Origin of the sequence: Bradyrhizobium sp. A11 (assembly GCF_042077125.1) — a bacterium.
Taxonomy (GTDB): Bacteria; Pseudomonadota; Alphaproteobacteria; order Rhizobiales; family Xanthobacteraceae; genus Bradyrhizobium; species Bradyrhizobium japonicum_B.
Genome location: NZ_CP149509.1, coordinates 5,448,144 through 5,505,814, shown reverse-complemented (window position 1 = coordinate 5,505,814; position 57,671 = coordinate 5,448,144). Strand labels below are relative to the sequence as shown.

Sequence of the window (57,671 nt, the reverse complement as noted above, 5' to 3'; positions counted from 1 at the left end):
CTTCGAGCGCGCGATCAGCAGATCGAGCACGGCGCGCGAGTCCGGGCCGCGGTCGACATAGTCGCCGAGGAAGACCTGAATTGCGCGCTCGGGCGCGGAATGGGCAAGATCGGCGTCGATCACGGTTAACAGCGATTGAAGCAGGTCGGCGCGGCCATGCACGTCGCCGATCGCATAGACGCGGACGCCGTCGGGAAGCCGCGGCTTGGTCTTCTTTCGAAAGCGTGAGGAGAGGCCCATCAGGTCGGTCGAATCGCATCCAGCGTCACGAGCGGAACGTCGTGACCGCTCTTAGCAGAACAAGTCACACATCGGTATTCTTAATTGTTTCCGACCAAGTCGCCCGCATTTTGATTAAAGGATCGCGCGGCCTTTGAGCCGTATTTCAAGAGGTCTCGCGTAGCGTCTCCCCAACAAGAACGGGGAGCGCGACATGCGCAAAGTTGTAAAGTTCCTGGCGGCGATGGCCGCAATCGTGGTTGCTGCGGGGGCGCAGCAGCGCGCCGAAGCCGCTTTCGTCGGCGCGCCCTTGGGGCTGCGCGGTGCCATCCAGTACATCAAATTCGACCAGCCGACGCTGGCGCCGATGGCCTTCACGCTGTTCTGCCTGAAGTACAAGGACGAGTGCAAGCCGCGGCCGCAGCAGATCGTGTTCAGGGGCGGCCGGCTGAAGCTCACGGCCGAACGGCTGGCGCAGATGCAGGATGTCAACCGGCAGGTCAATACCGCCATCCGTCCCGAGGCCAATCTGGAAGGACTGCGCGGCGAGAAATGGCTGCTGCATCCGACGAGCGGCGACTGCAACGACTACGCCGTGACAAAACGCCACGAACTGATCGCCAAGGGCTTTCCGGCGCGCGCGGTGCTGCTCAGCGAGGTCGTGACCACCTGGGGCGAGCATCATCTCGTCGTCGTGGTGCGGACCTTCTCCGGCGATCTCGTGCTGGACAATCTGTCCGGCCACATCCTGCCGTGGTCGAAGAAGCCTTATCGCTGGGTCCGCATTCAGTCGCCCAAGAACCCGAACTACTGGGCCTCGCTCGGCGACCGCTCGGTCTGATCACCGGCGCTCTATCGTGATCCGGACTGGCTGACGCTCTGCGACAGCCCCAATCCCACGATCACCGAAAGACACAGGATTGCTGCGGGCCGCAGCAGTCCGGGACCTGCGAAGCTCTGGACCAGCGCAAAGAGCAGACAGGCTGCGGCCGCCGCCGGGAAGAACGAGTCGCGTCCGCGCTGCAAAGCGCCGACGACCAGGCGCACCAGAGCGAGCAGGCTCGCCGCGATCAGGGCCGCCAGACCGAGCCATCCCATCTCTGCAAAGACGGCCATCGCTGCCGAGGGCGCCGTCAAGATCGCTGCAGCGTCGCTCTGATAAATCCTTCCCACCGCGGCAAAGGTCCCTGCGCCCGCGCCGAACCAGCGCGTGTCGGCCAACATCCGCTCGAGGGCTGCCCTCGTCTCGGCTCCCATCTCCGGCACCAGCCGCAGCAGGACCGGTCCGGAGCTCTTCTCAAACAGGAAGATCAGGACGATCGCTGCTCCAATCAGAGCTGCCAGCGACAGCGCGCCCGCGGCCAATGGCGAAAGGTCGAGCCTGCGGATGACCAGGATCAGCAGGATCAGCACGATGCCGAAGCTTGCCGCCACCGCGCTGTTCGTGCCTGAGAGGCCGAAGATCGCAAGCGCGCTGATCAGGGCGCCCAAAAGGCCCAACAGGCCAAGCACGATCGAGCGAAGCAGCGAATGATGCGTTTCGGCCCGCTCCGCGGCAAGCTGCATGATCGCCAGGTTCAGGACGAGGCCGAAGCCGGCCAGGGTCGTTGCAAGTTCGGACGTTGCGGCGGCCTGCGCGCCTGCTGATGACAGCCGATGCAGATCCAGGATCAGGGCGGAGACTGCGGCGATGCCAGCGAGGACGAAGAGGACCAGTTCGGCGCGGCCGCGGTCACGCACCACCAGGATGGTCACGCCGAGCGCCGAGACCGCTGCAACCGAAAGGAGCAGCGCGCTGACGGTCAGGCCGATATCGGCGGTGATCGGGCCGAGTGACAGGCCGCCCAGGACGTCGTGGGCGCTCGCCCAGATCGGATGCGCCAAATTCAGCGGAAGCGGGACGAGTTGAGCCGCGATGAAGAGCGGCATGGCAATCAGGATCCAGCGGCCCCACGAGGTCGCGCGAACATAATGGGCGGAGTCGGCTTTTCGCGCGGTTGCGGTGGCGGCCAGCAAGCTCAGCGCGGCGGTCATCGTCCCGAGCTGTGCACCGAACTTGGCGCCGGCGATTTCGAGAGCGGAAGCGGAAACGATGCAAACGATGAGGGCAAAATAAGCGAGGGACAAACGGCGCGCTCGATGCGGAATCCTGAAACGATCAGGTCACCATACAAGCGAGCGGGTGGTTTTCAAGCAAAGGTCAGTGCGGGCCAACAACTTGCCCGCTCGCCTTTCCGCCTGTGCGCCAAATTCTATCGAGCCGGATCAGCTGCGGGAGATCAGCGAGCGCTCTTGGCCGGGCGCGCAAACACGCGCGCGGCGCGGGCAGCGGCAAGGCTGAAGCGGGCGGCCGAGCCAAAGAGGTAGCCGCCCTGGAGTGCAACGGCCGCAAAGGCCGCGGCCTTCAGGCCTTCGAGCGCGCCAAGACTGGACATCAGGCTGACCGGCAGCACGGTGAGCAGCAAAGCGAACGTGACGGGCAGCAGCACCAGGACGCGAAAGCGTTGGCCCAGCACGGCACCCACCAGAAAGCTGAAAATCAAAAGCGCGGTCATCCGAAACACTCCGTGCTTCGGACCCTAGGTTCCCCACCCTAAAAAGACCCTTAAGGTGTATGGCTAAATTTGGCCTATTGGCTGCAATTGGCCAGCAGCGAATGATAGGCCTCGCGCAAGCCGTTCAGCGCCACCGTACCCTTGATCTCGCTGTCGCTTTCCCTGACCACGACGGATAGCGAGGCCGTCGTCTGCCACTTGCCGGCGGCAAAGGCCGAGACCTCGTCGGGCAGCAGCACCGCCGCCCCGGCGGCGGCCATGCTGGCGTCAAAGGTCAGGGTGCCGCCGCCGCTGGCTGCGATGGTGACCTTGGGGTGGCTCCGGGGCGGGAAGGGCCGGATCAAGGCCACCAGCACGTCGATCTTGCCCTTGGGCGCGCAGCGCACGATCAGGCCGGCGAAATCCGGGTCGGATTGGGTAGTGTCCGCGGTCTTCATGATGGCCGCGAAGCTCTCGCCGTCCTTGGCTCCTTGGGTGCGGCTGAACTTCCAGACGGAGGCGGGGGCCGTGGTCGCCACTTCCACGACGGGAGCGATCTGGCACGAGGGTCGCGCGCAGGAGGTAGCCTGATCCTGGGGGCGGTCGGCGCCGCCAAGGAGCGATCCTGCCAGCAAGGCGAACAAAAGGAGGCCGGACACGGGGGAATCCTATCTTGATGGTTCCAGCCATAGCAGACGGGCGCGAGGCCAAGAAGGCCGGAGGTGACGTCACGGGCCCTCCGCCTGGGCGGTTTGCCCGCCGACCGGGCACACGAAATACAACAAATAGTCACAAAGGGTTAAACCAGGCACCAAAGCGTGGCTTGCACGCAACACTGGCCGACCAACACACCGTCAACCATCTAGGAACCCTTGTCGCACCCCCCCGCGCCGCCGTACCAATCAGAATAATTGGGGTCTCTCGGGGCGCGATTCATGCAGTCATTTGCCAAGTCATATCTATTCAAGCCAGCATTTCTGGCCGCCGCTTTGGCGCTCGGGGCCTGCTCGACCAATCCCGGCTCGGGTCCGCTGACGGACGACGTTAACAACAAGATCCAGACCGAAAGCGCGCCGGCCTATGAGCTGGTGCCGCTCAATCCGGCTACGGTGAAGATCCTGCACACGCATGAGCCCAAGGGGCTCGCCGGCGTGTTCACCGACCGCCGTCCGCCCGCCAGCATCGTGTTCGGTATCGGCGACGTCGTCAGTGTCACCATCTTCGAAGCCGCGGCAGGCGGTCTGTTCATTCCGGCGGAAGCCGGCGTCCGTCCCGGTAACTATGTGACGATCCCGGATCAGTCGGTCGACAATGACGGCTTCATCACGGTGCCCTATGCCGGCCAGATCAAGGCCGCGGGCCGCACGGCGGTGGAAATCCAGCGCTCGATCATCGAAAAGATCGGCAATCGCGCCATCGAGCCGCAGGCCGTGGTTTCGATGTCCTCGCAGCGCACCCAGCTCATCAGCGTGCTCGGCGAAGTCAATTCGCCGGCGCGTTACCCCGCCAGCGCGGCGGGTGCGAAGGACCGCGTGCTTGACGCGATCACCCGCGCCGGCGGCATCAAGGGCCAGGGCTTCGAGACCTGGGTCATGCTGGAGCGTGGCGGCCGCCGGGCCACCGTGCCGTTCGAGAATCTCGTGATGGCACCCGAGAACAACGTCTATGTTCGCCCGGACGACAGTATCTACGTCTATCGCGAGCAGCAGAAGTTCATGGCGTTCGGCGCCAGCGGCCAGAGCGGCGAGTTCAACTTCGATGCCTGGCGCATCAACCTCGGCGAAGCCGTCGGCAAGGCGGGCGGTCTCCTGGACGGCCAGGCCGATCCGTCCGCCGTGTACCTCTATCGCCGCGAGCCGCGCGAGGTTGCCGCCCAGCTCGGCATCGACGTGAGCAAGTACACCTCGGAGACGATCCCGGTCATCTTCAACGTCAACTTCCGCGATCCGGGCGGCTTCTTCCTCGCCACCAAGGTCATGATGAAGAACGGCGACATCATCTACGTCTCGAACTCGCGCAACGTCGAAGTTGCCAAGTTCCTAAACTACATGCGGGTGATCATGGCGACCGGCAGCGATGCCGTGAACCTCAGCAACGACGCGCTGATCTTCCGCAACAACGTCAAGCTGGCGCCGTAAGACGCCGACTTGATCGACCAGAGGCGATGGCACCGGGGCTTTGTCCCGGTGCCATTTTCGTTTCGCGATCCCATCGGTATTGTCGGGGCGCGGGGATATTGCTGGGATCAAGGTGCCACTGAGTACGTGTCGGTGTACGTGTCGGTCAGCCGCTCACCCGCAGCGTTGCAAGGGGCTTCAGCTTCATGCGCTTTCGAACGTTTTGCCGCCTTCCGGCTCTCGTCTTGGTCGCTCTCGGGCTTGCGTCGGCCGGAACGGCGCTCGGCGCTGCTGCCGAACTCGGCGTTCGCCACCGCATCGACGTGACGGTCTCCGCCGAGCCTGACGCTCCAATCCTGTCGCGCCTCAAGGGCGCCAAGGGCGAGCTGTCCTTCACCGTCCGCCTGTCGGCGAACTCCAAGGAGAGCAAGTTTTTCGGGATGCTGCGGCCGTCTTTCCCTGACATCGTCGTCCCCGATGGCGCGGGCAAGCCGCTGGTCCAGCAGACCAAGCTCTGGGAGGAGGAGGTCTGCCATCAGCGCCGCGGCCTGCCGAAGGTCACCGTGACCCAGCTCGGCGGGCATTTTGCGGAAGGCGAGGGGCGGATCGAGATCTCGGCCATCAACCGGCACATCGGTGTGCTGGTGCCGCCCGACGAATTAACCCCCGGAATAAAACTCGATCCGGGCAGTGATGGCTTTGGGCTATTCTACGCCTTCCGGGCCCAGACCCGGAACAGCCGCCTCAATGTGGATGTGAAGATCTATCCGATCGATTGCTTCCTCTAGGCCCAGAGCAAGGCTCGCAAGAACGATGCGCCTTCGGCTTCCCGAAATTCGCTGGTCATGGAGCCTGCCCGCGACCGTCATCCTGTACTTCGTGGCAGCCGGCGCGCCGTTTCCGTTCGGCTCGACCAACGATCTGTCGATCGCGTTCTGGTGCCTGTGCCTCGGGATCGCGGTGATGTTCGCGCCGACGCGCGATCTGCGCAGGCCGCATCTGTGGCTGCTCGCCGGGATCGGTGTGATCGTTGCCGCCTACGCCTTCGTGCTGCACGAGCAGCTCTCCGACCATCCCTTCCTGGCGCCGTTCCAGCCGATCTGGAAGCAGGCCTCGGATCTGCTCGGCGTGCCGATCGCGCCGTCCGCGTCCATCGTCAAGAACGAGGCCTTCTTCGCGCTCGGTGCGCCGCTCGCCAACCTCCTCGCCATCGTACTCGGCATCACCGTCGGCGCCGACCGGATGCGCGCCCGCCGCCTGCTGTGGGTGCTCGCGATCTCCGGCGCGGCCTACGCGCTCTACGGCGTGCTCTCGTTCCTGATCGAGCCCACCATGATCCTGTGGCGGGACAAGACGGCCTATCTCGGCAGCGTCACCGGCACCTTCATCAACCGCAACACGGCGGCGGCCTATTTCGGCTCCTGCGCATTGATCTGGATGCTCCTGATCCTGGAGGACGTCCGCCGCCGGCTGCCGGAGCGGCACATCGAATGGCGGCGGCTGTCGCTCGATCTGCGCAGCATCCCGCCGAAGCAGATCCTGCCGCAGCTCGGCGGCCTCTTGATCTGCCTGATGGCGATGTTCATGACGACCTCGCGCGCCGGCGTCGGCCTGTCGCTGCTGGCGATGATCGTCTCGTTCACGCTGTTCCTCAGGAAAGACCTGCCGCCGCGCACCGGCATCTGGATCTCGCTCGGCTCGGGCGCTGCTGTCGCGCTCGGCCTGCTGCAGCTGCTCGGCGGCCGCGTCTCCAGCCGCTTCGACAGCCAGGGCCTGGTCGACGAGGGCCGCATCGAGGCCTGGAAATCGACGCTGCGGATCATCGCCGACAATCCCTGGTTCGGCACCGGCATGGGCACCTTCCAATGGGCCTTCCCGCCCTACCGCAGCCCCAACATCTCGATTCGCGGAATCTGGGACGCCGCCCATTCGACGCCGCTGGAGCTTGCCTCCGAGGTGGGCATTCCGATGGCGCTGCTGGTGGCGCTCGGCTGGGCGATCATGCTGCTGGTGCTGGCCAGGGGCATATTCACGCGCCGGCGCGATGCCATCATCCCGCTGGCGGCCGCGGCGACCGCGACGCTGTCGCTGCTGCATTCGTGCCTCGACTTCACGCTGCAGGTGCCCGGCTACAGTATTCCATTCTTTGCGCTTTTCGGCGCCGGCCTGTCGCAATCCTTCCGCACCAAGGAGGGCCGCGAGGCCGCCGCGGCGGACGCCACCAGCCGGCGAGGCGAGGGCCGCCATGCAACCGCCGGCGCGGGCCCGCGCGCGCAGCCCCGGTTTCACAAAACTGTCTAGATTTGAAGCAGTTGCGCCGTTTACGAAGTCTTTAGAATAAGTGGACAGCTCTTTTCTCTTCCGCTAGGTTCCTGCAACCAGCACAGCCTTTTGCCCGGGCCGAGGACGCATATCGGGGCAGCTGATTTTTGGAGGTTTGTTTATGAGCGTTGTCAAAATTGCGCTTCGCATGGCTGCCGCAGCGGCCCTCGCCGCGACGATTTCGTCGGCCGCCAGCGCCGCCGTTTACCCGCCGCAGCGCCAGCTGCCGGCCACCGTCATTTCCGACTTCAAGGCCGCGCCGAACAGCCTGTTGCAGCAATATCCGACCGGCGGCCCGCAGCTGATCTCGCGCGTGCGCGACCTCGGCGCCTCCGATCCGACCACGCTGCCGGGCCTGATCGCGCTGTTGAAAGATCCCGCGACCACCAAGGACCAGATGCGCGCGATCGTCGGCGGCCTCGCCCAGGTCGCCCGCATGGCCGCGCAGTCCGACCAGGCCTATGCCAATGAGATCCAGGCCGCGATCGCCGGCACCCAGAACGCCGACGTGATCGCCGCCTACCAGGCCGCGACCGGCGACGTCGCGATCGCCGCGACCGGTGGCGGCGGCGGTGGCGGCAGCTCCGGCGCGGGCGGCCCCACCGGCAACAACTTCCCGAACGGCGGCACCGGCGGCGGCGCCGTCAGGTTCGGCAACAACAACAACCCCAACAATCCGCCCGCGACCGTCGGTGGTGGCGTCGGCAGCACCAACAACAGCGTCAGCCCGCGCTAACCGCAATCGGCCCGCGCGGCCGGCCCATGACATCACGGCAGCGGCGCCCCAAGGCGCCGTTTTGCTTTTTGCGCCGTTAAGCTTCCTGCAAAAAGCAGCAAAAGCCGCGCGCTGCACCGCATCGAGCGCGTTCAATTGCAGGCAGGCTTGTGCTAGTGTTGCGCGCAGCGCGGGCTCTGGCGTCCGGCTTGCTCCGGACGCAGCCGGGTTTCCGGCGAACATTGATCCCAAGACCACAGATCGATCCATTTTCAGGAATTACTGGATGTTGCAGGTGAACAAGCCGACCTCGGAGATCAACCGTGATTTCGCCGAGGCCGACGGCTCTCCGTCGCAGTCGCTGACCTCCTATCTCGAGATCATCCGCCGCCAGTTCCCGACCATGATCGCGATCGTCTCGGCCTGCGTGATCCTGGCGCTGCTCTATCTCTTCACCGCCGCGCCGCAATTCACCTCGACAGCCTCGATGGTGATCGACACCCGCAAGGTGCAGCTGTTCCAGCAGCAATCCGTCCTCGGCGACATCGCGATCGACTCCGCGACCGTAGAAACCCAGGTCGAGATCCTTAAGTCGGAAAACATCAGCCTCGCCGTGATCCGCGACCTGCGCCTGATTGATGACCCCGACTTCATCGGCAGCGGTGGCGGGGCACTTGGAGCAGTTGTCGATTTTGTCGGAAGGCTCTTTTCCGACGGGCACGAACCTTCGGAGTTCGAACTGACACGCAAGGCGTTGGAGCGTTTCGAAAAGAACCGCACCATTAAACGTCTTGGTCTCACCTATGTGATGGAGATCGGCTTTACCTCGAAAGATCCGCGAAAGGCCGCAAAGATCGCAAACGCGATCGCCGACGCCTATATCGTCGACCAGCTTGAGGCAAAATATCAGGCAACCCGCCGAGCGAGCGTCTGGCTGCAGGACCGCATCAAGGAGCTGCGCACCCAAGCCTCCGCCGCTCAGAAGGCGGTAGTTGATTTCAAGACTGCCAACAACATCATCGACACTGGCGGCCGTCTAATCAATGAGCAGCAGCTCGCTGAGGTGAATAGCCAACTCGTGCTCGCGCATGCGGGGACGGCCGAGGCTAAAGCCCGACTCGACCGCATGAACAACATCCTTAAGCAGGACATCCCGGATGCCAACGTCGCAGACGCCTTGAAGAATGAGACCATCGTCAAGCTCCGCGCGCAATATGTCGATATGGCCTCGAAGGAATCGATCTGGTCGACTAAGTATGGTCATGACCATCTCGCTGCGGTGAACCTGCGTAGCCAGATGGCAGAAATTAAGAAGAACATCCAGGACGAGCTCAAGCGTATCCAGGAATCCTATAAGAGTGAATATGACATCGCTGTGACCCGCGAGGAAGCAATCAAATCAAGCCTCGCCAACGCCGTATCGGAGTCGCAGCTCACTAACCAGGCGCAGGTACAGTTGCGCGAGCTTGAAAGCAACGCGCAATCCTACCAGGCTATGTATGACAACTTCCTCCAGCGCTACATGGAAAGTGTGCAGCAACAGTCGTTCCCGATCACCGAAGCGCGTGTGATCAGCGCCGCGACGACGCCGTTGATCAAGAGCTATCCGAAGTCGCTCATCATACTTGGGGCGGCTCTGTTCGGGGGACTTTTGGTGAGCTTCGGTGTTGCGATGGCGCGCGAATTGTCTGACAAGGTGTTTCGGACCACGTCGCAAGTCGAAGAGGAGCTGGGGACCAATTGTATCGCCATCTTACCGGCTCTAGCTGCGCCGGGGTCGATTGGGAAAAGAAAGAGCAACCCCGAGCCAGATTTTCTGCGATACGTGGTAGATAATCCTTTGTCGCGCTTCTCCGAGGCGGTGCGCTCGCTGAAAGTTGCGATTGATCTCAACTCCATAGTTCGCGAAAATCGCGTGTTGGCGGTGACATCGACGCTGCCGAATGAAGGCAAGAGTACGCTCTCGACCAATCTCGCGCAGCTCATTGCCCACGGGGGAGCCCGTGTGATCTTGGTCGATGCGGATCTTCGTAATCCTTCCCTGTCACGTGCCCTGCGACCGGATTCGAAGAGCGGCCTCGTCGATCTGGTCTCGCATAAGGCGCAACTCGATGACGTCGTTAGTGTAGACCCGCAGACCGGACTTGTGCTTCTGCCTGCAGGGACTACTTCGAAGTTGCTTCACACGAATGAGGTGCTCGCGTCCAAGCCGATGCGTGATCTCGTTGCGTTATTGCGCTCGAAGTATGACTACGTTGTGCTGGACATGCCGCCCATGGCGCCGGTGGTGGACGTGCGCGTCACTTCTTCCTTCGTCGATTCGTTCGTGTTCGTCGTGGAGTGGGGCAAGACCAAGATCGACGTCGTCCGCCACAACCTGCGGGGCGCGCCAGAGATCCAGGACAAGCTCCTTGGCGTCGCGCTGAACAAGGCCGACACGAAGCTTTTGGCGCGCTATGAATCCTATCACGGTCGCTACTACTACCAAAAGTACTACGCCCGGTATGGGTATGTGGAGTAGCGTTAAGCTTCTGCTCCTTGCGTTCGGCATCGCCTGTACTGGCTGGTGTATAACGGTTCTGCCGAGCTTCCGTGCGACCGCGCCAGCCCATGACGTGACCCAACGCATGATGGCTGATCGGCGGTTCAAACCGGGTGTGCTCGCCCAGGTGGCGGCGGGGCTCGAGCGAGAGCCGAGGAGAGTGGTGGAGCACCCAGCGTTCATCCGCGCACTGGCGTTCGTTAGTCTTGGAGTGGCCGAGGGGGCCGGCCGCGGTGCTCTAGGGGAGGTAGATGATGACATGGCTAACGCGCAGGAGAGAGTACGCTCATCGTTGATGATGAACCCGCGAGACTCCTTTCTGTGGTTGATGCTCTACTCACTAGTGACAGCGCGAGAAGGGATTGGGGACGATACGCTCAGGTATTTCGATCAATCGTATGCGACTGGCCCCTATGAAGGCTGGGTTTCAGTGCGGCGCAATCGTCTCTCGCTCTCCGCGTTCCCGTTGCTCGATGAAAGTCAGAAGAATCGCGCGGCGGCGGAATTCGCCAAGATTGTCGATAGCGATCTTACCGTAGAGGCAGGATTGATCCTTACCGGAGTCGGCCGGCAATATAGCTCAGAGCTCACAATCGGGTTGGCGTCTGCTGACATCAGTTCTCGGCAGCACTTGTCGAGGTGGCTCTCGGACAACGGCTACAAGATGCAAATTCCTGGTGTTGAACTCCCCGACAGGCCTTGGTGATGATAGCTATCGAACTCGTTAGATTGGTGCTCCTGGCGGCAGGAACATGTGCCGCATTGAGCTTTGCAGGTCCTGCAATTGCTCAGGCGCCCGGAGGCGCCAGCTCCTCATTTACTCTTCAGGGGCCGGCGGAATCGTCCCCAAGCCTCCCCGCCGCGAACGTACGCGATTCGCTTGGTAGGTTATGCTATGACACCTACGCAGTCGCCCGAGCTCATGTCGTAGAGCCGGACGTGTACGACCATATCATCAGTATTAAGAATAATTGCACTAAGCCGCTGAAATTGAAGGTTTGCTACTTCAATTCGGATCGATGCACGCCGGTTGACCTTCGGCCCTATATACGCACGGAAGTTATTATCGGAACGATAAAGAACGTGAGGTTCTTCAGATATGTCATACGTTGAGCTAATTTGCGGCTATTGTCGCGCAGAGCTCTGCGAACTCCCTCCTGCTAATCTCTGCCGCCCTCTCAAATTCGCGTCGCGACTCGATAGACACGCGAACGAATAGGTCGAGATCATTGCAGAATCTGAGCAGCTCTATTGTCAACCGGCTGCGGATTTCCCGATCGATGTTGACAATTGTTCCTGTGCGACCGAGCATCTCTCGGATGTAACCGGCATTCGTGGAGATCACGGGCACGCCGTAGCTCAAAGCTTCGTAGATTACGAGTGGTTGAGCTTCGTATCGGTAGGTGGTCGGAAATAGAAAAACTTGTACGTACCTGAAAAAGTGATCCTTCCGTGCCTTGTCGACAGGGCCCCAGACCTCCAGATCTTCGCCCAAAACGTTAGATGCGCGGGCTACGCATTCTTCAGACGCGGTTCCTACCAGTGGGCCGGCAAGCACCAACTTGGCCCTTACCCCTTTGTTGCGCGCACCAATCACCGTATCGATGGCCAGTTGAAGGCCTTTTTCCGAACTGAGATTTGCGAGCAACCCAACGACCAAATCGTCGCGTATCAGCTTGGATTCTAAAGGGGGAGGAGACGGAATGTGGCAGGCATTGCTACTGACAAGCGTTCGTCCCGTGAGGCCGTAATGCAGCTCGAGGTCGTGAGCCATCTGGTCGGAAAGAGCAACGTGAGTTGTTCGTTGGCCACAGAGCCAAGTAAGCAAAGCGAACATCGGAACACGGCGGAGTGTGTGCGCCGATGAGTGATGATGAAGCACGATTGCGAAGCCCGTTAGTCGGGCGATAAGTGCTAAGAAAACGTTGTAAATGATGCCGTGACCAGCTTGGAACGGCATGTACAGTGTTCTTGCGTGCTGATTGTCGCATTTAGCCAACAACTCTACGGCGGCTCTAAGAACGCCAGACATCCGCCTAAAGTGATACGCAATGCTTTTCTTTGCGTTTCCTGGTGATGTATCGATAATGGAAAGGTGAACCGGCAACTGTTTCAGGCCCTCTGCAACGGCGGCATTTACCGCGGCTTGACCGTGCATCGGTGGCGGAAGCGCACCGACAACGACTACGCGAGGCTTTCGAGCTTCTGACACAGCGCTTATTCCTTCTCAACTCGCGAGAAGAGCATGTCAGCTTGAACAGGTCGATCGGCTCCGTCGTAAGCTACATTGAAGACGCCCGCCAACTGATAGCCGACTGCATGAAGATAGCTGATCACCTCGGAGGCCAGCGGCTGTCCTCGATAGAGTTCAACGAAAGAGAGTTCCGCATAAATGTGCTGAACGCGTGGGAGCAACTCTTCGCTTCCTTTGAGAACTTCCAATTCAAAGCCCTGCGTGTCGATCTTCAGCAAGCATGAAGCTGGACACTCATCTGGAGCAACAAAGGCGCAGAGTCTGTCGGTTCTGATGGTAAGCGTTGACGCAAGGCTGGAGCCGTAAAGGCGCTGGTGTTCCTCGCCTAGTGGAAGTAGCGAAGACGAATCGTCTTCGCTGGTGACGTTGATTATAGAATTTCCGGCCTCGGTCGATACTGCTGCCTCAAACAATTCGAAACGCTCGTCAGCAGCCATCACCGTCCTGCAGGTCGCATTGGGCCCAGGTAGGGGTTCAAGCGACACGATGCGTGCGGTGGGCCAGAGATGGCGAGCGAGAAGGGCAAATTGCCCTCGATTCGCTCCAACATCGATTACCAATTCCGGCGCGAGGTGACCTAAGGCATAGGCATGCTCGACGCCCGCCAGCACCCCAGTGCGTAACGCACGTCGGAAGAGTGGCACCCTCAAAGCATAGCTGAGCTTCCGCGCCCTTAGTGCAAATAGATCGAAGCTCATTGTATTGTCATCCCGTACGATAATGGTGCTAAGGAGCTATGCTTCGGGCATCTTGCATGTTTCCAGTAAACTGGATTGGCGAGGTGCGTCCAGCCCGCGCGCGGATATCGTCGACTGCTTGCTGTATTTTCGTTGGCAAGCCGGACGAGGATTGTGGGGCTTTGCCAGAGCTGATCTCGTTGTCCCCGAACACGTAAGATCGGTCAGTGCAGACGCCGTAGAATGGAGCCGCGCGGTCTGATTTTAGGTAATTGTTCTTGAGTACGACAGATGACCCCCTCGATGGCCGCGTGCAGCGAACGCCGGCTTCTCCATAGTCGATAAGATAGTTCCGCTCGAATAGTAGGTCCGTCCCGTAGTGGATATGAATGCCTGCGTGAGAAACGTTCACCACCACGTTATTTCGAAAGATGAATCCCGCGGTTCCTGCATCCGCATAGAGTCCGTGGCCCCCATACTTGCGAGCCTTGCCGCCACGAATGAAGTTGCCTTCGACAAGTGAGTTAGCTTGACGTCCGAGAGTATAGATTCCACCCAGATCAGAGAGCACCCCTTGTCCGAAATCGGAAACGACGTTTCCGAGAATCTTATTGTCGTGGCTCAGGCTCGGGCCATACTCCCACGTCCACCCTACCGAAATTCCTGTATAGTAAAGGTCGCGGATCTCATTACGTTCGACCAGAACGTGATCGGCTTGGCCAATCCAGACGCCTACGGCGGCGAAGTGAATTCGGCCCACGGAGGCAATGAGATTGTCCAACACTGTCACGTGATGCGTCGGGAATAAGCTTGTCTCACCTTCGCTCCACGGCGTTCCTGGAGCGGGTCTGCGTTGTTCGGAGCCGATCGCAATCCCTGTGCCGCCGAGATCCCGCAATTCTCCCTGGCTAATTTCAACGTCGAAGCAATTCTCTCGAACGCGGATGCCAGTAGCACCTGTATGAACCAGCGCAAAGCGCTTAAACTTAATGGCGTTCGCATTCCGCAATTCGATCGCGCCGGGCAGGCCGACTTCCGCTTGCATGGCTGCCCAGCCATCATTCGGCAGGTGCCACGCCGTCGTCGAGAAATACAAATCTTCAAAATGAAGATCGTGCACGCTTTGTGTCTGGCTGCCTTCGATGAGTATCAACTTCGAAAGCCGCGGAATAACCATGTCCTCGGCAGGAAACGCCTCGTTATTCGCTGGACGATACCTGATTTCCAGCTGGTCTGCGTCGCATTGCCACAACCCGTCCGCTAGCGGTCGATCTCGATAATTCTCGATGAAGTAGGGGAGGCCTGGCGTCATGTCACGGTGGACTCCATGACCGGCGAATTTGCCAGAAACTTTAAGAAGCCTGGATGATGGGTCGTAGGAAGTCGGCCGCATGCGAGATGCGGTCCACGCATCGAAGATGACGATCTCGGTGTCCGTGAAACTTCTTAGATTCAGTGGGAGGTCCCCTTCGCCTGCAACAAACCTATCATGCAGGGGCGACGCTTCCTTTGGGACGCTTTTGATTTCCAGTGTGCCTGTCGCAGGTTGGCGCGGCCGATAGCGTCTTTCTCCACCAACGAATAGCTGCTGAGGGCAACCTGCTGGCGATAGTGACGAAGGGTACTTAACTGACCAAACTCCATCCTGTCCGAACTGCCAGTCTTTGATACGTGTACCACCCTCAATGCGAGCCATTTCGCCGGGATAAGAGCGATAAGTAGTCGGGGCATCAGGGGAACCAGAGTCCTGCGGTCCGAACTCCAGTGGCCTCTCAAGCTCGTATCTACCGCCCCGAAGAAAGACGGTGATCGCCCTTTGCCCCTTAGGTTGGTGAGCTCTCAATGTGCGAACGAGCGAGACTGCTCTTTCGATGCTCCGGAGTGGACCCTCCCCTCCTGAGGGATTGGACTCGGGCTTCAGTCCGTCTGCATCGTCCCGTCCCTCAGGGGATACGAATATCTTGATGTCATCCCTGGGCTCGTTAGCCTCTACATGCTGAGGAAGAAGGTAGATACCAAACAGCAGCAACAGAGCTAGATGCATCGTATGCATGTGGCACCTAGGGAATTAGGTGAGAACGCAATTCAGGGACGGCATCGGCCAAGCTCGATGCCACTAATGCAGAGACGGTCTCCGCACCCCTTCGATTCAGGTGAGTATAGTCTTGCGTATATTTTCGACGCGGATCGTTCTGCGGAGTTTCGAGAGTGACCGGTGTCGATCTCGGCAGCCGGGGTTGCAGTGTCGTGCCCGCCTCTGCTGCTTTCTTTTCCGGCTCGGATGGCACCACGGCCGAAAATACGGTAGAGCCGACCGCTCCCAAATTCTGAAAAAGCAATGCGCTGCTTTGATTCAATTCGACAATTGGCGTGTTTAGTTCTCTTCCAACCTTAGCGACTTCTGCTGCCCACGGCAGCAGCGTATTGTTGATTTGGCCATCCTTGAAGTGACGAGTTGCTAAAGGGGTTACCAACACCGGCAGAGCGCCAAACGCACGAAGCTCCTGAACGAACCGGCGCAGATTATTCGGAAATTCAATTTTAAGGTCGGTTCCGACCATAGGGTCTAAAGATTTGTCGTTGTGGCCCATCTGAATTAGAACAAACGTCTTCTGGTAAGCAGCAATCTGAACTTCGCTTTTGACAATATCCCAAAAGCCGTCTTCCCTGTACGTTCGGGTGCTGCGGCCGCCTCGAGCAAGGTTAAGGCAAGCGACATCTTCCTTCACGTGCACTGCGCAAAACAGGCTGCCCCACCCAGTGTGGGGCGCCACCGTTGAATCTCCGATCAGGATGATGCGCAAGGTTTCCATAGAGGGCGCTAACATGTTGGCAGCCCCAGCTGAACTCGACAGAACCAAAAGTGCTGCTAAGAGCGCAGCGCGTTTGAGTGCAATAGCTATCTTCATAGCGTTCATGTTCTATCTTTCCGAAGCTCCCAATCCTCGGTTGCAGAAGGAGCAGCACGGCGCTCTCTCCAGCGCTCCGGATGATCGCGCAGACTGCCAACCCTCTGTGCAGGATTGCCAAACACAATGGAATCTGAGGGGACTCGTCCCCTCACGACGCTGGCCGCACCAATGATAACATTGTCTCCAATTTCTGTTCCTGGCAGTATCACGGCATTCATTCCGATGAACACGTTGGCGCCAATCTTTATTTCCCGCTTCACCGCAATATCCGTAGGAGGTGGTTCTCCGATTGCAATCAATGCGGTGGTCAACGAATAGTCGTGCGTCAGGAGTATCACGTATTTTGAGATGACGGTCCGTTCACCAAGCGTGATAAAGTCGAAGTCATCGAATCTAGCTCGAAGAGAAATGTAGCGGGGGAAACCGTTCAAGCGCATTCCGTATGCGGAAAGGAGCGGGACGTATAGCTTCATGTAGGTGCGCGGGCTGAGGTTCTCAATCGGCGCAAGCGCAATCTTCAGCGTGTGAAGAACGATGCGCGAGATCGCCCGCCGCGTCCTGCTCATTGGACGTTCCTTGCTATGGACCTAAAAGCACTCAGATAGGAAGTCCCAACCTTCTCCGGTGTCATATTAGCAATCCTCGCCATCGCAAACTCCATAGCGTTTCTCTGATTCGATAGAAGGGCCTCTTCAATAAGATCTGCGCAAGCGATCGGATCGTCCCGGTTGTTAACGTAGAACGCGTAGTCAGGTCCGAGCAGCTCACGATGTTCGGGAATATTGGAAGCAACGATCCTGGTGCCCGCCGCGACACTCTCTAGCAGCACGTTTGGCAGGCCTTCGTGATGACTCAAGCTCACAACGACGGCCGCCCTCGATAGGTGGGCGGATATGTCAGGCCGAAATCCAAGAAAATCTATCCGATTGCTGAGTCCGGCGCGCGAGACAATGCCTTCAAGCTCGTTCCTGAGGCGGCCATCGCCAAGGATAGTAAACTGGAGATCGGGACGACGTTTGGCCAATACGCAGAAGGCTTGGACAACGATTGGCACATTCTTCTGAGGCTCAAGTCGGCCGGCATAAACAATAGAATTAGAAGCGACCGAATTCTCGGTAGCCGCATGTGGTTGCACAATATTGGGGATCACGAAGCAAGGCCGGGTCGCACCTGCCTCGATCCAGTAATGTTTCCCTTTCTCAGAGTTCGCGATGATCCCATCGGCAAAAACTCCCAGGTGGCGCCGAAGCCAATAGCGAAAGTCCGGCGGGTACTTAGAGTCTCTTTCTGTCATGATCCACGTCAGCCCAGCTGTGCCTAGCCGGACGAAGAAACTGTAGGCATCGCAAGCGTGTAGCCAAGAGAGAAGAACGTCCGGTCGGATCTTTCTGATTAGAGCGCGTAGGCTCAAGACGTTTCTCGGATCATAATTCGATTTAACGGAAATTCTATGGATATTCAAATTTGTTTTCTGCAGTAGATGGTCATGCACGCCAGGATAAAAATGGATGAGATGCAACTCGATATCATCTCTTTTCTGAAGTTCGTTCAGCAAGTAGATGCACTGTTTTTGCGCACCACCATCCGACATGGCTTGTATGAGAAAGCAGACGCGCATCGGTCTCACAATCAATCGAAGGCTAAGGTTTAATATTGAGATGATCGCCCAGGCGAACAACGGAATGTGATTTAGGCTGGCTTTTAATTGTCCTCTTCTTCATAGGGATCGCTCGACCCTGCATCCACATCAGTAGGTCGTAGGCTTTGAAAAGTATATAGGTCCACGTGAGCATCCTCACCGGGAAGTCGAGAGTGTACCGCGAGAGTTCGGCAAAGTTTCCGAGCACAAGGAGGTAGAAGGTAATAGTGCGCGTTGAGAAGGGCGTCACTGCTGCGCGCTTCTGAACTGTCCCGGCAAATAGACCAGCTAGCAAGACCAACACCGGTATGCCGAAAGGCCCAAAGTCCATGTACGCGTCTGTCAGCAGATTCGATCCGACACTCCAGCCTGCGTTGGGGCCGAGCATATAGTTCGAAAGAACCTCCGCTGTGTTGGTTAGGTGGGCGTCACTGCCAAGTAGAGAGCCTCGGACCAAAGGAACAACTCCGGCGAATCCAATCAGCTTGTACTTGCCGTAGCCATACTCTAATCGCTCGGGAACAATATCAAAGGTCGCTCGTAAGGTGGCTGTCGTTATGCTGAAGCTACTGCTACGGTTCGCTTCCTGGCTCGGGCGCTCTTCAAACATCTTCTCTAGCAGGCCTGAAAAAGATCGATCTTGCGACATTCGAACAGTTTCAACTGCAGTGTAGAGTACAAGTGAAGCAAAGACGCAGGCTGCCAAAGCGACCCATGATGTGCGTCGAACAAACGTGAAAAAGCCACCACCTGCAGCTATTGCGATCAGGAAGAATGAATTTCGGTCTCCATGGAGAAGTATTCGCGCAGACCAATAAGCGATAATCAGGAGACAAAGAAGGATGGGAAGCTCTAGCGCCTTCCTCTGTGCGATAAGAGCGATCGCGCGTGAGCCTGCAACGATGCAGAGCATCGTAATGATTAGATAGATGCCGTCCGCGATTGCACCGCCGCTCGTTACCTTTGTGTACCGCCCCTCGTCCGCACTTTGGAAACCAGCTCCTTCATAGATGAGGATGAATCCAGCGAGGAGCATCAGAACTAGGTAGCCAAACGCGACATAGTATTGTCCTTCGTTTGCACCAGTCGTTGCAGTCGGCAGGTCTGATCTTGGTCCGGTGGCAATGCTCAACCCAAGATGAAATGCAACGAAGCCGAGCGCCGAAGCAACAAGGGCTTGGTTCGATCCATTCTCGTACACGAAGGGAAGATACGAGTTGTTACGGAGATCGGAAAGTCCGAGAAAATGTAGCTGATAAGGATTTATGAAAAGCAAGAAATAGAAGATCAGAAAGAGAGTCTCAATCGAGGTGTAAACGGGGATGTCCGGCCGAATGCGGACTGGCGTGAGGAATGAGCGTGTGAAGTAGACATAGAATAGGGCAATGACAGGCCATGCGACGTAGGCGTCATTCCCGGTGGGCACAGCGAACAGAGCAAATGTCAAAGAGCCAACTAGCAGTGCCTGGCCGATGAGTGACATTTTGTGGGGAAATGGACGAGTACGGTTCATTGCGTCATCCTTTCGCGGCTGCGAAGGCCCGTCCATAGATAAGCGATCGCGTCTCCGGAGAGACGATGAATGCAAGGGCAATTCCAGTTAAGACTACGAATGCCGTTGCGGCTGTGAATACGAGAGCAAGCCAATCGTGCGGCTGAATGAAAGGTGCGGTGAATATCGAACCCGCAACAACCATGCTTAACACTCCGATCCCGCGCCAATGGTAGGCGGGTATCGGAACGAGACCGGAAACGAACCTTGGCAGTAAGATTGAAGCAAGCAAACGGCCGATGATTAGGCCAATATAGATGCTCTCTAGCGAGCCAAATACAGCGAAAAGGACGCCCGCAAGTAGCAGGCTCGCCAATGTGGCCACGAATGCGACTAGAACTTTCTTCGAGATGTTCAGCCCGACGTCCTGAATCTGCGCTTCTAGGCGTATGTGTGAAAGCTGAAGGAACGCGATCACCATCAACGCATTGAGTGCGTCACCCATGTAGTACTCGGGTCCTATCCATATCGAGACAAATGCCTTGTTAAACAGAAGAATGCCCGCACCACTCACTGCCATGACAGCAAGCAGGATCTCGCGTGTTTGACGAACCAGCTTTCCTGCCCCGGCAAGATCTGAGCTTCCGATCAGGGCTCCCAGACTTGGTGTAACTGCGCTGCCCGTCATCAGACAAATTGAGAGAGCAAACTGAATTGAATAGGATGTGAACGTATACTTGGTGACGGCGATCGGCCCCGACATGGCGCTGATCAGCAGAAGTTCACTTGAAAGCAAGACTAATTGGACAAGTGCCCAAACCAAGGTCCAATTACTGAAGCCAGCGAAGCGGGTGACATCGCTACGCATTGGTTTGGTGATTCCCCACCATTTGACCCGCTTGCGGGCAACCAACCATGTAAACGTAGCGTTTAGAATTGTGCTACCCAAGGTGATCAGGCCCAGAGTAGGCAGTCCGTAGCCGGCGCGCGCAGCAAGAAGCATCAATCCGTTGCTAATGACTAGAAACGTAGTCGTGAGCACGATCGACCGATAACCTTGGTTTGTGCCTATCAAAACCGCGTCCGGAATGCCGAGGACGGCAGTAAGAATCACATTGACTCCAAGCGCTACTGCTGCCCATCTCGCCATTGTAAGATGATCGGCGGCCACGCCGTTGATGAGTGAGGGCAGGAAGTAGACGACTCCTGAAACTGCCAACAGGAGTACCGGAAGCCAAAAGAGCCACATCAGGATTGCCGCTGCTACTGCGCGCTGCAGGGTAAGATCATCGTCCTTTCTCGCTCCGTGGGCGACAATCCATTTCAGGGCTTGCGTCGCTCTGCCGTCAGCGACTCCGGACAGGTCGAGCAGGCGCAATAGAGATTTCCAAATACCGAAATCGGCCGCGCCTAAACTTTGGACAAGGAGCGGATTGATCGCAAGTCCTAGCAGCGCCATCACAAAGAAGTTCGCATACAGCGCGATGGCATTTAATCTCGTTCCGTTCATCAGAATAGTTGTAAGCCCAAGTGGATCAAGAACGGGGCGATCTATTAGTAGGCTTCATGCTGACGAAAGGCGGTGAACGCCGTTCCGACGATGATCCTGATATCCAACCCCAAGCTCCAATTGTTAATATACCACAGATCATACTCCACGCGCTTCTGCATCAGGTCCAGCGTGCGGGTTTCTCCGCGATAACCATTAACCTGGGCCCAGCCGGTGATGCCGGGCTTGACGTGGTGGCGGAAGGCGTAGTTGCCGATGATCTGCTCATATTCGTCGTTGTGGGCGGCCGCATGCGGGCGGGGGCCGACCAGCGACATGTCGCCCTTGAGCACGTTGAAGAGCTGCGGCAGCTCGTCGATCGAGGTCTTGCGCAGCCATTTGCCGATCGGCGTGACGCGCGGGTCGTTCTTCTGCGCCTGCACGATGGTCGGGCCGTCCTCCAGCACGCGCATGGTGCGGAACTTGAAGATCCGAAACGCGCGCCCGCCGAAGCCGTGGCGGGTCTGGCGGAAGAACACCGGGCCCTTCGAGCTCAGCTTGATGAGGATAGCGGTCACCAGCATCACCGGCGCGAACACCATCAGCGCAAGGCTGGCGCCGGCGAGGTCGAGCGTCCGCTTCAGCGCGCGCTCCTTCCACGACAGCGGCGCGCGGCGCAGCTCGGCGGTGAAGGTGTTGCCGGTGGAGACCAGCGGATAGCGCAGGAACCGCGCCGCGTTGGGGTCCGGCACCAGATGCACGGGGATCGGCAGGATCTTCAGTGCGTCCAGGATGCTGTCGATCGCGTGCTGCCGGCTCCAGTTCATCAGCAGGAAGACGTGCTCGATCCGGTTCTCGCGCGCGAACGCGATCAGCTCCTCGAAGCGCGGCGCCAGCTGCGACAGCAGCAGCGGCGAGGCGAGGTCCTTCGGCGCGATCTCCATCACCCGCACCAGGCGGTAGCCGTGCTGGCCGAGGTCGTCGACCGCGTTGGAGGAGCTGGCAAGGCCGAACTCGGCGATCAGAAGCGCGCGGCCGTTGGCGAAGGCGCCGGTGCGCAAGGCATGCGCGGTCCAGCGCGCCGCGATCGCTTTCCAGGTGAGGAGGAGGGTGAGGCCGACCAGGTAGAACGAGATCGTGGTGCCGCGCGAAAACTCCTCGCTGACCTTCATCGTGAAGGCGATCGCCAGCAGCGCCCCGAACAGCCCGGTCCACGTCGTCAGCGTCAGCCGCAAGGTGCGCGGCAGGTTGGTGATGTTCTTCAGCCGGTAGCCGTGCTGCACGGTCGTCAGCAGCACGAAATTGAGCGCCACCAGCACGCTCGCCGCCGCATAGACATCCGCCTTGCCGAGCGTGCCCGCGGTTGCGATGTGATAGCCGGCCGCGCAGCCGATCCCGCTGACCACGACCAGCGCCGCGTCGATGAAAGCCATCGCCCGCTCGACAACCACAGGTCGCAGCCAGCTCGGCGAAAACCCTGCAGCTGCATCCGCCGCCGCGCCGCCAACCCGAATTTCCGCCGTAGAATCAGCGGCAGGCGCCGGCCTTGTGGAAACAATAGTCATCCTGCCAAACCCATCGACGCAAAATTCATTTACCCGAACAGCCGTGCTATCGGTCAAAAGCGCTGTTAAAACAAGGCGAAGGAAAAATTAACCTTACCCCATACGTTGTATTGTAGCGCATCTCGCCCCGGCTGATATGTTAAATTTCACAACCCGTTAGGAAGCTCTCGTTGCGTCGAACCCAGTCCCGGCGACGAACCCGGTCGAGCGGGAAGCGCACCCTCGCCATTGGCCTTGCTGCCCTCGCCCTGGCCGGAACCGGGCTTCTGCTCCTTCGCCCCGATGCGGCACCCGTGCGAGCTCCGACGAGGTCCGCGGCCGTTGCGGTCAAGCTCCTCCTCGACGGGCCAATTGGCGCGCGGTTCGCCGGCGAGCTCGCTGCATCCAGGCAGAATTATTTCTCCTCCCGCCTGGAGCTGGTGGCTCAACCCGATCCAGACTTCGTCCAAACTGTTGCACGTCAACATGCCATCGGCGTGACGAGCGGCCACAAGTTCCTGCTGGAGACCTGGCGCGGCGTCCCGGTGACCGCGTTTGCTGCAAGCTTCCTCGATACCTCCGTCGCGATCTTCACGCTGGAAAGCTCGGGCTTGCGGCGGCCGGCTGATCTCGTCGGTAAGCGTGTGGGATACCGCAGGGCGAGCGAGGGAGACGTCGTTTTCGATGCCATGATGGCGCAGCTCGGGCTGCCCCGGAGCCAGATCACCAAGGTAGCTGACCGCGACAGCTTCGATGCGCTGCGGGCCGGCGAGGTGGATGCCATCATCGCCGCAATCGACGCGCAACCGGATCCCTCCAGCTCGGCCTTCGTGAAGCTGAATGTCATCAAGCCGCAAGACTACGGTATCCATGTTCCTGGCTTGGTCTACTTCGCGAGCAACGCTCTCGTCCATGAACAGCCATCCATGATCGCCGATGTGCTTCAGGGCCTCATTCGAGGATGGCAGTTCACCTACGCGGACTATGCACGGAGCGTGCCCGTTCTCGCCGGTGCCGGATCGGGCGGCCTGAATCCCGAGCGGCTCAAATTCGAGCTGCAGCAGCAGCGCCCGCTGGTGTTGCCGACCGGCGGCCGCATCGGCGACTACGACGAAAGCCGCTGGCGAACGCTCCGGGATATCCTCCTGTTCGCCAAGCTCGGCGAGGAGGACGTGCCTCTGGCTCAGACCGTCAACTACCAATTCCTCCGGGATGTCTACCGCCGATCGCCCGATCTCGCCGCTCCGGGCGCCTGGAGTGAGGAGAAATAGGACCGAGAAGCCACACTTGCGCGCCATATCGCTCCAAAAGGCCCTCTGCTGCTCCGGCATCGGTTGCATTTGCGCCGGTCGCCTTGGTAAAGTTCGGTTCACTATTTGGGCTGGTCGTGGAGCGGCCTTACGAACCTGTGACGTCGGCCGGCCGGGATCCGACGAGCGCGTTCGGGGATCAATCCGCAGGGGGCGAGGAGCTATTTTGAATGTTTAAGACATTGATGCGAGGGGGCCTTTTGGCCGCGACTGTCACCTTCTGGGCGGCGAGCGGAGCGAGCGCCGCGATGCTGATGCCTGCGCCGGCAGCGCTGCTCGCGGGCGAAAGCCAGACGACGCCTGTGACGTTCTGGGCGCAGCCCTATCCCTACCGGTATGCGCCGTGGCGCCGTTGCCCCCTGGTGCGGGTCGAGACGCCCTATGGCTGGTACATGGACCGGGTTTGCGCGCCTGTCGGACCCGTCTTGCGTCGGGCGTACTGAGGTTGAGCTAGCCTGCGCGGCGGCTGCCGTTTTCGACGATCTTTCAAGGCAGCCGCACGGCCGATGCGGCTGCCTTGCTCGTTTTTGTTTCATTCCGTGCTGACCTTTTGTGCGCGCAGTGCAGGTTCACCATGAATATCTTTGTCAGGCCCGGACAGGCTGTCGCATGGTGAAGATTGTGTTACCTGTTGGCCGGGGCTGCATCGGCGGCGTGATTGCGTAGTGCGGCGGCAGCTGGATCGCCTGACGATCCGGCGAACCGAACGCTTGTAGAGGATACGATGACAGGGGCTTCAAGCTACGATCTCTCGGGCAAACGTGTCTTTGTCGCGGGGCACCGAGGCATGGTCGGATCCGCTGTCGTCCGCAGGCTTGCGTCCGAGAATTGCACCGTCCTGACGGCCGATCGCCGCGAACTCGATCTGACAAAGGAAGAGCCCACGCTGAAATGGCTCGAGGCCCATCGTCCCGAGGTGGTGGTTCACGCCGCGGCGAAGGTCGGCGGTATCGCAGCCAACAACAATTTTCCGGTCGACTTTCTCTGCGACAACCTTGCGCTGGAGTTGAGCGTGATCCGCGCCAGTCACGCGGTCGGTGTGCAGCGCCTGCTGTTCCTAGGCTCATCCTGCATCTATCCCAAGCACGCCAAGCAGCCGATCGCCGAAAGCGAATTGCTGACGGGGCCGCTCGAGCCGACCAACGAGTGGTACGCAATCGCCAAGATTGCCGGCCTCAAGATGTGCCAAGCCTATCGCCGGCAATACGGCGATGATTTCATCTCTGCCATGCCGACGAATCTTTACGGTCGCGGCGACAATTATCATCCGGATCACAGCCATGTTCCGGCAGCTTTGATCCGGCGCTTTCACGAAGCCAAGATCGCCAAGGCGCCGACAGTCACTGTGTGGGGTACGGGCACGCCGCTCCGCGAATTCCTCAACGTCGAGGATTTTGCCGACGCCTGCGTTTTCCTTCTGAAGAATTATTCAAGCGACCTGCCGATTAACGTTGGCAGCGGTGACGAGTTGTCGATTGCCCAATTTGCAACAGCGGTTGCGGAAGTCGTGGGCTATGAAGGTAAGCTTGTGTTCGATACCTCAAAGCCAGACGGAACGCCCCGCAAGCTGCTCGATAGTTCGAGGCTTCTTGGGCTTGGCTGGCGCCCGAACGTTGCTCTGCGGGCCGGTCTTGCGGCCGCCTACGAAGATTTTTTGAAGGGCTATGGACGCCATTTGGAAGTCAGCGCAACGCACTGAGTAAACGACTTGGACTGCAAAAAGATTTTTTATTCTGATCTTTGATTTGGGCGGGGCTTAATGCGTGTTCTTCTGGTCGGCATCAACTATGCTCCCGATCTGATCGGCGTGGCGAAATACAACGCCGAGCTCTGCGAAAGCCTAGCCGCGGAGGGGCATGAAGTTAAGGTCATTACGGCGCCGCCCTATTATCCGGCCTGGAAGATTCCGCCGGCGTTCAAGTCGTCGTACTTCAGATCGAGAGATATTGGCGGCGTTCAAGTGACGCGTACGCCGATTTATGTGCCGGGACATCCCTCGGGCGCAAAACGGTTGGTCCATCATGCTTCATTCGCGCTCACGAGTGCGGCGCCGGTCCTCCTTCAGGCGCTATCCTGGCGACCCGATATTATGATCGCCGTCGCGCCATCGCTGATGTCGGCTGCTTTCGTCTCGTTCGTAGCCCGTCGCGTCGGTGCAAAGTCGTGGCTCCACATTCAGGATTTCGAGGTCGATGCGGCGTTCGACCTTGGTCTGTTGCGCAATCCTTATCTGCGAAAATGGATGCTGAAAGCCGAGGCGGCGATCCTCAGATCGTTCGATCATGTTTCAACCATCTCTCAAGCAATGGTCGAGCGGCTGAGAATCAAAGGGCTGCGTCCCGACAAGACAGCCGAGGTGAGAAACTGGATTGACACCAATGCGATCTGCCCGGGATCGCGAATGACCAAATACCGTCAGGAGCTGAAGCTGGGCGAGAGCGAAATTGTTGCACTTTACTCTGGAACAATGTCCAACAAGCAAGGCCTCGAACTCGTGATCGAGGCAGCGATTGGATTAGAGAAAAGCCATCCGCACATCCACTTCATCCTCGCAGGCGAGGGGCCTCATAAAATGAGGCTCGAGCAACTCGCCACCGGACATCGCAATATCCATTTTCTCGGGCTTCAGCCGATCGATAGCTTCAATCAATTGATGGCCACGGCCGATTTTCATCTGATTCCGCAGAAGGCTGAGGCCGCCGATCTGGTGTTGCCCTCGAAACTTGGCGCAATCTTCGCGTCCGCTCGGCCTGTCATCGCGATGGCCGAAGAAGGTACGGGTCTTGCGGCGGAAGTCACGGATGCAGGCCTTGTGATTCCGCCCGGAGATTCGTCGGCACTCGAGCTCGCAATTTGCCAGCTCAGCGAAGCGCCGGCCCTGCGTGAGCACTACGGCGAAGAAGGAAGAAAACGAGCCCTTGATCGTTGGGACAGGCGTACGATCGTGCGCCGGTGGTCGGATGCTATGACAGGTCAGGGCAATGCGGCAGGGCAGACGAATGCAGGCCTGACAGACGCTGCGACCAACATTGGGCTTCCCGTTGAGGATGCTGTTCGGTCGTCCTAAGGCACTCGACAGCAGTGGATGCGTGAGGTCATCTCAAAAAAACGAGCGCCCCGATGGGCGCTCACTTGCTTGGCTAGATCGCTTTTCTGGCCGATCTGTAAGAACTACTCGTGGCGCGGGTAATATCTGAAGCCGTGCTGCTTGATCAGCTCGTCGCGCTTTGCGGATTCGAGATCTTCCTTCATCATCTCGCGAACCAGGCTTTCGAACGACGTCTTCGGCTCCCAGCCGAGTTTCTGCTTTGCCTTCGACGGATCACCAAGAAGCGTCGCGACCTCGGTGGGGCGGAAATAGCGCGGATCGACCGAAACGATGCACTTTCCGGTCTTGGCGTCATATCCCTTTTCCTCGACGCCGCTTCCCTCCCAGCGAACTGTCATGCCGACTTCGTTCGCTGCGACATTCACAAAATCTCGGACAGAGTGCTGTACCCCGGTCGCAATGACGAAATCCTCTGGCTTGTCCTGTTGCAGCATCAGCCATTGCATTTCGACGTAGTCACGCGCGTGTCCCCAATCGCGCAACGCGTCCAGATTGCCAAGATACAGTCGTTCCTGCAGTCCCAGATGGATGCGCGCCAAAGCCCGCGTGATCTTTCGGGTCACGAAGGTTTCGCCACGAACCGGAGACTCGTGGTTAAACAGGATGCCGTTACAGGCATACATGTCGTAGGCCTCACGGTAGTTGACCGTGATCCAGTAGGCGTAAAGCTTGGCGACGGCGTACGGTGAGCGGGGGTAGAACGGCGTGGTCTCCTTTTGGGGAATCTCCTGGACCAAGCCGTAGAGTTCGGACGTTGAGGCTTGATAGAAACGTGCCTTCTTTTCCAGGCCGGTGATGCGCATGGCCTCGAGGATGCGCAACGTGCCGAGGGCATCGGAATTTGCCGTATATTCAGGCTCCTCGAACGAAACCGCGACATGGCTCTGAGCCGCCAGATTGTAGATCTCGTCCGGCTCGACTTGGCCGACGATCCGGATCAGGCTCGAGGAGTCCGTCAGATCACCATAGTGAAGCTTGAAAGGCGGATCAGGCTCGTGTGGATCGAGATACAGATGATCGATGCGATCGGTATTGAAAAGCGAGGTCCGGCGCTTGATGCCATGGACTTCGTATCCCTTCTGCAAAAGAAGTTCGGCCAAATAGGCGCCATCCTGGCCGGTAACGCCAGTGATAAGAGCTCGTTTCTTTGTCATATCGATCCCAAATTTGAGACTTGTGCTTACATGAAATTGACTTGGTTAGGGAGGGTGAAATCGGCTGAAAGTCGAGCTTAGATTAACGGCCCTCGGACGGCCTGTCGGGATACATCCGGCCCCGTGCCGTGACTCTGGGACCGCTGGCCAACAAGGGCGACGAGGCGCAGCTCGATCGCCGGTCGACTAGCGGCTGAAAGCAGCAACTTCGCGTGTCCAATGCTGGGGTTCTATTCCCGATTCCGCCCGCACGAGGATGTATCTGTCGGAGACGTCCACGATCGGCGTAACCACCGGACTGAGGTTATCAAGTACAAGGATCGCTTTTCCCTCCCGCACGAGCAGCACAAGGTGGTGCTCTCCGGTTGCCCGGATGACGACCTCAGCGAGGAGGAGAGCCGAGCTGGGCCAGCCGGAACGCAGCAGCAGATGCCGCTTGGTGACGGCATAGTCGCCGCAATTGCCTTCGTCGGGAAATATCCGCCATTCCGCATCACGTCGGCTTGCGGGCAGATCTTTCGGCGCAATGCCGAGATTCACCGTCGAATTGATCTGAGCGAGTTCTCGCCAACGTTGAACTGAGGAGCGGAAGTCCCTGATCCTGCGGTCCTCGTGGTGTTGGCAGTCGCCGGGATATTGAATGCAGAATTGCGAGAATGACAGCGGGGGCGTCACCGCTTGTGACTCGTAGTTTGAATAGGCGGGCTGGCCGCAGACGCAATACACTATGGCCAGCATGCGGACCGCATGCTTGATCATCGAAAGTTCGCCGGACATTTTTGATTGCTAGACGAAGTATATTGCGATGCGGTGGAAGCGCTATGACAATTGTGAGGCAATCTATGCTCAATCGTGGAGCAGTTTCGTTTAGCCGCAGAACTAACCCTGCCACTTGATTTCCGCCTGGCCTGCCCATTTGGGGGAGGCGCCTCTGAGGGAGACGGCAAATCGCGTTACGCCTGGTTCGTGCGCAGAACATTCTTTCCCGATTGAGGACCAAGACGGTCTGTCGAACCGGGTCTGGCGTGGGTGCGGACGCGATCTATGCCGGTGCAGACCATCGACGGCACGCGTGATGTGGACGTGAGCCTGCAGATGCGAGCGGCACGTTGCACCACGGCAGCTTCTTGCCGAATGGCTCTAGGCCGAATCGACTATCGCGGCGGGCCCGCTCACCTCTCCCGCCTGCAAGCAGGAGAGGTCGGCGCGAAGCGCCGGGTGAGGACTCTTTCCTCTTGGGGATTGTCCCATCGTGGAAACCCGCTCTCCCGGGGCCTCCTGGGTCTCAAACAAAACTGCCGCCCCTGTGGCAGCGGAGCGGCAGTTGTTGGTCGTTGTTAGATCAGCTCAGCCGAGCGATCCCGCACTCAACGCACGTACCAATATCCCCACCAGCGGTGGGACACCGGCCGCGCCTGCGCCTTCAGGGCGGCGACTTCCTCGACCGGGCGAAGCTGGGGACCATAGATCGCGGGCGGGTAGACGTCATCCCACAGCACAACGCCGCCCTGGACGGCGGCTGCCCGGTGTGACGGAGCAAGCGCGAGCTCGGCGGCCGGCGCAACCGAGACGGTCACGGCGAGGCCAAGAGCAGCCAGGGCAATCGATGGAATAAGAGCGCGGAAGTTCATTGGATTGAATCCCTCGTAAAATGCGATGCGAAATAATGCGACGGGTTCCGGACGGTTGCAAGGGCGTGGGCTGGCTGGCCGGCCCGAAATTTCCTGTTCGCGGGAAAACCGCAGTCAGGCTCGCCCGGCGGCAACGGTGTTGGAGAGCCGGGCCCTGCGAGGACGTCTCTCCATGACGTCCCTCTATATAGAGTGCTTCGTCATGGAGTGATTCTGATCGCTGCGATCCGCGCGCGAGATTACGCCGCATGCACGCGAGAGATCAGGCATGAACAATCTTTCGGCGGCCGGCGGGCGGCAGGAATCATGATGTCGACACAGTGCTCGCTCTTGATAAGTCCCCGGACTATCCAGGGCGACTCCCATGACTTCTGCATTCCTCTCCACTTTCATCTTCAGTGCCGGACTCATCTCGGGATACGCGTTGCGTGCTTGGCGCGTCCAGCGAAGTCCTGCGAGATCATCCCGTGGCGCCGCGCGCCGAACAGACGGTGCAACTCCCACTTCAACGTTCGGCCACGCCCGGCGAGCCTTCTAGGGCCGCGTCCGATGCGCTGGCAGGACGCGGGATCTCACCGATACGAATGGGGCACGGCGAGATGAGCGAGCCGAAGAGGGACGCGCCCCGGCGCTACATCGTGGATGGCGCGGGACAACGCGTGCTTGTCGGCCTGACGATCTCGGAGACGGCCGAGTTCGAAGCCCTCGATAATCCAGGCGCCCGCCTTGGCGCCGACTTCCTTGTCGAAGCGCGCCGTGTCCGTCAGGCCGGGCATGGCGAGCGTTGGCTGGAGCTCTACGTCAAGCACGAGCGAGCCTGGAACGATTGGATGGCTGGAACGCGCGCGCGGCTGGAGAAGCCCGGCCTGCTCAACTAGTCGCAGCGCGCTTCACCTGTAGCGGGCAAGCCCTCGTCGTCTCACACCGCGAGCATGCGGCTGCCCTGGATACTCATCAGGGTCAGGTTGCCGGTTGCATAGGCGCCGGTGTCGATGTTGACCCGGTTCGCCAGGAACTCGGCGCTGCGAACCGGCGTGTGACCATGCACGATATATTTGCCGAACTGCTGCTCGCTCCTCAGGAAGTCTTCGCGGATCCAGAGCAGATCGCGCTCGGCCTGCTCGGCCAGCGGAACGCCCGGGCGAACGCCGGCGTGAACGAAGAAGAAGTCCCCGCAGCTAAAGCTCAGCCGCAGATTGTCGAGGAACTCCAGATGCTCGGTGGGCATTGCCCGGATCAGATCGCGCATGATCGATGCGGGCTCGTCGCGCTTCAGGTCCGGCGGGGGGAGCCCGTAGGACATCAACGTCTGGGCGCCGCCCACGGCGATCCAATCCTCGAACAGGGAAGGGTCCTCGAACACGCTGACCAGGAACGCCTCGTGGTTTCCCTTGAGGAAGACCGCGTTTCCACGACGGCTCCGTTCGACCAGGACATCGAGCGTGGCGCGCGTATCCGGGCCGCGATCGATGTAATCGCCCATGAAGACCTCGACCGCATAGCGCGGCCGGCTGCGGGCGACGTCGGCGTCGATCACGCGCAACATGGGCTGGAGCAGATGCGCGCATCCGTGAATATCCGAGATCGCATAGATTCGGACTCCCTCCGGCAATTGCGGTTTGGGAGCGGGCGGACGTGGTCGGGCGAGAGATATCATGGCGCTCAATCGATCGGGTGGTCGAAAAATTTCCCCAAGTCGCCGGCACCCAGGAGCTTCCATCCAACGAACAGCGTGCATTCGGCGAGGGAGCGTCACTGTTCTCCGGCTCGATCACGCCAAAAGAAGGGCGCGGCAGTTTTTGCCGACCGCCGATGCGGGCAACGCGAATGATCGCTCGGCCGGAATTGCATGCCTGAATCGAATTTCCAAGGCGCACGCCCAGATAGAAATCCGTAGAAATTCTCGCAACTGCCCGGCGAGCCTTCATCGAGCAATTGCGTCGCCTGAAAGATGGGCGGCGAGACGCTCGCGCAACGATCAGCTATCGCGTCGGATGTGGAACTTGATTCAAAATAGGGCAACGCGTTCGCTCCTATGTCATCAGTGTGACGACATTTTCAGCGCGACGAATTTCGCCGCGCATTTCAACGCGCCACACGATCCTTGCGCCGCAAAAGTTTTGCGTGCAGCGCCACAATGTCGCTGCGATCACTCAACACTTTCCGTGCGGGGAAGTGACGAGTCTTCAGCATCACGATGAGCGTCAGGCACTCTCTACGATAAGCAGAGGTTCGAATGGCTGTTGCAACTTATGGTTCTGAAAACGCTCACACGCTGTCGTCGACGCGCGGTGGCTCTCTTCAGAGGCCATTTCAGATCGTCGTCATGGCGGCTGACTTTCTGCTGATCTTGTTGAGCTATGCCGCCGGGGCTTCGTTGTACGGCGCAGCCGTCGCGTCGCCCAATGACGGCGCTTCGGTGGGAGCAGGGTTGTTTGTCGGCGTGGTGTTCGTCGCGGTCGCCTATTTCCGGGACGTCTATGCCACCCACCGTCTGCTCAACGTCGTCTGGCAGCTTCGGAAGGCGGTGATGATCTGGCTGACGTCGCTGACGATCCTTGCCGTTGCGGCCTTCCTGCTGAAATCGACGGACAATCTGTCGCGCGGCACCGTCATCGTGTTTGCTGTGATCGGCGGGCTCGGCCTGATCAGCCTCCGCTTCGTCTGGCAGGCGGTGTTCGGCACGAGCTTTGCGCGAAGCCGGCTGGTCGACCGCAAGGTGATCCTGCTCAGCCTCAAGCCGCTCGACTTCACGTCGAGCCGCTTCAAGGACCTGCGGAGGAATGGCTTCGACGTGATGCGCCATTTCGTGCTCGGAGCCGATCGGGACGACGGCCACTGGGAGCGCCAGATCCGTGACGTGATCCGTCAGTCGCGTTCGGCCGACGTCGACGAATATCTGCTGGCGATCGACTGGAACGAATTGCCGATGCTCCGCAAGCTGGGGCCGTATTTGCGCGCGGTCCCACAGCCCATACGCCTGCTGCCGGACGACCCGGTCGCTGATCTCGTGACCCGTCCCTTCCTGCCCGTCAGTGGAACCGTCGCGGTCGAAATCCAGCGGCCGCCTCTCACTATTCTTGAGCGGCTGCAGAAGCGCTGCCTCGACATTGGCGTGGCCGTGTTCGCGCTGGTGATGCTGACGCCGCTGCTGCTGACCGTTGCCGTGCTGATCAAGCTGGACTCCCCCGGAAACGTCATATTCCGGCAGTCGCGCCGCGGCTTCAACGGCAGGCCGTTCGAGATCTGGAAGTTCCGAACCATGACCGTTTGCGAGAACGGCGAGACCATCGCCCAGGCGACAAAGCGGGATGCCCGGGTCACCAAGATCGGGCGCTTCCTGCGCATGACGAGCATCGACGAACTGCCGCAGCTCTGGAACGTGCTGCGCGGGGATATGTCACTGGTCGGGCCGCGACCGCATGCGCTGGCCCATGACAATTATTACGACGAGCTGATCAGCAAGTACGTCTACCGGCACCACATGAAGCCGGGATTGACGGGCTGGGCCCAGGTGAACGGGTTCAGAGGGGAGACGCCGACGATCGATCTGATGGAAAAGCGGGTCGAGTACGACGTCTGGTACGTCAGCAACTGGAGCATCTGGCTCGACCTGAAGATCATGGCGCGCACGGCGTCCGCGGTGATGTTCCAGGAAGCCTACTGACGGCTCAATGGCCCGATGATCTACCCGATGATCTGAAGCGGCAGGCGCCGGAACTCAGGTTCCGTCCCGTCTCGACCTGCCGAAGAGCCGCATGATTGCATCCCGCAAGGCGAGCAGCGGCGGCACCAGCACGAAGAAGGCCCCCATCGCAACGGAGACGATGACATGGCGGATCGAGAACGGTTCGTCCTGCTCGATCTCCCGCCGGCTCGGATCGATGGGTGCAGGTGAGAGTGTCGGCGTCGCCATCGGCTGCCGACGCGCCTTGCGTGGAGGAACCACGATCAACACGAACAGGATGTTGAGCAGCACCCAAATAGTCAAAATCGTGAGGACGATCAGCATTCCGAGCCCGCCGGAAAGGAACTACAAATATGAGCCAAGATTAGCCTCAGGGAACCCGGAAAGATAGGTGCCCAAAGTTTCGGCATTTTGAGGCGTCGAAGACCGAATTGTCTCGTCTTATCGATGAACGTTGGCCAATTGACGCACTGTCCTAGCCGTCGCCGTCTTCGTCAATCCTTGCTTTTGGCTAGAGCAATAACTGCAAGTTGTGGATTCCGGACGAATACGGAGACCGGAGCAGGTTCGGGTCGGCTTGGCGCAAGCGCGGGTCTCTCAGGCGAAGGCGCGATCGATCGCCTTCATCCAACAATTCCGTAATGCACGAAAAAAGGCCCGCTGCCAAATGGCAACGGGCCCGCGGTCGTTCCAGCTCGGCTGGGCGCGGCGCCGCGCCTCTGCCTAGGTATGCTCGACGTAGTAGCTGTTGTGGTGCTTTCCCTTGTACGCCTCGATGCGCTTGAGCATCTTCGGGTTGGCGCGGTTGAGCACGGCACCGAGCAGTTTCTTCTGGAGGACTTCCGATCCGGAGACCGACTCCTGTAGGGCGCTTCGTGTCGTCTGCCCCCATTCGATCACGTAGACCATGGCGTCGATCAGGAGGCTGACGGCCTTCGAGTCCGCCACCGGCATCACAGGGGCGAGGTCGATCACGATGTACTCGTAGTGCTCTCTCAGCACCTTGAGCAGCTCGGCCATCGCCTTCGATCCAATGACGTCGGCCGAATTGACCATGCGGGACGCCACGACGGAGGGCAGGAAATCCAGGCCCGTCTCCTTGCTTCGCTGCACATGGTAGCCGAGGCTCGCCGGATCGCTGAGAGCCTCCACCAGTCCGCTCTGGGCGTTGGGGGCAAGCTCTCGGGTCAGCGAGCGCGTGTGCAGATCGCCGTCGATCAGGACGGTGCGATGTCCGGTGAGGGCGATCAACTGCGCGAAGTTGGCCGCCACCGTCGTTTTTCCTTCCTTGGGCAGGGAAGACACGATGCCGATCACCTTGATCTCGCGGGTCAGGCGCGCAACGTCGATCGACACCTTGATGTTGCGCAACGTCTCGGCGAACCGCGAGAACGGATGATCGACGACGTAGCGGGACAGATCGGCCGAGCTCGTCTTCGCCGACGTCGAAAGCAACGCGCCGGTCGTCGTTGGCGGCCGAATGTCGGGCAGGACGCCGAGGCACTTGACGCCGAGCTCGTCCTCGACCTCGGCGGGGGTCCGCAAGACGTCGCTGAGCAGTTCGCGCCCGAATGCGACACCGAAACCGAGGCAGAGGCCGCCGACCAGGCCTCCCATCAGCGCCAGCACCGTGCGCGGCGAGCTCTTGCGTTCGGGCTTGGTGGCGGTGCTGATCAGGCGCGCCTCGCTGAGCGGAAAGCTCTGATTCTGCGTCGCGCTCTGCAGCTTCTCGAGGAAATTGTTGTAGAGGTTGCGGTAGGTGTCCGCGGCGCTCTCGAGGTCGCGCAGCTTGACTGCGGCCTGGCCGGTATCGCCGGCCTGCGCGACGAGCTCCTTGACGTTCTTCTCGAGCGAGGCTTCGCGGCTCTTTGCGATCTCATAGTCGCTGCGATAGGCATCCCCGATCCGACGCAGCTCGTCGGCGATGTTCTTGCGCAGCTCCTCCATCTTGTTGGCCAGATTGACCGCCGCAAGATGTTGCTTGCCATAGCGTCTCGACCAGTCGGCATACTGGGCCTGGAGATCCAGATATTGCGCGCGCAGGCGGGTGATGACGGAGTTGTTGAGAGCGTCGGTCACCGTCGATTGTGCGACGTCCTGGTCTGAAATCGCGGTGATCCGGTCGAGCCTAGCCTTGGCTTCGGCCGTCGACGCCCGCGCCTGAACCAGCTGGGTATTGAGGTCCGACAATTGCTGCTCGGACATCAGGCCGCGGCTGGTTCCGACGATATTGTTTTCGGCCTTGAAGGTCTGCACGGCACGGTCGCTGGCGGTTGCCTGCTCGCTCAGCTCGATGCTGCGCTGCTGAAGCCATTCGGTTGCCCGCTTGGTGGACTGATATTTGGCTTCCAGCGCGCCAACGAGGTAGGCATTGGCGATGGCGTTGACGATCTTGGCGGCCTTATCGGGGCTTCGCGCGCGATAATTCAACGACAAGACATACGTCGTCAGGACGCGCTCTGTTCTCAGGCTCTTCTGAACCGTCTCGACCACGGCATGTTCGAGCCGCTCCTGGGACGGCGGCTCGCGGGAGCCGAACGGCGACATGACCTTGCCGAGGACGATGGACAGCAGGCCCGGATTGGAGCCATTGAACTCCGGATCCTCCGTCAGCTTCAGGCGACGGACGACCGAGAGGATCAGGTCGTCCGAATTGATGACCTCGACCTGGCTGTCGACGTAGCCGGTGTCGATGAGCGCGCTGCTGGCGTTGCTGTCCTTGTCCAGCACCTGCGCCTGACGCGTGTCCATCATGATGCGGGCGTTCGCCGTGTACATCGGTTGCGCCAGCGCCAGATAGACCATCACCAGGGCCAGCGAAGCTCCGGTGCAGGCCGCGATGACCGGCCATTGCCGGCGCAGGACGTCCGTGACGCGCTCGAAGCTGAGGACCGCTCCGCCGAATTCGATGCCGAATCGGTGTCCCGACTGGAAATGTTCTCTGGGTTGGTACATTGGTTTGCTTCGCTGCCTCTGACGGTCGCTGATCAGTTCGGAAGGGGGACGGGTTTGAAGGGATTGGCCAGCTTGGTCTTCCATTCGCCGTCGAGTAGCGCCCCTCCCCGGGGCGGTTGCGTCGAACTCTTGGCTTGCGATTGAATCTGGATGCCAGAGGCGTCGTCTCCCGCGGCGGAATAACCTGCTTGCACGTTGAGATCACCGATCCGCTGCACGAAATCCCTGATCTTGCGTGCAGCCTCCGGCTTCGTCGACGTGCACCTTCCTTCGGCAATGCGCAGTGCGGCACCGATGGAGGAGCGGTCGGCCGAGGCCGATGAAGAGATCAGCGTCTGCACCGACGGCAACACCGACGGATTCGTGGCGAGATAGGTCGCGAGCTGAAATCTCAGCTTCTCCTTGTCATTGCGCAGCCGCTCCAGAAGCGAGGAGGGTGACTTGACGAAGGTGTCGAGTTCCAGTTGCGAGGCACGGGCCGAAAATTCGACGCACTGAGCGCGGCAAGCATCGACGCTCGACACGATCAGCGCAGAACCTATCAAGACGGTCGATAGCCATCGCGGTTGTGCATGACGACGTGTTAGTCCGCGGCCCATCCGTGTTCCTTGCTTCTGTTGCAATGAGAGAACAGGCGAAACCTGTCAGGTAACTGTGTCATCTTTTTGTGCGGCGCAAAAGCTGGCGCACGATCGTCGATGACGAGCAAATGCTCTGCGACTTTGCGCCGGTTGCAAAGACGTGGATTACAATGCCTGCGAGATCGGCATGTCGCGCTCACGAATGTTGCAACTTGAAAACATATCGGGCACTCGCGGACCGGCGTGTCGCAGAACCGACACAAGTCGCGCCGCGCTTCATTTGTTCCCGGCACGGAGAAAATTTTTCGCAGCGATAACTCAAGCCAGAAAATCATCTCGTGCGCCGGGCCTGCATCGCAACACCGCCGAATTTCGCGCACACTTTGTACGCAAATGCTCGCAATGATCCCGGCCGAATTGATTTGCGCGCCGATGCGCGGCGGTCTCAAACAAAAAGTGGCGTGAACTTGGCGCTCGCATGTCCGGACGAACTGCGAGCGTTGAAATTATCGTCGACCGTCATGCGCCGAATGCGAGTCCGCGATCGCAGAGATTGAACGCGCGCGAGTCCTGATACACAGTACTGCGGTGCAATAGCTGGGAATGTTGATGTGACGGAGTTGGTTCATCGTGAGAAGGCGCATGTCCTGCCGCTCGACAGCATCCGGGGCATCGCCGCGACGTCGGTAGTGATTCACCATCTGCTGCTGATGCCGACGTTCCTCGCGGCGTTCCCGCACAATGCGTGGATCAACTGCTCGTTCTTCAGAAGCTCGTGGCTGCTGGTCGATCTGTTCTTCGTTCTCAGCGGCATCGTCATGTCGCTCAGCTACGTCGAGAGCGAGTTCGGACGCTTCTCGCTGCGCGAGTTCATGGTGCGGCGCCTGGCGAGGGTCTATCCGCTGCACATCGTCATGCTGATGGCGAATCTGTTGTTTCGCCTCCTGCGCATCAGCCTGGTCATGGCGGGAGTCGTCGTGGCCGCGCCGGCGGCCTTCGAAGTGAACAATGCCTATTCCTTCGGTCTCAATGTCCTGCTGCTGCATTCGATGGGCTTGATCGACTATCTCAGCTGGAACGCGCCGAGCTGGAGCATCAGCGTCGAATTCTACACCTACCTGGTGTTCGGCCTGGTCGTCCTCTTCGCCCAGCGCCTGCGCTCCCTGTTGTTGTTCTACGTCCTCTGCGGCGCGCTTGCGATCGGAAGCCTGGTCTTCATCATCTTCGTGCTCGACAAGAGGAGCCTCGGGCTTCAGACCGACTTCGGTATCCTGCGCTGCTTCGTCAGCTTCTTTCTGGGCGTGCTCACGGTCAGGATCGTCGATCGCCTGCCGGCCAGGCCGGGCCCCGCGGTTCAGGGCGCGCTGCAATTCGCCGCCATGACGGCCAGCATCGTGCTGGTGTCCCTGGCGGAGACCAGTCCTGCATCGACCTTCCTCGCGCCCGTGACGTTCGCGGTGTTCCTCGGCAGCCTGCTGGCCTTTCCGGATGCGCTGCTGGTGCCGCGGATGCTGGTAGCCGGGCCGCTGGTCTGGCTCGGGAAACGTTCCTACTCGATCTATATGGTGCACGCGCTCGTGGTGCTGCTCGCCGAATATTTCGTGCGGGCCGTGGGGGCAGGGCGGATCGCCGCGCTGGATTCGGTCTGGGCAGGCCTGCCGGCGACGTTGAACCTCGTGGTCTCGCTGGCCGCGGTTCTGGCGGTTTCGCACTTCACTTATCTCTACATCGAAATTCCCGGCGGCAAGTTGATGCGGAATGCGCTCGGAAGCCGTCGGGATTTCGCGGGGGCTCCCGCGCGCTCGGCGCGGCTGACGAACTGAGCCGCACATGACGATGCTCGCGCTGCAGCAGCCCAGAATGACGCTGATCAGCCTCAACATCGAGGCGATCGCGCTCGGCGCTTATCTGGTCCGCGACGCCTTTGGCGGCGTGATCCGCTATTACACCAGCATCTATCACATGAACGCGCTCTGGTACTTGCCCGACGCCATTGCGATTCTGTGCCTGATCCAGTTCTTCGTCCATTGCATCTTGCGCAATCGCAGTACCCTGGCCCTCCTGGTGTTGGTGCAGATCATGCTGTCGCTCGTGCTCGGGTATTTCATGCTGGGTACGGTCAACGCAGCGGTCTCGTCGTTCAAGATGATGCTGCCGGTGTTCGTCGGATTCTGCTTCTGCGACTCGAGCCTCGGCTCATACAAGAAGCTTCTGTCGGTCATCGCCGTGACCTTCTATCTGTCGGTGATCGGCGTTTTCCTGACCAAATTCTACCTGATGCCCTGGGTGGGCTACAAATACGAGTCTTTCGGCGCAGTCCGCGAGGCCGGCCGATTGTGGTGGGCCTATGGCGGCGACGACCAGCGCCTTATGGGCTTTGCGGCCGACAACACCATGGCGGCCTTTTTCATCCTGGTGTCGTTCGCGATCACGTCGATTCGCATGAGCACCACCTGGTGTCTCCTGCTCGGTTCCATCGCGATCTATGCCACCAAGCTGACCACCAGCAAGACGACCATGATCGTCCTCGTGCTCTACTTGATCCTGCTGGTGTTGGTGCGGATGCTGCCGGAGAGATCGCGCTTTCCCGCGATCCGGACCATTGCGCTGTGGTCGTATGCTTCGATCTTCGTGCCGTTCTTCATGATCGTGGTCGCTTCGGGGACCGCGGCGGTGCCGCATTCGACCCTCTTCAGCATCCTCGATCGCATCAACAACAGCTGGCAGAAGCCGTTCATCTACCTGACCCAGCTCATGCCGGTCGGCCTGGTGACCGGTTGCGGCGCGGGCTGCTTCAACTATCCGCAACAGCTGTTCTCGCCGCTCGCGGCGTATTGGGTGCCCGTCGACAATTTCTACATCGGGACCTACCTGATGTTCGGCCTGCCCTTTGTCGCGTTCATGGTGATGGTGTTCCGGGCAACGTTCGGAGCGACAGACGTGTACAAGTTGACGCTGATCTTCATCGTCAACCTGTTCACGATCACGGTGCTGAACTACGGCCCGGCATCCGGTCTCCTGATCATCGCATTGAGCTTCAGCGAGGTATTTTCGCGGCGCGCGGCCTCCGCACGGGCGGGCGACACCGTGCCAATTGTCATGAAGCCGCCGCTGCCGCCATTGGAAGGCTTCCGCCCGGACATGCCGGCGGCGAGCGGAAGCAGGTGAGAACGAACGATGCATAAACGGCTCGCATTCATCGACACGCTGCGCGGCATTGCCGTGTTGGCGGTCCTGGTCCAGCACGTGTTCGAGGTGATCGTCGAAAAGCATCCGACGGGCGCCTATTACTGGCCCATCCACGACGTGTTCGGCTACTACATGAACTTCGGCCGGTTCGGCGTGGTGCTGTTCTTCTTTGTCAGCGGCTTCGTCATTCCGTTCAGCTTTCCCGACAGCGCCACGCCGGTGCGGGACTTCGCGATCAGCCGCTTCTTCCGGCTCTATCCGGCCTATTGGACCTCGCTCGTCATCGGGCTGGTGACGATGTATCTGCTGGACTCGAAGGTCTATCCGCTCGGGCAGGTCGCTGCGAACGTGACGATGCTGCAGACCTTCGTGAACGTCCCGAACCTCTGGGTGTTCTATTGGACCCTGGCAATCGAGCTGCTGTTCTACGTCGGATGCACCATTCTGTTCGCGATGGGGCTGCTGAATCAGCGCTTCACGGCGGTGGCGATCGTGGTTGCGGCCGCGCTGGTCGGAACCAGCGCTGCGCTGATGGTGGAGAACAGGACCGTTTCCTCGGTGATGGAGGTGGGGTTGAACCTGTCGGCGATGTTCCTGGGCAAGATCATTCGCGACACCGTGATCGGCGGGAAGCTGCGATGGAGCCACGTGGCCGTCTGCACGCTGCTGTATGCGATCTTCGCCGTCACCCTGTCCGACCGGCGGTTCGGCGGCGTGTATCACGAGAATTTCTTCTACAGCTATTCGATCGGAGCGGCCTATGTCTGCGCCGCGCTGGTCTTCATCGGCTTTGCCGTGTTCGGGGAGAGAATGGCGTGGCGCCCGATGGCGTTCGTCGGCGTGATCAGCTACTCGGTCTACCTGATGTCGCCCTTCGTGATCGTCTTCGTCCACCGCCTCGTCTGGTTCGGCGACGGACCGCTCGGATGGTCGCTGTTCCTGCTGCTGACACTGGCGCTGTCGCTTGCCGTCAGCTGGATGACGTTCTTGTTCGTCGAGAAGCCCAGTATTGCCTATGGGCACCGGTTCCGCTCGGCGCGCCGAAAGAAGGTGGTCATCGAGCCTGCGCTCAGCACTCAAGGGGCCGCTGAGTGACCAGGCTTCCGCACCAGGCGGGCCCGGCCTATGACGGATCGTTCGTCCCGTCGGTCCAGGGGCTGCGCGGCATCGCGGCGCTGAGCGTGCTGATGGATCATTTCTACGACATGCCGAAGGGCGGCATGTACGACATCCCGAATCCCGGATTTCTGCCGCCGCTCTGGGCCTGGCTGCAATCGGTGATCAATGTCGGCGGGCACGGTGTCGAGCTGTTCTTCATGATCAGCGGCTTTCTGATCCCGGCGAGCCTGGTCCGGCACGGGTCGCTGCCGCGGTTCTTCTTCGATCGCGTCCTGCGCATCATGCCGGTGTTCGTCGTGCTGCATCTCGCACTGTTCGCGATTGGTCCGATCGTCGCCTACAAGTTCTTCCGGGGCATCGATCTGCCGAGCTATCTCGCCATCTTCACCGCCAACCTGTTCTTCGTGCAGGACGCGCTTGGCCTGCCCATTGCCCAGCAGAATGCCTGGACGCTGACCTACGAATGGGCATTCTACATCTGGTTCGCGCTGACATTCTCCATGTGGCGCAGCGGCGGCAGGCTGCTGACGGCGCCCCTGATCCTGCTGGGCGTCGCCTGTCTTCTGCATTGGCCGATCACGGCCTTCTTCTGCATCGGCATGCTGTTCAGCGCCACCGGCTTTCGTATCTCGATTCCGGGGCGTCTCGGCTTGATCGCGGGGCTTGCTTGCGGAGCAGCAATGTTTGCGAGCCTGGTGCTGTTTCACCCGTTCGTGGGCTGCTGCCCGGCTTCCTGCTGTTCGGCATGGCGCTTGCCCCGGAGTCGGGCCTCGGCAAGGCTCTGAGTGCGCCGGCCCTGCAATATGTCGGCAAGATCAGCTACAGCCTCTATCTCGTGCATCCCTTCGTGCTGTTCCCGTTGCAGGTGATCGGCCTGAAGCTGGTCGCTGCCGGCGTCGACCGCTGGCTGCTGTGGGCTGCCTTCATCGCGCTCGGGCTGGTACTATCGATGGTCGCGAGCGCGATCAGCTACGAGCTGATCGAGGTGAGGCTGAGGCGCCTGTTGGACGGGGCGATCCGGGGCATGTTCTTTCGACCGCTGAAGGTCGGGCAATCAGCTTGAGGCGCGCGTGCCGTCGCCGTCAGCTCACGGTGCGGCCGGCGAGCCTGTGATAGGACCCCAGCAATTGCTCGGCGATGCGGTCCCAGTTCAAGATGCCGGCGGCGGTCTGCCGTGCGCCATCGGTCAGTGTCGCGGCAAGGGACTTCGACGTCAGCACGCGCTCGAGCGCATCGGCCAATGCGACGGCGTCGCCCGGCGGGACCAGCAGTCCGTTGACGCCGTCGGTGACGACGTCGGGGATGCCGCCGGTGGCGCTGGCAACGACGGGACGGGAATTGCCGTAAGCCGATGCAAGCACGCCGCTCTGCGTTGCATCCTTGTAGGGCAGGGCAACCACCGTGGCGGATTGAAACAGCCGCCCGGTATCCCCTGGCGAAATATAGTCATTGATCGTCTTGACGGTCGGCATCGCCTCCATCCGCGCGCCGAGCCGCGTCATCTCCGGGCCGCGGCCGGCAACGATCGCCTCGTGGGCCACGCCGCGCCGGTTCAACATGTCGATCGCGTCGATGAAGACGTCGAGGCCCTTGTATGCCCACATCCGCCCAAAAAACAGGATGCGCGCGGATTCGGGCGCGGTGATCGCGCCTCCTCCCGGCGGAACCATCAGCACGCCGTGCATGCTGGAAACCGTGTCGCCCTTGAAGTCAGGGGACGCGCGGCGAAAATCCGCGATGCAGCTTTCGCCATGCGTCGTGACGATTGATGCGGCCGCGCGCATGCGTCCACGCCAGCCGTCCTCACGTGGCGAGGTGCCCGAGCCGCCTTCCGAATGCGGAATCGCATCGTGAACGGTCAACACCAGGGGAATGCCGAGCGGACGAAGGAACTGGATCAGCTTGGACGTGTAGATTTCCGGAACTTCGTGACAATGAATCACGTCCGGACGAAATGAAATTATGTCGAGGAACGAGGCCGGGATGCCGATCGCGCCGCCGCGGCGCAGGCTCAGGTCGCGAACCCGGGTCTCGAAGGGAGCGGCCACGGCGATATCGGCCAGTTCCCATTGCTGATTGGCATCCTTGCGGTTGAGCACGAGGCGAACGTCGCAATGGTGAGCCAATCCCGAGGCGAGCCGATAGGAATATTCTGCAAAGTGCGGTGCGTAGATTGCCACCCGCAAACGCTTGGAGTGACGGAGAGAACGCTGAGCAGGCGAATTCATCAAGGCATCCATTTTGCATCACATCGCAAAGGTCGATTGAAGTGTAGTCCACGATTTGAACTCACTTCCACTCTAAATCGGAATCGTGACGGCACTCATCTGGTTGCCATCACTCCGTCGTAATGTCCGGAGCAATCACTGCTCCGCAGTGACCGAAGACGGTGACGCGCGGCAGCATTCATGCCACGTCATCTAGCCTGCGATTGTGGTTGGATCTGTCGGAATTGGGTCGAATTGTTGATGAACGTCAAGCCGGGCAAACAACATCAGGTCGTGGTGGCGTTGTTCTGGTCGCTCGCCCAGAATTGGGGCGGCCGCGCGTTGTCGTTCGTGCTGTTCCTGGTGCTGGCGCGATTGCTCAACCCGGCCGATTTCGGCCTGGCCGCGCTGGTTGCCTTCATCCTGCTGCTCCTGAGCTCCATCGCGGAATTCGGCTTCGGTGACGCGTTGATCCAGCGGCGGACGCTCACGCCCGCCGACGTGACGTTGCCCTTCTTCTACTCCTTCGCCGCTTCGACGCTTCTGGCGGTTCTGATTGCCCTCCTTGCGCAAGATATCGAGCGTTGGCTCGGCGTGCAGGGGCTCGCTCCGCTGCTGACGGCCGCCAGTCTTTCGCTTCCGATCGGCACCGCGACCCTGTTTCAGGAGGCGCTTTACAAGCGCCAGATGGATTTTCGCGTGCTTGCGGTCAGGACCATGGTGGCAACCGCCGTCTCCGGCGTCGTGGGAATCGCCTGTGCCTATGCCGGGTTCGGCGCTCTCAGCCTCGTGATCCAGGTGGTCGTTCAGAGCGCGATCAGCGGCTTGTGGCTCTGGAGCCAGCCGCGCTGGCTGCCGATGCGCGGCCACGACATGAAGAGTTTCCGCGAGCTCTCGGGCTACAGCATCCACGTCGTGCTGAACAGGCTGCTGGATTTCGCCATCGTTCGCACCATCGACATGATCATCCTGACGCTCTATGGCGTTGCGGCGCTTGGCATCTATACGGTCGGTGCGCGGGTCTACATCATCCTGATGCAGCTGCTTACCCAGGCGGTCATGGACGTCGCGCTCAGCGCATTGTCTAGGATCGCGCACGAGCGGGACCGCATCGCGGCTGCCTACTTGCGCAGCGTCAGCCTCGGCGCGCTGGTCGGATCTCCGGTCTTTGTGCTCCTCGCGGCGATCGCGCCGGAGTTTTCCTTGCTGCTGTTCGGTGCGAAATGGGCCGGCAGCGAAGCGGTGATGCGGCCGTTGATGCTGATCGGCGCGGTCCAGACCGTGCAGTTCGTCAACAGCGCCTATTTCGGCGCGCTGGGCAAACCGAACTACGTCTTTCTGCTCAATATCCTGAAGTTCTGTGCGGTCGTGCCGGCGATGTTCCTGCTGCCGTCGCGCGACATTGGCCAACTGGCCACGATCTTCGCGTTCTCGCAGCTCGTGGTGACTCCCGTGACATTCGCGCTGGCGCTCCGGCTGCTGGGCTTGAGCTGGGGCCAGTTTCTGCGTCCCATTGCGGGCTGCCTGTGTGCGATCGTTCTGGCTTACGGCGCGGTCGTGCTGTGCCGGGAGGCGACGCCGGGCATGAACCCCTATTTGCGGATCGGACTGCTGTCGTCCTGTTTTGGGGTGACCTACCTGACGGGCCTGCTGCTGCTCTGGCGCAAGCAGGTCCTGTCCCTGATCGATTTCGTCGTGAAGCGCGGTGCGACCGCTTGATGCAGACGAGGAGGAAGTCGTGAAGCAATTGATCCCCGTGCCCGTACGCAGGCAGCTGCGAGGCTGGCTCAACAGCGCGAAGAATACGCCGTTGGCCCTCGATCTGCTCGAGCTGCGCAGGTGGCAGATCGCGCGGAAGGACGTCGGCGTCAACGGCGCGCCGCGCAACAATCCGCGCCGGCTCGTCGTGCTCCCCTCAGATCCCTGGAGCGTCCATCAGTCGCGCGGCGACGAGGCCATGATCGAAGCGGCCACCGGAGCGGTGAAGCGGGCCTATCCCGATCTCGAGATCTACATCGTGACCGCGACCGCAGCGGCCAGCGCGGACGTGCGCGCGATGGGCTTCAAGCCGCTCGAGCTGTGGAGACAGCCGTTCTCCTACGAGACGGTGGCGCAGGAGCTGTCGCTCACCAGGCCGGATTTCGGGCTGATCCTGGGGGCCGACGTGCTCGACGGCTATTATTCTCCGGTGGATGCCGCGCGCATGCTGCTCGTTGCCGATCTGATGGCGGCATTCGGCGCCAAGGTCAGCGTGCTCGGTTTCAGCTTCAACTCCCGCCCGGCGAAAGCGTTGCGCGAAGTGTTCCGACTGCTGGATCCGGGCGTGGTCCTGAACCTGCGCGATGCGATATCCCTTCGGCGGTTCGACGATTTCGCCAGGAAGCGCGCCCATCTGGTCACCGATGCGGCCTTCATGTTGACGCCGCGGGCGGATACGGCCGCGGTGAAGCAGATCGCGGCCAGGATAGCGCGGCAGCGCGAGCAGGGCCGCAAGGTCTTCGTCTTCAACATCCATCCGATGTTGTTCAAGAAGCCGGAGCCGGCCAAGCTGCGGCAAATGATCGAGCTTGCGGCGGACGCCATGCAGCTTCTGTCTCGCGAGCACGATGCAAGCTGGGTGCTGCTGGCACACGACTATCGCCCCGAGATCGCCGACGACAATTGTCTGCGGCCGCTGGCCGACCGCCTCGAGGCCGCACTCGGCGATCGCGTGCACCACGTCGATCAGGCGCTGTCGGCGGGCGAGATCAAGGCCGTGGTGGGTCTGGTCGACGGCGTGATCACCGGCCGCATGCATCTGGCGATTGCGGCGCTGGGGCAGGGAACGCCGGTCGCGGCGATCACCTACCAGGACAAGTTCCAGGGCCTGTTCGCGCACTTTGGCGTCAGCGAACAGCTCTTGTTGTCGCCGTCGCAGTTCCTCGTCGGCGATAGCTTCGAGACGTTCCTGCTGAACTTCCTCGGCGCGCACGAAGCGGTCGGCCAGCAAGTCCGTCAGGCGCTGCCTGACGTCATGGAATTGTCCCGCGCCAATATCGCGCCGTTGCTGGGTGAAAGCGCGATGCGGATCGTGCCGGCGGCCGACGGCAAGGTCGCCTGAACGCACTCACGTCATCGGCAGGGCGGTCAGTTGACCGCCCGCTCGGTGTTGTCGAAACGCATCGATGTCTCGGCGGCCACCGTCTGGACCTTGCGCGAGGAGGGTACGCCGGTGTCGGCCCAGCGATTGATGAGTCGCCGCGCGGGATTCTCGAAATAGGCGTAGGTGCGGTCCGCGATGACGGTCAGGACCACACAGCACGCCAGAGCGTACAGGCCGAACTGATCGGGGCGTAGTCCGAGCCAGGTCCACAATGGCTTGAACACGGCAATGAGAACGGCGTCGTGCAGCATGTAGATCGCATATGAGGTGTTGCCGAGCCGGCCGAGCAGGCGGGCGCCCGGAAACTGCTTGAAGGCACTTTCGCCGACCGCCGTAAGCAGGATGGCGCAGGAGAACAGCAGGATGGCGAGGTCGGGCTTGGCGAAGACGTTGAGGACGAGCACGGAGATGCCGAACATGCCGATGCCGGCGATGATCATCCGCTTGCTCCGGTAGGGATGCGACATCCGGAACAGGATGGCGAGCAGGATTCCGTTCAGGAAGCTGGGCAGCGCGCGCAGCATTCCGTAGTCGAAATTGGCGCCATACATCTGCGACCGCTCCTGCCAGATCGGCAGATGGCCATGGGCGAGGACCAGATAGAGCGCCGCCACGATTGCGGCGAGCACGATTGGTTGCACCTTGCGGGCAAACAGCATCAAGAGCGGAAAGATCAGATAGCAGAAGAACTCCGCGCTGATCGACCAGGACGGCGAGTTGAAGCTGAGGTGATCGGTGACGCCCCAGGCCTGGACCAGCAGGATGTTGTACAGGAAGTCCAGCGGGGTCGAGCGGGCGGTGCGCTCCAGCCCGACGCCGATCAGCACCACGAAGATGAGCAGGCTCAACAGGTGCAGCGGATAGATCCGCGCAATACGCCGGATCATGAAGCGGGAATAGGCTGCCACGCCACGTGCGTCGGACGGGTAGGAGTAGGAAATCACGAAGCCGGACAGGATGAAGAACATGTCGACGAACAGGCCAAAGGACCCGTTCCAGGCCGGCGAGATGCCCGTGTCGATCAGCTTCAGGTGGAAGATGAAGACCCCGAGCGCGGCGACGAAGCGGTAGAAGTCGAGAACGACGAAACGTCTTGCTTCACTGGCTTCCATCGGGCCTCGGAGTCCTTGCGCGGGTCATCGCCGTGTCTAGCGGCGAATTGTGACGCAAGTTCGCTGAGCGCGTTCGCCGATACGGCGCAATCGCGGCAGCCCGGCCGAATTCATGGGGCCCATCCAATTGCGGATGGGTCATCGCGCTGCCCATTGATGAGGCAGGCGCCCGACAAGAGAATGGAGCCGGGATCCTGCATGGTCCCGGCCCGAAGCATGCTGGCGCGTGCTCAGACGAACACGAAGTCGTGGCTCGTCAGGCTGGAGACATAGACGTTCTTCAGCAGGATCGAGTCGGTGGCGGAGAACGTGATGAGCGCGTTCGTGCCGGACTGCGTCATCTGCAGGTGGCTGTAGTCTTCGGCCAGGAGCTTCGAGATCTGGATAACGTCGTGGGTCGTGCCGTCGCCGGCCTGGAAGTTGAGGATCTGGTCCTGGCCGTGGTCGTAGGCGATGGTGGTCGAGCTGGGTGCGGCCGAAAACACGTCGTTGCCGGCCCCGCCCTGGATCGTGACGCCGGCAGCGACCGCCGTGACGTTGTGGGTGCCGTCGGTCTTGGTCTGATCGAAGAACTGCAGCGCGCTCGCGCTGTTGTAGTTCTCGTGCTGCGTGGTGCCGGTCTGACCGTTGAAGTTGAACAGGAAGACGTCCTTGGAGCCATCGGCGTTGTTGGCGATCTCCTGGGTCTTGTTGCCGGCGCTGTCGTAGATGTCGGTCAGCTTGCTGCCGTCGTTATGGATCACCTGGGTATAGTCCAGGGTGCCGTCGGCGTGGGTCCGGGTGAGCTCGACCAGCTTGCCCGAGGCATCGAGGTGCTGATGCTGGGTGGTGTAGGACTGCCCTGTGACGTTGTAGTTCCAGTTGTCCTGGCTGCCGTCGGCATTCTTGATATAGGCCGCCGTCTTCACGCCGGCGGTGTAGACGGTCGTGGAGCTGTAACCGTCGCTCTTGGTCGTCACCTCGCTGGTGATGACGCCCTTGGCGTCGTACCACTCCGACGTCTTGGTGCCGTCGGCACTCTGCTCCAGCGTGAAGGCCAGGCTGTTGTCGGCGTGGGTGCGCACGATGTTGGTGAGGAAGCCGGTCGAGTCGTAGCTGTCGTGCTCGTTCGTGTAGGTCTGGCCGACGATATTGAACTGGTAGACGTCCTTGGAGCCGTCGGCGTGGTAGTCGGTCTGCAACTTCTTGACCCCGGCCGCATCGTAGCTGGTGACGACGCTGCTGCCGTCGTCGTTGACGACCTGGGTGTAGTCGAGCGAGCCGTCGGCATGCCAGCGGGTCACATCCGTTGTCTTGCCGGTGGGGTCGAGATGCTGGTGCTGCGTGGTGTAGCTCTGGCCGGTGATGTTGTAGCTGTAATTGTCGTGGCTCATGTCGGCATTGGTGATGTAAGCCGCGGTCTTCACGCCGTTGGTGTACACCGTGTTAGAGCTGTAGCCGCTCGGCTTCTGGAACACCTCGCTGGTGAGAACGCCGCTGGCGTCGTACCACTCGGTGGTCTTGGTCCCGTCTGCGCTCTGCATCAGCTTGAACGCCATGCTGCCGTCGGCATGCTTGCGGATCAGCGTGGTGAGGAAGCCGGTCGCATCGTAGACGTCGTGCTCGGTCGTATAGTTCTGGCCGGTGATGTTGAACAGGAAGACGTCCTTGCTGCCGTCGGCGTGCAGGTTGGCTTCCTTGATCCGCGTTCCCGCGGCATCGTAGTTGGTGATGACGCTGCTGCCGTCGGCGTTGATGACCTGCGTGAAATCGAGCGTGCCGTCGGCGTGCTCGCGGGTCACGGAAGTGATCTTGCCTGAGGGATCGACGTGCTGGATCTGCGTGGTGTAGCTCTTGCCGGTAATGCCGAATGCGTAATTGTCCTGGCTGCCGTCGGCATTCTTGACATAGGTGTTGGTCTTGACGCCGTTGCTGTAGGTCGTCGTCGAGACGGTCCCGTCCGCCTTTTGCACGACCTCGCTGGTGAGGCTGCCGGCGGCATTGTACCAATCGGTTGTCTTGGTGCCGTCGGCGCTCTGGACCAGCTTGAAGGCGAGACTGCCGTCGCTGTGCAGGCGGGTCAGGTTGGTGAGGAAGCCGGTGGTGTCGTAGACGTCGTGCTCGGTCGTGTAGTTCTGGCCCTTGATGTTGTAGGTCCAGACGTCCTTGCTGCGATCGGCATGATAGGTCGTCTCGACCAGCTTGACCCCCGTCGCGCTATAGTTGGTGATCACGCTGCTGCCGTCGCTGTTGTAGACTTGCGTCGAGTCCAGCGAGCCGTCGGCATGGCTGCGGATCACCGAGGTGACCTTCCCCGAGGCGTCGAGATGCTGAACCTGGGTGGTGAAGCTCTTCCCGGTAATGTTGTAGGTATAGTTGTCTTGCGAGCGGTCCGCGTTCTTGACGTAGGCGGCGGTCTTCACGCCGGCGGTGTAGAGCGTGGTGGAGTAATAGCCGTCGGACTTCTGGACGACTTCGCTCAGGAGGGTTCCGGCCGTGTTGTAGGTGTCGGTGGTCCTGATTCCGTCGGTGCCGACGTGGACGAACTTCGTCATCACGCCGCCCGTGTAGCTGATCAGATCCTTGGAACCGTCGGAGTAGGCCACGGTGGTCGAGGTCGGCTGCCCGCTCAAGTTCAGGCCGGTATCCGACTTCGACAGCAGCGTTCCGCTCGCATCATAGGTCTTCGTGCTGCTCCAGGTCGAGGCGGTGTTCGTCACCGCGAACGAGTAGCCGCCCTGGATCTTGGACAGCGCGCTGCCGTAATGGGCGATCATGTAGTCCATGGTCGCCTTCGAGGCGACCGGCAGGACGTGCGAGTCGGTCAGCGTGATGGTCTGCAGCGCCGTGGAGTCGCTCAGGTCGGACAGCTGCGGCACGATTTCGGCCGCCGTGCCGCTGACGCTGGTCCTTGTGTCGGGCGGAGTCGAAGTGGCCGGGGGCGCGTCGATCTCGATGATCAGCGGGTGGTCGCTGACCGGAATCGTGATCGAGCTGACGTCGGTGTAGCTGGCGATCGCCGTGGTTCCCGTCAGGGTGTCGTACACCTTCACCGAATGATGCACGCCGCCGAGGTTCACGGTGACTGTCTGGGCCGTGTTGGTCAGCTCGGTATCGGTGGAATCGTTCCAGAGCTTCGGCTCCGCCCATACGACGAGTTCGTAGGCGCCGTTGCTCTTGCCGAGCACCATGCTGTTGCCGGTGGCCGGCATGTTGCTCAGGGTGTAGTTCAACGGATCGGTCGGTTGCAGGCCGCCCTTGCCGTCGTCGGCCAGGATGGACGTCAGGTTGTGAATGGCCGTGGCGGCGAGCTTCGGCGTCCCGTCGGAATTGAACAGTCCGAAGTTGGCCTCGGGATTGGTGTTGCCGGCGGACGAGTCGCGATCGAACAGCTCGTAGAGATAGGTCGCGCTCACCCCGGCCTTGTAGGCATCGACCAGGGTGTTCAGGATCGATTTGGCCTGCACCGTCTCGTTGACGCCGAGATATTGGGTGTTGGCCTGCGTGGTGTAGCCGGTCTCGGTGATGACGACGGGCTTGCCCGGCGCCGCGGTCATGACGGCGCTCAGCGTCGCCGAAATTGAGCTGCTGGTCGTCACGCTGGTGCTGACATAGGCATGGGCGTTGGCGTAGTCGACCGAGCCCGACATGTCGCCAAGCTGGCTGTAGCCTTGCGGATCGTTGTAGGCCAATGACAGATTGAAGACGGGGATGCTGCCGAGCGTGGCGTTGGCATTGACGGCCTGATAGAGCGCGCTCTGGAACTGGGCCGCTGCGGTGAGGCTCGAGCTGCCGTTGTAGCTGAAGGGTTGGTGATTGGCTTCGTTGAGCCCTTCGATGGCGCTGATGCTGCCCGTATAGGTCGTCGCGAACTTCTCCAGCGAGGCGATGTATTTCTGCAGTCCGGCCGTGCCGGTCTGGGGCAGGGCGGACGACACCAGGAAGTCGAACTTGTAGCCGGCTGCGGCCAGTCCCTCGACGACGGGTTGCGCTGCCGGGCTGGTTCCCATCGCGTCGCGGAGATGGGTGACGCCGAGATACTCGAGGTTGTCGACCATCATCGCGAGATTGTTGTAGCCGGTCCATCCGAAGCCGGCGTGCGTGTTGACGCCAATCGAGTTGATGAAGCCGCTGGCGGACAGGATGGTTTGATCGGACATTGCACACTCGAGTTTCAACGCGAGCGAGAATGCTCGCAGGGATTTGCGTTCAAGCTTCTCTGTGGAGTGTGAATTTCAGATAAAAATAGAAGCTGCAAATCGCGAGCGAAACGAGGTTCCTTGTGCAGGAACAGACTTGCCCGGTGGCAGCAGAATGTTTGAGCGATGCCGGATCGGCGTGGCGCGAGAAAGGCGCTTTCAAGATTTTCTCGATTTGCGCTGCTGAATGTATGCGCAGGCGGCGCAGAAAGGTTTTACAATCTTTGTTGGGAGCGGGCTCACGCGACTCGCTTGTCGCCGTTGTCGGTACTTCGTTCGCACGCGAAGTTCGCAGATGCCGCTTCCATGGGCGGTTAGGTCATGCAATATGCGCGCTAGGGTTGTGTATGCTCAGAGATGGTGCAGACGCTCTTTGCTGACGACGCCGGTTCCGTGCAGGAACCCGGCGTGCACGACAGACGGTCGGTGCGAAAATCAGCCGCGGCGGGCCAGCATCAAGAAGTCGCCGCGCCATCCGATCACCGCCGTCGCAATCGCGGCGATCACGATCTTGCCGGCGAGCCACGTCGTGGGCTCCGTCGGCAGTGAGCCGAGCGATCCGATCAGGAGTGCGGCCACCAAGGCCTGCATCACCAGCGGCCAGCGCGGGAACGCCTCGAACCGCAGGGTCGGGCCGAGTGCGACCAGGATCGTGGCGAACGTGGCGACCGTAGCCCAGCCGACTGCCCCTCGCGGCGACAGGCCGGCCGACACCGCGACCAGGGAGACGGCCACCACGACGGCGAGCTGGCCGGCCGCGACCAGCACCAGCCTGGTCGCCAGCTTCTCGAGGTGGGGGACGACCGCGGTCGTCGCCTGCAAATGGGTGTGCAGGAAATAGAAGGCGGCGACCATTGGCGCCGTCTCCAGGAATCCAGCCAGGCTCGCCTGGGGCACCAGGATACGTGCTGCATCCGGAATGAATCCGATCAGTCCGCCGAGCAGCACGAGGGTCGTGCAGATCATGAATTCGAACATCCGGCGCGCCGACTGCACCGATCTTGCGCTGCCTCCGTGTTCGAAGTCGTTGACGACCTCCGGATAACTCACGGTGTGGATCGCCGCATTGAGGACCCAGAACGGGCGCTGCAGGAGGTCGAGCGCCATCGAAAATCCGGCGCCGGCTCCCGTCGCGCCCAGCCGGCCGAGGATGACGACGCGGAGCAGCACCGGCACCGACAGATGGATGACGGATGCGCCCGCCGCGAGCATCCCGTAGCGGGAGAAGTCCTTCCAGTCCGCCAGCATCCTCTGCAACGGCACCCGCTCCATCGGCGTGCGATATGCGGCCAGGCCGGCGAGGAGGCCCAGAACGTGCCCCGACGCGATGCCGAGCAGCGCCGCTTCGGCCGTCCCCGAGAACACGCCTGCCGCGACGGCACCGGCCAGAAGCCCGGTGGCACGCAGCGCAAGAAGGAAGGAGGCGATGCCGAGCCGGTCGGACAGGCGGACCGACAGGAAATAGAGGTCCGTCAGGCCCTGCAGGACGGAGATGCCCAGACCCAACGCCACGATCCCTGTCGGGAGCACGCTGGCCACAGACGCGCAGGCGCCGACCACGACGAGCGCGGCCGCGCTCGATAGGCCGGCTGCAAGCAGCGACCACCTCAGCCGGGCCGCCTCGTTCTCCTTGGCTGCCGCCAGAAAGCGCAGTCCCGCCAGCTGCAGCCACTCGAACATCAGGACGCAGAGCAATTGGCTCGAGGCCAGCGCGAGGGAAAAGTTGGTGTAGTCGGCGGCGGGCAACAGATGGCTGATCGCGAAGATCAGGATGATCGCCGCGGCGCTCTGATAGACGTAGCCCGCCATCGCGAGGAGGCGTGTCATCGCGGAATGAGGCGCTCCTTGCCGACGGCCCGTCCCTGCGGCGCTTCATTCGTCGCAGCGCGCATGCGCGACATCCGCTGTTCGCGCAATTGTTCATACAGGTTCTTGTATGAAGACAGCACGTCGGCAAAGATCCACTTGTTGGTATCCGCGATCAGGCGCCGGCTGATCTCGTCGATCTTGTGCGGATCGGCGGCGACCGCGAGCATGCTCCTGGCCAGGGATTGCGGATCGGCCTCGGTCAGCCAGCCCGTCACGCCGTGCTCGATGACTTCGGGCATGCCGCCAAAGCGGGTTCCGAGCAGGGGCCTGCCGGCCGCCTTGGCATCTGCGACGACCAGTGGACCGGGGTCGTGCCAGATCGAGGGCGCAATCACCACGTCGACCTGCTTGTAGAAATCGTCCGGCGCCACGAAGCCCATGAACTCGATACGCGCATCCGGCGCGAGCGAGCGGAGACGTCGCTGCTCCTCGTCGCTGACCCGGCCGGCGATCATCATGCGGATGCGATCCCGGGGCAGCAGAGCCAGAGCGCGCATCAGGTTGTCGATGCCCTTTTCTTCCGTGAGGCGGCCGATGAACCCGAACGTCACCTCCGTGGTGCAGACCGGGCGGGGATAGGGCGCGCGGGGCGGCTCGGTCGAGGCGTTGCGGATCACGGTGCGGATCGGCGTCTCCGCGAACATGCCCATGTCGGTATGAATCGACAGGACGCGCTCGCTGACGCCGACCACGGCGCTGAGCCAATGCGTGGCGCGCTTGCGATGAAAGGTCAGAAGTTTGCAGCTCGTGCAGGTGTGCTCGCAGGATCGGCCCTTGTCGAAACGGGAGCAGCGCGGGCAGGTCAGATAATAGTCGTGGAGCGTATGCAGCACGGGCACGCCGAGCTGGGCGGCGACCCGCCAGATCGCGGTGGTGAGGCCCGACAAATTGTTGGAGTGCAGTACGTCCGGCTTGAAAGCCCGGATGCGTTCCGCGATCAGGGGAGCCTGCATCTGCCAGTCGTCGACGGCGTGCCAGATGCTTCGCAGCGCGACGTTCTTCTGCTCGGTGAAGGGCAGATAGATGTTCTGCACCGGCGCGGAATAGACCTTGATGCCGTCGCAGGTTTCCGGGGCCTGCTCGGGCCTGGACGCGGCCCGGATCACTTCCACCTCGTCGCCGCGTTGCGCCAGGCCTTCGGCGAAACGACGAGCAAAGATCTCCGCGCCGCCCACGATCTTGGGTGCCTGAGGCGTCGGATAAAGCGTGGACGTCAAAAGAACTTTCATCGCGTCAACCTCATGTCTGCAAATAGGCTCTACCGCGCCGGCCTGATCTCCAGGGCGGGAACGGCACTGTCATTGGCTGCAATCAGAACCGGTGTGCTCGAGACGGGGATCCAGACCCCGGACGCAGGCCTCGCCGCCTGGTCGCACGGCATCGCAAAGCTCGCCCCTTGCGGATCACCCTTGAGCCGGATTTCGTAACGTCGGTCCGGAGTCTCGGACCAGACCGCAATTCTGCCGCCCGAGGTCGTTGATGCATTGATCGACACGACGCCGGTGGCGAGTTCGCGACGTTCGGCACTCAGGCTGGAGCGAATGAAGGCCCAGGCGCCCTGCACTGCGCAGGCCACGGGCTTCGGCGAATTGTCGAAACGGTAGAGCCCGAAATTGTGCTCCAGGTCCGATGGATTCTGCCCGCTGTCCTTGAGCTCGTAGAGCCACATGCCCTTGAGCCAGCGCGCCGCGGTCGATGCCCACAGGATCAGCTGCGCACTATTGTCGGCCTGGGCCTGCTCGCTGACGCCGCATTTGTTGCTCGCCGTGGTCCAGCCGGTCTCGGTGACATAGATCGGGAAGTCGGGGTTTCCGCTCGCCTGGCCGACGAGGCGGTGAAACGCCGTCAGTCTGTCGATGATCTCGGCCGAGGTGCGCTTGCTCGGGCCCATGCAGAAATTGTAGAGATGGATCGAAGCGCCGTCGGCATATTGCAGGATGCCGGATCGCAGCATCTTCTCCGTCCATGTCCAGCCCGGATCGTCGCCGAGCGCGCCGACCAGGAATGGCGCATTCGGCGCGACCCGCTTGACCGCCGGCCGCACGACTTGCGCCAGCGCCAGGTAGTTTTCCGGCGAGAACGCGGCATCTTTCTTCGCCGCCAGGTTCCATTCGTTCCAGAGCTCGAAGAGCGGTTGCTGCGGCAAGACCGATTGCGCCGCCGCCACCGCATAATCGACGAACCGCTGCCGCGCCTCGTCGGTGGTGGGCGGCGAGGAATTCGGCACCAGATGATGACCGAACGCTAGGATCAGAAGGGGGCGCGCGACGCCGGACCTGACTTGCGATTCCAGCCTGCCGAGCCTGGGCGTGAATCCCATCCGGCGTCCCCCCGTCTCGAAATCGGACCAGGGAAAATCATCGCGGAAGGCGTTGAGGCCGAGCTGCTTGATCTGTGCGACGTTCTCCGAAGGCACGTATCCGCGCGCGCTCACCGGGCCGCCCAGGCCCTGATGCGTGCCGACACCCAGCAGGAATCGGGCATCGAGCGGTTGCGCCTGCTGGGCGCAGACGGAGACCGGCAGAAAAATGGATGCGATGAGGCTCGCGAGGCGGAGACTGTCGCGAACCAAGGTGCGTGGGACTAGCGGAGCCATCAGAAATTCTTGGAGAGATCCGATTGCAGTCCCGCCTTCGCCTCGACCGGTGTCTGGTCGTTCTGCAGCAGCTCGAGATAGACCTGCTGCAACTGCCCATGCGTCTTCTGAACGTCATACAGCTGCTTGAACCGGTCGTAGCCGCGCTGCCCCAACACCCTGAGATCGAAATCGAGGGCCCGCCGAAAACCGTCCACGAGCGGCTGAACGCCGACGGGCTCGCAAAGCACGCCGGTGACGCCGTCGACCACGATCTCGGGCAAGGCTCCGCTGCGGAACGCCAGGATGGGTTTTGCCGCGCGCATCGCCTCCAGGGCAACGAGGCCGAAGGCTTCCCATCGCGACGGGATCACGACGAGATCGGCGGCCTCGAGCTGGGTCTCGATGGTCGGGCGGTCGAGCCAGCCCAGCAGGGTGACGTTGGACGGGACGCTCGGGCCTTCATATTTGTTGACGACGGAGGCGCCGATCATGCGGATATCGAGCACGTCTTCGAGCGTGCGCGCCGCCTCGATCAGGAGATCAAAGCCCTTCTGACGGTCGAGGCGTCCGATGAAGAGAACCTTGACCTTCTTGGAGGTCCAGTCTGCCGCGAGAGGCTGCGGCGAGCGCGTCTTCGAGATGCCGTTATGGACGATGGTGAGCCGGTCGGCAGGAATTCCGGCGCGGACGGCTTCGTTGAACTCGTCGCCAGAGATGCAGATGATCCGGTCCGACGTTCGTGCGAGGAGGTTCTCCGCCGCCTTCGTCACCACGTGACTGAGGCGGCCGGTCTCGCGCGAAAACGCCCAGCCGTGCGGGCAATAGACGACGCGCGGTCCGTCCGAGCGGGCTGCAAGCGCGGGACGGAGCACCAGGCCCGCGAACGAGGAATGCAGGTGCACGATATCGGGACGGAAGGCATCCAGCGCCTGCATGCTCGCGCGCAGCATCTGGAATAGTCCGGCGACGCCGCGGCCGGATCGCTCGAACGTCGTAATCTGGTTGTCATCGATCCCGGGGAGATCGCGACGATGATCCGAGGGCACGATGTAGTGCACGTTCTCTGCGCCGAAGCTTGCTTGCTGCTGCGGATGCAACTCGTTCAGATAGCTCGCAATCCCGCCGCGAATCGTCTCGGCGACGTGCAGCACTTTGATCGGTTGCCTTGCATAGGGCTGCGTCGGAGAGCCGGACATCGTGTATCCCTGTTCTGTGTTCGCGAGTGCGAAACACAGTTCCTCGAATACGTAGCGATAATGGGGCAGCGATGTGGTGATGTTGCGCCAAGCTCGTGCGCGCGCGTTTGTCACGGGAATGAAAACATTTCGTGGAACAACGCGAAGGCGCTCGCGTTGCAGCCAGTTGCAAACCGTTTGTGCGAAAACCGACGCGC

General features: G+C 60.8%; 47 protein-coding genes (1 of these 47 only partly in view). 20 read left to right on the top strand and 27 right to left on the bottom strand.

All coding sequences use genetic code 11. From position 1 onward, the window contains the following. Positions 1-240 carry the beginning of a metallophosphoesterase family protein gene (locus WI560_RS25855; protein WP_375305455.1) on the bottom strand. Its footprint begins 498 nt before the window's first position, so 240 of the gene's 738 nt are visible here — the first part of the coding sequence; the start codon lies at positions 238-240; its stop codon lies beyond the left edge, outside the window. Positions 241-433: 193 nt separating this feature from the next. On the opposite strand from WI560_RS25855, the gene WI560_RS25850 reads away from it, so the two are divergent. Further along, a complete protein-coding gene (locus WI560_RS25850) occupies positions 434-1,060 on the top strand; it encodes a transglutaminase-like cysteine peptidase (protein ID WP_375305454.1) in 627 nt (208 codons plus the stop codon). A gap of 11 nt (positions 1,061-1,071) precedes the next feature. Here the strand turns inward: WI560_RS25850 and WI560_RS25845 are convergent, their stop codons facing one another. From WI560_RS25845 to WI560_RS25835, 3 genes are all read right to left on the bottom strand, one after another. Beyond that, on the bottom strand, positions 1,072-2,346 hold the full coding sequence (locus WI560_RS25845) for a hypothetical protein (protein ID WP_375305453.1): 1,275 nt from the start codon (positions 2,344-2,346) through the stop codon (positions 1,072-1,074). 152 nt (positions 2,347-2,498) lie between these two features. Then, entirely contained in the window at positions 2,499-2,774 is a 276-nt protein-coding gene (locus WI560_RS25840) for a hypothetical protein (RefSeq protein ID WP_375305452.1), read from the bottom strand. 74 nt (positions 2,775-2,848) lie between these two features. Further along, positions 2,849-3,412, bottom strand: coding sequence for a hypothetical protein (locus tag WI560_RS25835; RefSeq protein WP_375305451.1), 564 nt, complete (start codon positions 3,410-3,412; stop codon positions 2,849-2,851). A 276-nt stretch (positions 3,413-3,688) separates the two neighbouring features. On the opposite strand from WI560_RS25835, the gene WI560_RS25830 reads away from it, so the two are divergent. The 6 genes from WI560_RS25830 to WI560_RS25805 all read left to right on the top strand — a co-directional run bounded on the left by WI560_RS25830 (position 3,689) and on the right by WI560_RS25805 (position 11,155). After that, complete coding sequence (locus WI560_RS25830; RefSeq protein ID WP_375305450.1) at positions 3,689-4,891, top strand: polysaccharide biosynthesis/export family protein; 1,203 nt, start codon at positions 3,689-3,691, stop codon at positions 4,889-4,891. Positions 4,892-5,115: 224 nt separating this feature from the next. Next, the gene (locus WI560_RS25825; RefSeq protein ID WP_375305449.1) at positions 5,116-5,658 is read left to right on the top strand and encodes a hypothetical protein; all 543 of its coding nucleotides are present in this window, start codon (positions 5,116-5,118) and stop codon (positions 5,656-5,658) included. Positions 5,659-5,683: 25 nt separating this feature from the next. Next, positions 5,684-7,171 (top strand): O-antigen ligase family protein, encoded by a 1,488-nt coding sequence (locus tag WI560_RS25820; RefSeq protein WP_375305448.1) that lies wholly within the window; start codon positions 5,684-5,686, stop codon positions 7,169-7,171. 142 nt (positions 7,172-7,313) lie between these two features. Continuing rightward, a complete protein-coding gene (locus tag WI560_RS25815) occupies positions 7,314-7,928 on the top strand; it encodes a hypothetical protein (protein ID WP_375305447.1) in 615 nt (204 codons plus the stop codon). A 265-nt stretch (positions 7,929-8,193) separates the two neighbouring features. Then, entirely contained in the window at positions 8,194-10,428 is a 2,235-nt protein-coding gene (locus tag WI560_RS25810; protein WP_375308911.1) for a polysaccharide biosynthesis tyrosine autokinase, read from the top strand. 106 nt (positions 10,429-10,534) lie between these two features. Beyond that, positions 10,535-11,155 (top strand): hypothetical protein, encoded by a 621-nt coding sequence (locus tag WI560_RS25805; RefSeq protein WP_375305446.1) that lies wholly within the window; start codon positions 10,535-10,537, stop codon positions 11,153-11,155. 408 nt (positions 11,156-11,563) lie between these two features. On the opposite strand, the gene WI560_RS25800 is transcribed toward WI560_RS25805, so the two are convergent. The 9 genes from WI560_RS25800 to WI560_RS25760 all read right to left on the bottom strand — a co-directional run bounded on the left by WI560_RS25800 (position 11,564) and on the right by WI560_RS25760 (position 22,345). Beyond that, on the bottom strand, positions 11,564-12,607 hold the full coding sequence (locus WI560_RS25800) for a glycosyltransferase family 4 protein (protein WP_375305445.1): 1,044 nt from the start codon (positions 12,605-12,607) through the stop codon (positions 11,564-11,566). A 59-nt stretch (positions 12,608-12,666) separates the two neighbouring features. Continuing rightward, positions 12,667-13,401: an FkbM family methyltransferase gene (locus tag WI560_RS25795; RefSeq protein ID WP_375305444.1), complete on the bottom strand. Its 735-nt coding sequence runs from the start codon at positions 13,399-13,401 to the stop codon at positions 12,667-12,669. 28 nt (positions 13,402-13,429) lie between these two features. Further along, positions 13,430-14,692: a right-handed parallel beta-helix repeat-containing protein gene (locus WI560_RS25790; RefSeq protein WP_375305443.1), complete on the bottom strand. Its 1,263-nt coding sequence runs from the start codon at positions 14,690-14,692 to the stop codon at positions 13,430-13,432. A 748-nt stretch (positions 14,693-15,440) separates the two neighbouring features. After that, positions 15,441-16,298: an SGNH/GDSL hydrolase family protein gene (locus tag WI560_RS25785; protein ID WP_375305442.1), complete on the bottom strand. Its 858-nt coding sequence runs from the start codon at positions 16,296-16,298 to the stop codon at positions 15,441-15,443. Next, positions 16,295-16,858, bottom strand: a complete 564-nt coding sequence (locus WI560_RS25780; RefSeq protein ID WP_375305441.1) for an acyltransferase — start codon at positions 16,856-16,858, stop codon at positions 16,295-16,297. Before WI560_RS25780 ends, WI560_RS25785 begins: the two co-directional genes overlap by 4 nt. Further along, positions 16,855-17,910, bottom strand: a complete 1,056-nt coding sequence (locus WI560_RS25775; RefSeq protein ID WP_375305440.1) for a glycosyltransferase — start codon at positions 17,908-17,910, stop codon at positions 16,855-16,857. Before WI560_RS25775 ends, WI560_RS25780 begins: the two co-directional genes overlap by 4 nt. A gap of 22 nt (positions 17,911-17,932) precedes the next feature. Next, complete coding sequence (wzy, locus tag WI560_RS25770; protein WP_375305439.1) at positions 17,933-19,444, bottom strand: O-antigen polysaccharide polymerase Wzy; 1,512 nt, start codon at positions 19,442-19,444, stop codon at positions 17,933-17,935. 4 nt (positions 19,445-19,448) lie between these two features. Continuing rightward, a complete protein-coding gene (locus WI560_RS25765; RefSeq protein WP_375305438.1) occupies positions 19,449-20,933 on the bottom strand; it encodes a hypothetical protein in 1,485 nt (494 codons plus the stop codon). Between the two features lie 44 nt (positions 20,934-20,977). Next, positions 20,978-22,345 (bottom strand): undecaprenyl-phosphate glucose phosphotransferase, encoded by a 1,368-nt coding sequence (locus WI560_RS25760; RefSeq protein WP_375305437.1) that lies wholly within the window; start codon positions 22,343-22,345, stop codon positions 20,978-20,980. Positions 22,346-22,647: 302 nt separating this feature from the next. Between WI560_RS25760 and WI560_RS25755 the strand changes: the two genes are divergently transcribed. From WI560_RS25755 to WI560_RS25740, 4 genes are all read left to right on the top strand, one after another. After that, complete coding sequence (locus tag WI560_RS25755) at positions 22,648-23,727, top strand: ABC transporter substrate-binding protein (protein WP_375305436.1); 1,080 nt, start codon at positions 22,648-22,650, stop codon at positions 23,725-23,727. A gap of 209 nt (positions 23,728-23,936) precedes the next feature. Further along, on the top strand, positions 23,937-24,209 hold the full coding sequence (locus WI560_RS25750) for a hypothetical protein (protein WP_375305435.1): 273 nt from the start codon (positions 23,937-23,939) through the stop codon (positions 24,207-24,209). A gap of 281 nt (positions 24,210-24,490) precedes the next feature. Beyond that, positions 24,491-25,465, top strand: a complete 975-nt coding sequence (locus WI560_RS25745) for a GDP-L-fucose synthase family protein (RefSeq protein ID WP_375305434.1) — start codon at positions 24,491-24,493, stop codon at positions 25,463-25,465. Between the two features lie 60 nt (positions 25,466-25,525). Then, positions 25,526-26,833 carry a WcaI family glycosyltransferase gene (locus WI560_RS25740; protein ID WP_375305433.1) on the top strand — a complete coding sequence of 436 codons (1,308 nt, stop codon included), beginning with the start codon at positions 25,526-25,528 and terminating at the stop codon, positions 26,831-26,833. A gap of 104 nt (positions 26,834-26,937) precedes the next feature. Here the strand turns inward: WI560_RS25740 and gmd are convergent, their stop codons facing one another. The 3 genes from gmd to WI560_RS25725 form a co-directional block, all read right to left on the bottom strand. Then, on the bottom strand, positions 26,938-28,029 hold the full coding sequence (gene gmd / locus WI560_RS25735) for a GDP-mannose 4,6-dehydratase (RefSeq protein WP_375305432.1): 1,092 nt from the start codon (positions 28,027-28,029) through the stop codon (positions 26,938-26,940). Between the two features lie 186 nt (positions 28,030-28,215). Beyond that, a complete protein-coding gene (locus WI560_RS25730; RefSeq protein WP_375305431.1) occupies positions 28,216-28,806 on the bottom strand; it encodes a transglutaminase-like cysteine peptidase in 591 nt (196 codons plus the stop codon). Positions 28,807-29,396: 590 nt separating this feature from the next. Then, positions 29,397-29,660, bottom strand: a complete 264-nt coding sequence (locus tag WI560_RS25725; protein ID WP_028134743.1) for a hypothetical protein — start codon at positions 29,658-29,660, stop codon at positions 29,397-29,399. Positions 29,661-30,259: 599 nt separating this feature from the next. Here WI560_RS25725 and WI560_RS25720 point away from each other — a divergent pair. Beyond that, the gene (locus WI560_RS25720; RefSeq protein WP_375305430.1) at positions 30,260-30,538 is read left to right on the top strand and encodes a hypothetical protein; all 279 of its coding nucleotides are present in this window, start codon (positions 30,260-30,262) and stop codon (positions 30,536-30,538) included. 41 nt (positions 30,539-30,579) lie between these two features. Here the strand turns inward: WI560_RS25720 and WI560_RS25715 are convergent, their stop codons facing one another. After that, positions 30,580-31,317, bottom strand: a complete 738-nt coding sequence (locus WI560_RS25715) for a metallophosphoesterase (RefSeq protein ID WP_375308910.1) — start codon at positions 31,315-31,317, stop codon at positions 30,580-30,582. A 579-nt stretch (positions 31,318-31,896) separates the two neighbouring features. Between WI560_RS25715 and WI560_RS25710 the strand changes: the two genes are divergently transcribed. After that, entirely contained in the window at positions 31,897-33,327 is a 1,431-nt protein-coding gene (locus WI560_RS25710) for an undecaprenyl-phosphate glucose phosphotransferase (protein ID WP_375305429.1), read from the top strand. A 54-nt stretch (positions 33,328-33,381) separates the two neighbouring features. On the opposite strand, the gene WI560_RS25705 is transcribed toward WI560_RS25710, so the two are convergent. The 3 genes from WI560_RS25705 to WI560_RS25695 form a co-directional block, all read right to left on the bottom strand. Further along, complete coding sequence (locus WI560_RS25705; RefSeq protein WP_375305428.1) at positions 33,382-33,672, bottom strand: hypothetical protein; 291 nt, start codon at positions 33,670-33,672, stop codon at positions 33,382-33,384. Positions 33,673-34,071: 399 nt separating this feature from the next. Then, a complete protein-coding gene (locus WI560_RS25700; protein WP_375305427.1) occupies positions 34,072-36,303 on the bottom strand; it encodes a Wzz/FepE/Etk N-terminal domain-containing protein in 2,232 nt (743 codons plus the stop codon). A gap of 32 nt (positions 36,304-36,335) precedes the next feature. Further along, positions 36,336-36,827 (bottom strand): hypothetical protein, encoded by a 492-nt coding sequence (locus WI560_RS25695; RefSeq protein WP_375305426.1) that lies wholly within the window; start codon positions 36,825-36,827, stop codon positions 36,336-36,338. Positions 36,828-37,495: 668 nt separating this feature from the next. Here WI560_RS25695 and WI560_RS25690 point away from each other — a divergent pair. From WI560_RS25690 to WI560_RS25670, 5 genes are read left to right on the top strand one after another with little or no spacing between them, the layout of a single operon-like run. Then, a complete protein-coding gene (locus tag WI560_RS25690; RefSeq protein ID WP_375305425.1) occupies positions 37,496-38,707 on the top strand; it encodes an acyltransferase family protein in 1,212 nt (403 codons plus the stop codon). Positions 38,708-38,714: 7 nt separating this feature from the next. Then, the gene (locus WI560_RS25685; protein WP_375305424.1) at positions 38,715-40,052 is read left to right on the top strand and encodes a hypothetical protein; all 1,338 of its coding nucleotides are present in this window, start codon (positions 38,715-38,717) and stop codon (positions 40,050-40,052) included. A gap of 9 nt (positions 40,053-40,061) precedes the next feature. Beyond that, the gene (locus WI560_RS25680) at positions 40,062-41,168 is read left to right on the top strand and encodes an acyltransferase family protein (RefSeq protein ID WP_375305423.1); all 1,107 of its coding nucleotides are present in this window, start codon (positions 40,062-40,064) and stop codon (positions 41,166-41,168) included. After that, the gene (locus WI560_RS25675) at positions 41,165-41,977 is read left to right on the top strand and encodes an acyltransferase family protein (RefSeq protein ID WP_375305422.1); all 813 of its coding nucleotides are present in this window, start codon (positions 41,165-41,167) and stop codon (positions 41,975-41,977) included. Before WI560_RS25680 ends, WI560_RS25675 begins: the two co-directional genes overlap by 4 nt. Continuing rightward, the gene (locus tag WI560_RS25670; RefSeq protein ID WP_375305421.1) at positions 41,938-42,255 is read left to right on the top strand and encodes an acyltransferase family protein; all 318 of its coding nucleotides are present in this window, start codon (positions 41,938-41,940) and stop codon (positions 42,253-42,255) included. Before WI560_RS25675 ends, WI560_RS25670 begins: the two co-directional genes overlap by 40 nt. A 19-nt stretch (positions 42,256-42,274) precedes the next feature. Here WI560_RS25670 and WI560_RS25665 read toward each other — a convergent pair whose 3' ends face one another. Continuing rightward, positions 42,275-43,372, bottom strand: a complete 1,098-nt coding sequence (locus tag WI560_RS25665) for a glycosyltransferase family 4 protein (RefSeq protein WP_375305420.1) — start codon at positions 43,370-43,372, stop codon at positions 42,275-42,277. Between the two features lie 288 nt (positions 43,373-43,660). Between WI560_RS25665 and WI560_RS25660 the strand changes: the two genes are divergently transcribed. Beyond that, positions 43,661-45,118, top strand: a complete 1,458-nt coding sequence (locus WI560_RS25660) for a lipopolysaccharide biosynthesis protein (RefSeq protein WP_375305419.1) — start codon at positions 43,661-43,663, stop codon at positions 45,116-45,118. Between the two features lie 19 nt (positions 45,119-45,137). After that, on the top strand, positions 45,138-46,499 hold the full coding sequence (locus tag WI560_RS25655) for a polysaccharide pyruvyl transferase family protein (protein ID WP_375305418.1): 1,362 nt from the start codon (positions 45,138-45,140) through the stop codon (positions 46,497-46,499). Between the two features lie 26 nt (positions 46,500-46,525). Here WI560_RS25655 and WI560_RS25650 read toward each other — a convergent pair whose 3' ends face one another. From WI560_RS25650 to WI560_RS25625, 6 genes are all read right to left on the bottom strand, one after another. Next, the gene (locus WI560_RS25650) at positions 46,526-47,653 is read right to left on the bottom strand and encodes an acyltransferase family protein (RefSeq protein ID WP_375305417.1); all 1,128 of its coding nucleotides are present in this window, start codon (positions 47,651-47,653) and stop codon (positions 46,526-46,528) included. A gap of 230 nt (positions 47,654-47,883) precedes the next feature. After that, positions 47,884-51,792, bottom strand: coding sequence for an RHS repeat protein (locus WI560_RS25645; RefSeq protein ID WP_375305416.1), 3,909 nt, complete (start codon positions 51,790-51,792; stop codon positions 47,884-47,886). 474 nt (positions 51,793-52,266) lie between these two features. Then, positions 52,267-53,658, bottom strand: coding sequence for a hypothetical protein (locus WI560_RS25640; protein ID WP_375305415.1), 1,392 nt, complete (start codon positions 53,656-53,658; stop codon positions 52,267-52,269). Beyond that, positions 53,655-54,929, bottom strand: a complete 1,275-nt coding sequence (locus tag WI560_RS25635) for a glycosyltransferase family 4 protein (protein WP_375305414.1) — start codon at positions 54,927-54,929, stop codon at positions 53,655-53,657. Before WI560_RS25635 ends, WI560_RS25640 begins: the two co-directional genes overlap by 4 nt. Positions 54,930-54,958: 29 nt before the next feature. Then, positions 54,959-56,296 carry a hypothetical protein gene (locus WI560_RS25630; protein WP_375305413.1) on the bottom strand — a complete coding sequence of 446 codons (1,338 nt, stop codon included), beginning with the start codon at positions 56,294-56,296 and terminating at the stop codon, positions 54,959-54,961. After that, positions 56,296-57,474: a glycosyltransferase gene (locus WI560_RS25625; RefSeq protein ID WP_375305412.1), complete on the bottom strand. Its 1,179-nt coding sequence runs from the start codon at positions 57,472-57,474 to the stop codon at positions 56,296-56,298. Before WI560_RS25625 ends, WI560_RS25630 begins: the two co-directional genes overlap by 1 nt. Between the last annotated feature and the right edge of the window lie 197 nt (positions 57,475-57,671).

Bases quoted from the DNA above. Each gene is read 5' to 3' on its own strand.
- WI560_RS25850 (WP_375305454.1), top strand. From the start codon at position 434: ATGCGCAAAGTTGTAAAGTTCCTGGCGGCGATGGCCGCAATCGTGGTT.
- WI560_RS25840 (WP_375305452.1), bottom strand. From the start codon at position 2,774: ATGACCGCGCTTTTGATTTTCAGCTTTCTGGTGGGTGCCGTGCTGGGC.
- WI560_RS25830 (WP_375305450.1), top strand. From the start codon at position 3,689: ATGCAGTCATTTGCCAAGTCATATCTATTCAAGCCAGCATTTCTGGCC.
- WI560_RS25820 (WP_375305448.1), top strand. From the start codon at position 5,684: ATGCGCCTTCGGCTTCCCGAAATTCGCTGGTCATGGAGCCTGCCCGCG.
- WI560_RS25815 (WP_375305447.1), top strand. From the start codon at position 7,314: ATGAGCGTTGTCAAAATTGCGCTTCGCATGGCTGCCGCAGCGGCCCTC.
- WI560_RS25810 (WP_375308911.1), top strand. From the start codon at position 8,194: ATGTTGCAGGTGAACAAGCCGACCTCGGAGATCAACCGTGATTTCGCC.
- WI560_RS25805 (WP_375305446.1), top strand. From the start codon at position 10,535: ATGATGGCTGATCGGCGGTTCAAACCGGGTGTGCTCGCCCAGGTGGCG.
- WI560_RS25800 (WP_375305445.1), bottom strand. From the start codon at position 12,607: ATGCACGGTCAAGCCGCGGTAAATGCCGCCGTTGCAGAGGGCCTGAAA.
- WI560_RS25795 (WP_375305444.1), bottom strand. From the start codon at position 13,401: ATGAGCTTCGATCTATTTGCACTAAGGGCGCGGAAGCTCAGCTATGCT.
- WI560_RS25790 (WP_375305443.1), bottom strand. From the start codon at position 14,692: ATGACGCCAGGCCTCCCCTACTTCATCGAGAATTATCGAGATCGACCG.
- WI560_RS25785 (WP_375305442.1), bottom strand. From the start codon at position 16,298: ATGAACGCTATGAAGATAGCTATTGCACTCAAACGCGCTGCGCTCTTA.
- WI560_RS25780 (WP_375305441.1), bottom strand. From the start codon at position 16,858: ATGAGCAGGACGCGGCGGGCGATCTCGCGCATCGTTCTTCACACGCTG.
- WI560_RS25775 (WP_375305440.1), bottom strand. From the start codon at position 17,910: ATGCGCGTCTGCTTTCTCATACAAGCCATGTCGGATGGTGGTGCGCAA.
- wzy (WP_375305439.1), bottom strand. From the start codon at position 19,444: ATGAACCGTACTCGTCCATTTCCCCACAAAATGTCACTCATCGGCCAG.
- WI560_RS25765 (WP_375305438.1), bottom strand. From the start codon at position 20,933: ATGAACGGAACGAGATTAAATGCCATCGCGCTGTATGCGAACTTCTTT.
- WI560_RS25760 (WP_375305437.1), bottom strand. From the start codon at position 22,345: ATGGCTTTCATCGACGCGGCGCTGGTCGTGGTCAGCGGGATCGGCTGC.
- WI560_RS25750 (WP_375305435.1), top strand. From the start codon at position 23,937: ATGTTTAAGACATTGATGCGAGGGGGCCTTTTGGCCGCGACTGTCACC.
- WI560_RS25745 (WP_375305434.1), top strand. From the start codon at position 24,491: ATGACAGGGGCTTCAAGCTACGATCTCTCGGGCAAACGTGTCTTTGTC.
- WI560_RS25740 (WP_375305433.1), top strand. From the start codon at position 25,526: ATGCGTGTTCTTCTGGTCGGCATCAACTATGCTCCCGATCTGATCGGC.
- gmd (WP_375305432.1), bottom strand. From the start codon at position 28,029: ATGACAAAGAAACGAGCTCTTATCACTGGCGTTACCGGCCAGGATGGC.
- WI560_RS25730 (WP_375305431.1), bottom strand. From the start codon at position 28,806: ATGTCCGGCGAACTTTCGATGATCAAGCATGCGGTCCGCATGCTGGCC.
- WI560_RS25725 (WP_028134743.1), bottom strand. From the start codon at position 29,660: ATGAACTTCCGCGCTCTTATTCCATCGATTGCCCTGGCTGCTCTTGGC.
- WI560_RS25720 (WP_375305430.1), top strand. From the start codon at position 30,260: ATGAGCGAGCCGAAGAGGGACGCGCCCCGGCGCTACATCGTGGATGGC.
- WI560_RS25715 (WP_375308910.1), bottom strand. From the start codon at position 31,317: ATGATATCTCTCGCCCGACCACGTCCGCCCGCTCCCAAACCGCAATTG.
- WI560_RS25710 (WP_375305429.1), top strand. From the start codon at position 31,897: ATGGCTGTTGCAACTTATGGTTCTGAAAACGCTCACACGCTGTCGTCG.
- WI560_RS25705 (WP_375305428.1), bottom strand. From the start codon at position 33,672: ATGCTGATCGTCCTCACGATTTTGACTATTTGGGTGCTGCTCAACATC.
- WI560_RS25700 (WP_375305427.1), bottom strand. From the start codon at position 36,303: ATGTACCAACCCAGAGAACATTTCCAGTCGGGACACCGATTCGGCATC.
- WI560_RS25685 (WP_375305424.1), top strand. From the start codon at position 38,715: ATGACGATGCTCGCGCTGCAGCAGCCCAGAATGACGCTGATCAGCCTC.
- WI560_RS25680 (WP_375305423.1), top strand. From the start codon at position 40,062: ATGCATAAACGGCTCGCATTCATCGACACGCTGCGCGGCATTGCCGTG.
- WI560_RS25670 (WP_375305421.1), top strand. From the start codon at position 41,938: ATGGCGCTTGCCCCGGAGTCGGGCCTCGGCAAGGCTCTGAGTGCGCCG.
- WI560_RS25660 (WP_375305419.1), top strand. From the start codon at position 43,661: ATGAACGTCAAGCCGGGCAAACAACATCAGGTCGTGGTGGCGTTGTTC.
- WI560_RS25650 (WP_375305417.1), bottom strand. From the start codon at position 47,653: ATGGAAGCCAGTGAAGCAAGACGTTTCGTCGTTCTCGACTTCTACCGC.
- WI560_RS25645 (WP_375305416.1), bottom strand. From the start codon at position 51,792: ATGTCCGATCAAACCATCCTGTCCGCCAGCGGCTTCATCAACTCGATT.
- WI560_RS25640 (WP_375305415.1), bottom strand. From the start codon at position 53,658: ATGACACGCCTCCTCGCGATGGCGGGCTACGTCTATCAGAGCGCCGCG.
- WI560_RS25635 (WP_375305414.1), bottom strand. From the start codon at position 54,929: ATGAAAGTTCTTTTGACGTCCACGCTTTATCCGACGCCTCAGGCACCC.
- WI560_RS25630 (WP_375305413.1), bottom strand. From the start codon at position 56,296: ATGGCTCCGCTAGTCCCACGCACCTTGGTTCGCGACAGTCTCCGCCTC.
- WI560_RS25625 (WP_375305412.1), bottom strand. From the start codon at position 57,474: ATGTCCGGCTCTCCGACGCAGCCCTATGCAAGGCAACCGATCAAAGTG.